A 55,998-nucleotide genomic window follows, 5' to 3' on the forward strand; every position below is an offset into this window, starting at 1 on the left:
TCATGGATGCCCTCTCGTTTCTCTTGTGACTTCAGCATCACAAGCTTGGCGCACTTCGACGCCGTTGGGGAGAGAGCGGCATCCACCCCATCTCCACGGTGTCAGCTGGCGCCGACGGTTGCTGAAGCGAAAATGTTGGGCAGATGCGGCAGGATCACGAAGCCTCCGCCCTTTCGGAAGATGCCGCGCACGAAGGACGGATCCCAGGTGCTGCCGGTGGCGGGCAGCGGTTCCACCAGCGCGGTGTCCAGGGGCAGGACCTCGTCCACCGCGTCCGCGCAGACCACGACCACGGCGGGTTCGCCCGCAAGCTCGATGTCCAGGACAAGCATGCGCAGGTCCTTGCCCTGCGGATCTTCGGTCAGGCCGAAGGGAATCCGCAGATCGGCAAGGGGCACCACCGCGCCGCGCACATTCACAACCCCCCAGACAAAGCTGCTGGAAGTCGGCACGCGCGTGACCGGCAGCGGGTCGAGGATCTCCCGCAGGTTGGCGGCGGGAATTGCCAGGTGCTGACGCCCCAGGCGCATCGTGACCACGGTCAGAGCCTTCGAGGTAAGTGCGTTCGTCGCCGTCATGCTGCTGCCTCGCGCGGGCGATCGTCATGGGTTCGGCTGACGCCGGCAAGATGCGACACATCAAGGATCAGCGCGACCGAGCCATCGCCAAGAATGGTTGCGCCCGATATGGCGCGCACGCCGCTGTGCAGACGCGACATCTGCTTGATGACGATCTGATTGGTGCCGATGATCCGATCGACGACGATTCCGGTGCGGCTGTCGCCGGCGCGTGTGACCACCACCGTCTGATGGTCGGGCGCGGTGCCCGGGCTGTCGAAAAGCTGCCGCAGCCGCAGGAAGGGAACCAGACGCGAACGGATATCGAGAAACTCCGGCCCCCCGGCACCTTCCGTTTTTTCGGGTGGAAGCTCGACGATTTCCTGCACGGCGGCCAGCGGAATCGTGAAACGTTCGCCGGCCACCTCGACCAGCAGACCCTCGATGATCGCGAGCGTAAGTGGCAGGCGCAGGATGACACTGGTGCCTTCGCCGCGCTTCGACCTGATCTCGATGGTGCCGCGCAGGGTTTCGATGGTCTTGCGGACCACGTCCATCCCGACACCGCGCCCCGACAGTTCGGTTACCTGTTCCGCGGTGGAAAACCCCGGCTCGAGCACCAGGGCGAAGATGGCGGCTTCGGAAAGCGTGGCATCGGCCGGGATCAGCCCGGCCGCCACACCCTTGGCGCGAATGCGGTCGGCATCAAGGCCGCGCCCGTCATCCCGCACCCGGATCAACACCTCGGCCCCGGAATACTCGGCGCTCAGTTCGATGCGGCCCTCATCCGGCTTGCCTGCGGCACGTCGTTGATCGGGGGCCTCAAGTCCATGATCGACGGCGTTGCGCAGGATATGCACCAGCGGATCCGCAAGCTGCTCGATCACGGTCTTGTCCAGCTCGGTTTCCTCGCCCTTGACGCGGAAGTCGATCGGCTTGCCGACCTTTTCCGACAGCCCGTGCATCAGTCTGCGAAACCGCGCCACAAGCGACCGCAGCGGGACCATCCGCAGTTGCATCGTCGTGTCGCGCAGGCTGCTGGCAAGACGCTTGATCTCTTCGGCCGCCGCAAGAAGCGCCGGATCACGGCTGGTATCGGCCAGCTGGCTCAGGCGTGCCTCGGCGATCACCAGTTCGCCCACGCGCTCCATGAGCCGGTCAAGCCGTTCCGCCGCAACCCGCATGGTGGGGCCTGCTGTCTCGGACTGGGCCGGCGCAGCCTGCGACGGGGGTGCGTCAGGCTCCCGGACAGGAACCGGCGGCAGAACGGCCTGTGCGGCGACGGCCTCGTCCACCACCGGGGCGAGGGGGCAAGGGCGCTCTGTTTCGGGAAGCGCCGGGGCGGCAGCGTCAAGAGCCACCTCGGCATCGTGGAACAGGAACACCTCGTCGATCTGCTGACGGGTGACGCCCTGCGGAAAGGTCATCGCCCAGCCCAGCAGGCAGGCCTCGGGGTCCAGCGCATCCAGGGGCGGCACCCGCGACAGATCGGCCCGGATGCCTTCGGCGCCCAGTTCGCGCAGTTCGTCCAGGATCAGTTCCGGCCGCGCACCAAGCGCGAGTGCGTCGCCATTCAGGTGAAACCGCAGCCTGCGCGCCTGGGGCCCCTCGGCGACCGGGGTGGGCGGGTGATCGTCCTGGCTGTCGGCAAGGGGGATGGTTGGGGCTGTCTCTGCCCGTCCCGCAACGGCCAGTTCCAGATCGGCGAGAATGGCCGCGCGTCGTCCGTCAGGATCGGCAGCTCCTTCGAGCAGCGCGCCGATTTCATCGCGGGCGCGCAGGGCGATGCGGATAAGCTCGGGCGTGGCTGCAGCCCGTCCTGAACGGACGCGGTCGAAGGCAGTTTCGAAGGCATGCACGAAGGCGGCAAGGTCGGTAAAGCCGAACATCGCACCGCTGCCCTTGATCGTGTGCAGATCGCGAAACACCGCATTGATGAGCCCGGCATCCTCGGGCCGCAGGGAAAGGTCAAGCAGGCCCCGCTCGAGGCTTTCGATCAGTTCCGCGGCCTCCTGGCGGAACACGGCGTCCATGTCATCATCATTCATGCGCCCAGAACCTTTCGGATCACGCCCAGCAACTGGTCCTGGGTGAAGGGTTTCACCATCCATCCCAAAGCACCCGCGTCGCGCGCCTGCTGCTTGAGCTGGTCTTCGGAATCCGTGGACAGGAAGATGATCGGCACGCCCTTGCTGGCGGGGTGTCGGCGAAACTCGCGGATGAAGCCAAGCCCGTCGAGATTGGGCATGTTCTGGTCGGTCAGAATGGCGTCGATCGGTTGCGAAAGCGCCTTCATCAGCCCGTCGCGGCCGTCGACAGCCTCGATCACCTCATATCCCGCCTCGCGCAGGGCAAGGGCGATCATGCAGCGGATCGAGGGGGAATCATCCACGGTCAGCACGGTCTTGGGCATCAGACAGTCCCTTCTTCAATGCCGATGATGCGGCCCTCGGCAACGATCAGCGGCCCGCCTTCGCCCACAAGTCCCAGACGTCGCAAAAGCTGCGACAGCGCCGCTTCCGGCGGAAGCGTGACGCAAAGCGAACGTCCCATCATTCCGGCGCTTCGGAATGCCGCGACAAGCACCTGCGCCACGGCGCTGTCGGCGGATCGCACGTCACGGGTTTCAACGGTCACATCGGCCAGCATCAGGGCTTCATTCAGCTTTCGGATCAGTCCGGCCGCGTCCTTGATGCCGAGATCACCGGACAGCATGATGTTGGCCATTCGCTTTTCCTTCATCAGAACCGGGCCGCCGGGGCCACGCGCATTCCGCGCGAGAGCAGGGGAGGCGGGCGCGGACGTCACACGGCAGGGGCGCCGCCCGACATGGTTGCGCTTTCACGAACATCTACAGAAGGATGTGAGGGGCCACATTTGCGAAGATGCGTAGGTAAGTGCTGCAAAAGAATGGCCGGCAGGCCGAAAGGATGGCGGCCGGTGCCGGTGGCTGACGGTGCGAGGCTGCGGCCCGCGCTCGCGGCCGGACAAGCCCGGTCACCACGGTTTGCCGGGGGAATCGACCTGCGCTGACATGATCGGAAAGCCTTCCGGGGCCAGCATCGGCCTCGCACCCGTTCCCGAAGAAGCAGTTCCTCATGTATTCAGCATCAGGTTCGGACATTGCGTCCGATCAGCAAGATAGCTGTCATGAAATGGTGAGCCCGACAGGATTCGAACCTGTGACCCACTGATTAAAAGTCAGTTGCTCTACCAACTGAGCTACGGGCCCACTGGGCGCCTACCTAGAAACATCAGAGGGGGTGGTCAAGAGGAAATACGGCGGAAAACGACTCGGCTCTGGCAAAAAAACTGGGGCGGGAATATATGCGCCGCATGATGGATACGCGCCCCCCCCCTGGCCTGAGCTTCATGAAAATGCATGGGCTTGGCAACGATTTCGTTGTGATCGACCGCCGTGCGGGCGGACCGCCCGTGACGGCGGCGCTTGCGCGGGCGCTGGGGGATCGGCACCGCGGCGTGGGTTTCGACCAGCTTGCGGTGATCGAGGCCGCTAAGGATGCCGATGCCGCGCTGACCTTCTTCAATGCCGACGGATCCCCGTCCTCGGCCTGTGGCAATGCCACCCGATGCGTTGCGCGCTTCCTGATGGAGGAAACCGGACAGCAGGCGCTGGTGTTGCGGACCGAGCGCGGGCTGTTGCAGGCCGAGGATGCGGGTGGAGGCCTGACACGCGTCAACATGGGCGCGCCCCTTCTGGCCTGGGACGAGATCCCGCTGGCCGAGGCCATGGACACGTTGCACCTTCCGGTCGAGGGCGACCCGGTCGCGACCGGCATGGGCAACCCGCATTGCACCTTCTTCGTTCCGGATGTCGAAGCGGTGGCGCTTGAGGTTCTTGGCCCGCAGTTCGAACATCATCCGTTTTATCCGCAGCGCACGAATGTGGAATTCGTCCAGGTGCTTGGATCCGATGCCATCCGGCTGCGGATCTGGGAACGCGGCACCGGTGTCACGCTTGCCTCGGGGTCCTGTTCCTGTGCGGCTGCCGTCGCGGCAGCGCGGCGCGGCCTGACCGGGCGGCGCGTCACGGTTCATGTGGACGGCGGGCAGCTGCAGATCGACTGGCGGGACGATGGCGTCTGGATGACGGGCGCCACCGCCCATGTCTTTGATGGCCACCTCACCCCCGCCTTTCTGGAGGCATTGCCATGACGGCCCCGGTTTTCACGACGCTTGGCTGCCGTCTCAACGCCTACGAGACCGAGGCGATGAAGGATCTGGCGGCACAGGCCGGCGTGGACAATGCCGTGATCGTCAATACCTGCGCGGTAACGGCCGAGGCGGTGCGCAAGGCCCGTCAGGAAATCCGCCGCCTGCGGCGTGAAAACCCCGAGGCGACGCTGATCGTCACCGGCTGTGCCGCCCAGACAGAGCCCGAGACCTTCGCGCGGATGCCCGAGGTCGATCGCGTCATCGGCAATCATGAAAAGATGCAGGCCGATACCTGGGTCCGGATGGCCCGGCCTGCCGATTTCATCGGGGAAACCGAGCGGGTGCAGGTGGACGATATCATGTCGGTGCGTGAAACCGCCGGCCACCTTATTGACGGTTTCGGCACGCGATCCCGCGCCTATGTGCAGGTGCAGAACGGTTGCGATCATCGCTGCACCTTCTGCATCATCCCCTTTGGCCGGGGCAATTCGCGGTCGGTTCCGGCCGGCGTGGTGGTCGAGCAGATCAAGCGGCTGGTTGGTTCAGGCTACCGCGAGGTGGTATTGACCGGGGTGGATCTGACAAGCTGGGGGGCAGACCTGCCGATGCAGCCCAAGCTCGGCGATCTGGTGATGCGCACCCTGAAACTTGTCCCCGATCTGGAGCGGCTGCGGATTTCCTCGATCGACTCGATCGAGGTCGATCCGGCGCTGATGGAGGCGATCGCCACCGAAAGCCGGCTGATGCCGCATCTGCACCTGTCGCTTCAGGCGGGCGATGACATGATCCTGAAACGCATGAAGCGCCGCCACCTGCGTGATGATGCCATCCGCTTTTGCGAGGAGGCCCGACGCCTGCGTCCCGACATGATCTTCGGCGCGGATATCATCGCGGGCTTTCCGACCGAAACCGAGGCGATGTTCGAAAACTCGCTGCGGCTGGTGGAAGAATGCGACCTGACCTGGCTGCATGTGTTCCCCTATTCGCCGCGCAAGGGGACGCCCGCGGCACGAATGCCAGCCGTTCCCGGTCCGGCGATTCGTGACCGCGCCGCCCGGCTGCGGGCCGCGGGCGCGGCCCAGGTCGCGCGCCATCTGGCCGCGCAGCAGGGGACCGACCATGACGTCCTGCTTGAATCGCCGCGGATGGGTCGCACCGCGCAATTCGCCGAGGTGGCCTTTGGCAGCGACCAGCCGGTAGGCCAGATCGTGCGCGCCCGCATCACCGGCATCGCCGGTCAACAGCTTCTGGCCTGAGGGGCGGGGATGATCCTTTTTGATCGCGGACCGGATGGGCGGCCGGCGCTGTTCGACAAGGCTCGGCGGCTGATCCTGGCCGAAACGCCCGCCGATGTCCCGGACGCCCTTGCCGCAATGGCCCGGGCGCAGGCCGAAGGCTCTTGGCTTGCGGGCTATGCATCCTATGAACTGGGCTATGTTCTGGAGCCGCGGCTTTGTCCGCTGCTTCCGCCCGACCGGCGCGCGCCGCTTCTGGCGTTTGCCGTGCATGACGCACCGCAAGCGGGGAGATTGCCGGCAGCCGGGGCGGCACGACTTGGCCGCCTTGTCCCCGACTGGACCGCAGAGGAATACGCCGCCGCCTTTTCCCGTCTGGCGGGCTATATCGCGGCAGGGGATTGTTATCAGGTGAACCTCACCATGCCGCTGCGGGGGCGGGCCAGTGGCGCGCCGCTGGCGCTTTACGCTGCCCTTCAGGACCGGCAGGCGGTGGGGCATGGCGCCTATCTGGACCTTGGCGTGGGGCCGGTGATCCTGTCGCGTTCGCCGGAACTGTTCTTCCGCATCCGTGGCAACCGGATCGAGACAGCGCCGATGAAGGGCACGATCCCGCGCGATCCCGATCCTGCGCGCGACGTGGCGCTGCGCGATCAGCTTGCCGGCAGCGCCAAGGACCGGGCGGAAAACCTGATGATCGTGGACCTTCTGCGCAACGACATCAGCCGCATCTGCAAGGTCGGTTCGGTGCGCGTGCCGGCGCTTTATCACATCGAAAGCTATGCGACCGTGCATCAGATGATCTCGCGGGTCGAAGGCGAGCTTCTGCCCGGATGGGATATTGCGGGCCTTTTCCACGCGCTCTTTCCCTGCGGATCGGTGACTGGTGCGCCCAAGATCCGCGCGATGGAGATCATCCGGGAACTGGAGCCATCCCCCCGCGGGGTCTATTGCGGTGCGATCGGCTGGATCGCGCCTTCGGGCGATGCCGAGTTCAACGTGGCGATCCGCACTCTGTCGCTTTATCCCGGGGGTGACGTCGTGCTGAACGTGGGCGGCGGTGTCGTGCAGGATTCCACCGCGGCCGGTGAATATGAGGAAGCCTTGTGGAAAGCCCGTTTCGCCCGGATCTGACGCCGGATTTCCGAGTCATCGAGACATTCGGCTGGGACGGCGTGCAGCATCTCCGTCTTGCGCGGCATGAGGCGCGGGCGCGCGAGACCTGTGCGCAGCTTGGCATCCCCTTTTTCGGCCTTGATCCGCCGCGCCCCGGCCACCCGGCCCGTATCCGCGTCGCCATTGCGCCCGACGGAACCTCCGAGGCCACTGTCACGCCGCTGATGCCGGCGCCGGACCGCTGGCGGGTGGCTGTCGCGGCCGAGCGGCTGGAGGCAGCCGATCCGTGGCTGCGGATCAAGACCACACGGCGCGGCCTTTACGACCGGGCGCGCGCCGGGATGGCGCCGGGTGTGGACGAGCTGATCTTTCTGAACGAACGGGATGAGGTCTGCGAGGGCACCATCACCAACCTCTTTTTCGACCGGGGGCAGGGGTTGCGGACCCCGCCGCTGGCCTCGGGGCTGCTGCCCGGCGTGCTGCGCGCCGAATTGCTGGACCAGGGCTGCAAGACCGAGGTTCTGCCGGCCGGCGATCTGGCGAAGGTGCGCCTGTGGATGGGGAATTCGCTGCGCGGGCTGATCCCCGCGCAGCTGATCCTGTCCTAGCCCAGGGCCTCGTCGCAGCGCGCGCAGGTGGCCGGGTGGGCGTGGCTGCCCACATCCGGCAGGATCTTCCAGCAGCGCTGGCATTTTTCACCCTCGGCGGGTTCGAACACCACGCCGACGCCAGGCACCTCGGGCAGGCGGAAGGCCTCTGACGGGATCGGGTCGCCGGTCACCACGATATCCGAGGTGATGCAGATATCGGCGAAATCGAGCCCGCGGAGCGCGGCCAGCGCGGCCTCATCCCCGACATGCACGACGGGCGCGGCCTCCAGGCTCGCGCCGATGACCTTGGCGGTGCGCTGCACCTCGAGCGCTGCCGTCACGGCCCGCCGCACCTGCCGCACGGCCGTCCATTTCTGCGCCAAGGGCTCATCCAGCCAGTCGGCGGGGGTCAGCGGCATGTCCTCCAGATGCACCGACCCTTCGTCCCCCGGAAAGCGCGACAGCCACACATCCTCGGCGGTGAAGACGAGGATCGGCGCGAGCCAGGTCGTCAGCCGGTGGAACAGAAGGTCAAGCACCGTCCGCGCGCTGCGGCGACGCAGGCTGTTGGGTGCATCGCAGTACAGCGCGTCCTTGCGGATGTCGAAATAGAAGGACGACAGATCGGCGGTGCAGAAGTTGAAGAGCTTCTGGAACACACCCTGGAAGTCATAGGCGGCATAGCCCCGCCGCACCTCGGTATCCAGTTCCGCCAACCGGTGCAGGACCCAGCGCTCCAGTTCCGGCATCTCGGCGGGCGCGACGGCCTCGGACGCCTCCCAGCCCTTGAGGTTGCCCAGGAGGAAGCGCATCGTGTTGCGCAACCGGCGATAGCTGTCGGCGACGCCCTTCAGGATCTCCTTCCCGATGCGCAGGTCGACGGTATAGTCCGACTGCGCCACCCAAAGCCGCAGGATGTCGGCGCCATATTCCTTGACGACCTGTTCCGGCGCGATGGTGTTGCCGAGCGACTTGGACATCTTCATGCCCTTTTCGTCCAGCGTGAAGCCGTGGGTCAGCACACCCCGATAGGGCGCCCGCCCCTTGGTCCCGCAGGCCTGCAGCATCGAGGAATGAAACCATCCGCGATGCTGGTCGGTGCCCTCAAGGTAAAGGTCGGCGATACCGTCCGCGCTGCCATCCTCCCGGTCGCGCAGCACGAAGGCATGGGTCGATCCGCTGTCGAACCAGACGTCGAGGATGTCGAATACCTGATCGTAGGCCTCGGGGTCGTGCAGCCCGCCCAGAAAGCGCTCCTTCGCCCCCGCGACATACCAGCAATCGGCGCCCTCGGCCTCGAACGCATCGCGGATGCGGGCATTCACGGCCGGATCGCGCAGCAGGAAATCCGGGTCGGTGGGCTTGGCGCCGCGTTTGACGAAGCAGGTCAGCGGCACGCCCCACGCCCGCTGCCGCGACAGGACCCAGTCGGGCCGTGCCTCGATCATCGAAAAAAGCCGGTTGCGCCCGGTCCTGGGCGTCCATGTCACAAGCTGGTCGATCGAGGTCAGCGCGCGTTGCCGGATCGTGGTGCCATAATCGTCCTGCCCGTCGCCCACGGGCCGGTCGATCGCCACGAACCATTGCGGCGTGTTGCGATAGATCAGCGGCGCCTTCGACCGCCAGCTATGCGGGTAGGAATGCTTGATCCTGCCCTTGGCAAAGAGCGCCCCCGCCCCGTGCAGGGCCTTGATGACGCTGACATTGGCGGGACCTTCCTTGCCCTCGGGCGTGATGATCTGCTGGCCACCGAAGAGCGGCAGGTCGGCGCGATAGCTGCCATCCTCCATCACGTTCCAGGTCATGGGCAGGTTGTATTTCAGCCCGATCTGATAGTCGTCATCGCCGTGGCTGGGCGCGGTATGGACAAAGCCCGTGCCGGCATCGTCGGTGACGTGATCGCCCGGCAGCATGGGGACGTCGAAATCCCATTCACCGTTGGCGCCATCGAGGTTCCGGAACGGGTGGGCGAGGGTTATGGTGCGCAACACTTCGGCAGGCACATCCTTAACTCGTGTGAACTCGGAAACCTTAGCGGCCTTCATTACGCTTTCGGAAAGCCCATCTGCAAGAATGAGGGTTTCACCAGCAACTGCGGTGCTGTGCTCTGCGATCGCTTCTACGCGATAAAGGCCGTATTTGATACTTGGCCCGAAAGCGACAGCACGGTTTTGCGGAATGGTCCAAGGTGTTGTTGTCCAAATAACGACGCTTGCACGTAGGAGCTCGTGCAGTTCCTGCTCAAGATCTTCAGGATTGCCGACCAATTTGCCGTCCCACGTGCCAGGCACGTGCGCGGCCACAGGACGAAACCGCACCCAGATCGTGTGGCTGGTGTGGTCGTGATATTCCACCTCGGCCTCGGCCAGCGCGGTCTTTTCCACCGGCGACCACATGACGGGCTTCGATCCCTGATAGAGCGTGCCGTTCATGAGGAACTTCATGAACTCGTCCGCGATCACCGCCTCGGCGTGATAATCCATCGTGACATAGGGCTTTTCCCATTTGCCCGTCACGCCCAGACGCTTGAATTCCTCGCGCTGGATGTCGATCCAGCCTTCGGCGAACTTGCGGCATTCCTGCCGGAAATCGACCACGTCGACCTCATCCTTGTTCAGGCCGCGGGTGCGATACTGTTCCTCGATCTTCCATTCGATCGGCAGGCCGTGGCAGTCCCAGCCGGGAACATAGCGCGCATCGCGGCCCATCATCTGCTGACTGCGGACCACCATGTCCTTGAGGATCTTGTTCAGCGCGTGGCCGATATGCAGGTGCCCGTTCGCATAGGGGGGGCCGTCATGCAGGGTAAAGGGGGCACGGCCCTCCTTTTCGCGCAGGCGGTCGTAGACGCCGATCCGCTCCCAGCGCGCCAGCCATTCGGGTTCACGCTGGGGCAGGCCCGCGCGCATCGGGAACTCGGTTTCGGGCAGGAAGATCGTGTCTTTGTAGTCGGGCGTATCGGCGCACATCGGATGCGGTCCTTCGGAATGACGTCATGCTTGGAAGGGGCGGCGCGAAGGTTCGGGCGCCTTGTCCCGGCGTCTGAAGCGGATCAGGACGCCGGGCTGATAATTCGGAGGATGATGCCGAACCGTGCTGTCATGTGCGGCTTATACTGCGCTGTGTCTGGCGCCACAATAACCCCTGTTTCCTAGCCCCGCCGCAGCCGCCTTGGAGGTACAAGCTGCTGTGCGATGCCTGCGAAGATGAGATATGCGCTGGTGATGATCAGACCCCAATGCGCCCAGCTTTCGGGGTGGAAATTCACCCAGGCCGCCCAGCCCGCGAAGAAGGTCCAGGCGAAGGCCATCGGTCGGGTCACGCTGCGCCAGCGCAGCGTGCGCATCGGATGCACGAACTTGAGCGGCAGCAACATCGCAATGGCCAGCAGCACCACGATCACAAGCGTCACCGCAAATCCGGGCTTGAGCGCGAAGATCACGATGGCGACCATGTTCCAGCAGGCCGGGAAGCCCGAAAACGAATTATCCCTGGTCTTCATCCGCGTGTCGGCGAAATAGAGCGCGCTGGTGAAGGTGATCACGATGATCACCATCCAGCCCGTCCAGCCCGGCAAGAGCCCCGATTTGAACAGCGCATAGGCCGGGATGAACACATAGGTGAGGTAATCGATCACCAGGTCCAGCAGCACCCCGTCGATGATCGGCGCGTTCTGCTTCACGTCGTAGCGGCGCGCCAGCGGGCCGTCGATCCCGTCGACGATGAAGGCGATGACCAGCCACAGGAACATGAGCGCCCAGTTCCGCTCGACCGCCGCAAGCATGGCAAGCATTGCGAAGACGGCGCCGGTGGCCGTGAGGGCATGAACAAGATAGGCGCGGGCGGCTTTGGTCATTCGCCCGTCATGTCGTAAAAAGCCTCGCGCCGCAAGTCACCGGCGCGGATGGGTTCGTTCATAGACGTCAAGAAGCCGCGCGGAATCGACGCCGGTATAGACCTGGGTTGTGGAGAGCGAGGCATGACCCAGCAGTTCCTGGATGGCGCGAAGATCGCCACCTGCCGTCAGCAGATGCGTGGCGAAGGAATGGCGCAACGCATGGGGCGTTGCGGTCGCGGGCAGGCCCAGTTGCATGCGCGTCTGCTCCATCACCTTGGCGATCAGGCGGGCGTTCAGTGGCCCGCCCCGGGCGCCGCGGAACAAGGCATCCTCGGGCGAAAAGACAAGGGGGCAGAGCTGCAGATAATCGTCGACGGCCTTGCGCGCGACGGGCAGCACCGGAACAAGCCGTTCCTTGCCGCCCTTGCCGCGAATGCGCAGCACCTCGGGCAGGGGCGCATCGGCATGGCGCAGCGACAGGGCCTCGGAAATCCGCAGGCCGCAGCCGTAAAGAAGCGTGACCACCGCAACATCCCGGGCGGCGATCCAGCGGGTTTCGTGCTGAAGCCCCACGATGGTCAGCACTTCGCGCGCTGCCTCCTCGGTCAGCGGGCGCGGCAGTTTCGGCTGAAAACGCGGATTTCGCGCCGAGAGCACGACCGTGGCATCAAAGCCCTCACGTTCCGCGATCCAGCGCCAGAAGGATTTGAGTGCCGAAAGCTCGCGCGCAAGGGTGCGGGCGCAGATGCCGCGCCCGCGTTCATGCGCCATCCAGGCGCGCAGATCGGTCTGGCGCAATTCGGCAAGCCGGCGCGGCGCAGGCGCTTCGCCCCAGTGGCCGGCCAGAAAGGACAGAAAGCCCGTGACATCTGCCGAATAGGCCGCCACCGTCGCCTGTGCCGCCCCGTCCAGGGCGCGCAGGCCTGCAAGCCAGTCCGACAGCGCGTCGCGCATCGCCGGGGTCAGCGCAAGGCTCATGCCGGCCAGCGGCGCAGCGTGCGCTCCAACACTCCGGCAAAGAAGGCCAGAAGTTCGGTCCCCTGGCTGGGCTTGAACAACCGCGGATCTTCGGCCCCCATCAGCAACAGGCCGGGAAGGCGATCCGGCCCCAGATCAAGCTTCATCATCGCTTCGGAGCGGATGGTGGTGCCCACCTCGCCATAGACGAGTTCCGGATGCGACGATCCCTGCCGCAGGGTCACGCTGCGGATGGGAAGGTTGCGCCCGCCGGTGATGTAGAAATCTATGAACCCGGGTGACGCGTGGCAAAGGATGTCGCCCACCGGCCGCACAGGGGGCTGTTCCTCGGGGGCGGTCGTCTCCCCGGGTTGCTCCAGAACCAGCCGCACCTGATCGACCCGCAGGATATCGGCGACCTCCGCACGAAGGTTGTGCAGGAAGGCCTCCGGCTCGATCGGATCCAGCATCCGCAGCACGGCGCGGTGGATCTGGTTGGTGCTGGCCAGATTGTCATAGGCCGCCGCGATCACCGACCGGTGGGTATCCTCGAGCCGCCCCATCCGCGCCTCGAGCCGCTCCATCGCCACGCCGCGCAGATCGATGACCTTTCCGGCGCTGTCGCGGCCCGACGCCGCGATCAGCGCACGCATCACGTCAGGATCGTCAAGAACCGCATCCGGCCGTGCCAGGATGCGGTCGCGCAGATCGTCTGTCGGGTTTGGCATGTCGGTCATCTTCTGCCTGGCCTCGGGGTCAGAGGATCTTCTGGCCGGTCTTTTCCCAGTCCTTGAGGAAGGTCGCGATGCCGGCATCGGTCAGCGGGTGGCTGGCCAGCTTGCGGATCACCTCGGGCGGGGCGGTCATCACGTCGGCACCGATCCGCGCCACTTCCGTCACATGCGCGACCGACCGGATCGAGGCCGCAAGGATCTGCGTCTCGAAGGCATAGTTGTCATAGATCGTGCGGATATCGGCGATCAGGTCGGTGCCATCGATGTTGATGTCATCCAGCCGCCCGATGAAGGGCGAAATGAAGGTCGCGCCGGCCTTGGCCGCCAGCAGCGCCTGGTTGGCCGAGAAGCAGAGCGTCACGTTGACCATATGGCCTTCGTCGCTCAGAACCTTGCAGGCCTTCAGCCCGTCCCAGGTCAGCGGCAGCTTGACGGTGATGTTCGGGGCGATCGTGGCCAGCTTGCGGCCTTCGGCGATCATCGCCTCGGAGTCCAGCGCCACGACTTCGGCCGAAACCGGGCCGGGGACGATGTCGCAGATCTCTTTCGTGACTTCGAGGATGTCGCGCCCCGATTTCAGGATCAGTGAGGGATTGGTGGTCACACCATCGACCATGCCAAGGTCGTGGAGTTCCCGGATGGCCGCGACATCGGCGGTATCGACAAAGAATTTCATGGAGACTGTCCTGCTGCGTTGCGAGTCCCGCCAGTCTTACCGCAATGCGCCGGGCGTATGAAGCCCGAAGCGATGGCGCGCGGCCGTTGTATTGTCGCCGTCTGCATGTGTAGTCATTGCGCATGGATGATGAGCATTTCCCCGAAGGTGCCCGCCTGGGCGTGTTGACCACCGAGCCGCTGGGGCGCGTGCTGGATTACCTTGCGCCGCCCGGCGGTTGCGGGACCGGCGATTTCGTCGAGGTGCCGCTGGGTCCGCGCCGGGTGCTGGGGGTGGTCTGGGGTCCCGGTGACGGCCAGTTCGACGCGGCCCGTCTGCGCCCGGTGGCGCGGGTGCTTGACTGCGCGCCGATGCGCGATGAATTGCGCCAGTTCCTGACGCGTGCGGGCGAATACACGCTGACGCCCCTGCCGCAGATGCTGCGCCTCGCTACCCGCGCGCCCGGCCTTGGCGCGCCACCTTCGCTTCGGCGGATATATCGGCTCGGGCCGGATCAGCCGGCGCGCATGACCGATGCGCGGGCGCGGGTTCTGGCGGTTCTGCGCGACTATGGCGGGCTGGCCTTCACCCTGTCGGAACTGGCCGAGGCCGCGGGCGTCACGCCCTCGGTCATTCACGGGTTGGTCAAGGCTGGTGCGGTGGCCGAGGAAGAGGCCCCGCGCGACCTGCCTTATCCGCGGCTGCACCCGGATCTGCCCGGCAAGCCCCTTGCCGCGGATCAGGCCGAGGCGGCCGCGGCGCTTTGCGCGGCTGTCGCCAGCGGTCGCTATGGCACGACGCTGCTGAAAGGGGTGACCGGTTCGGGCAAGACCGAGGTCTATCTCGAGGCGGTGGCCGAAACGCTGCGCCGCGGCCGACAGGCGCTGGTGCTTCTGCCCGAGATTGCACTGACGGCCGAGTTCCTGAACCGGGTCGAGGCCCGGTTCGGCGCCCGGCCGGCCGAATGGCATTCGGGCGCCACCGTAACCGAACGGCGCAGGCTGTGGCGGATGGTGGGCGAGGGTGGCGCGCAACTGGTGGTGGGCGCGCGGTCGGCGCTGTTCCTTCCCTACCGCGATCTGGGGCTCGTGGTCGTGGATGAGGAACACGACACCTCCTACAAGCAGGATGAGGGCGTTCTTTACAACGCACGCGACATGGCGGTGCTGCGCGCATCCCTGTGCGGGGCGCAGGTGGTTCTGGCCTCGGCCACGCCCAGCCTGGAAAGCTGGGCCAATGCCGAGGCCGGGAAATACGCGCGCCTGACCCTGGGCGCCCGGTTCGGAAGCGCGACCCTGCCCGAGATGCGCGCGATCGACATGCGCGATGTGGGCCTGCCCGGCGACCGCTGGATATCGCCCGAACTGGCGACGGCGGCGAAGGCGCGGATCGCGGTGGGCGAACAGGTGCTGTTCTTCCTCAACCGCCGGGGATATGCGCCCGTCACGATCTGCCGCGCCTGTGGCCATCAGATCGGCTGCGACGACTGCGACGCGCGCATGGTTGAACACCGCTTCCAGAAGCGTCTGGTCTGCCATCAATGCGGCGCCTCGAAACCGGTCCCGCAGGCCTGCCCCGCCTGCGGAGTCGAAGGCCGGCTGGCGCCGGTGGGGCCCGGGGTCGAACGGTTGGCGGAAGAAACGGCAGCGCTTTTTCCCGATGCGCGGGTGGCGGTCCTGTCATCGGATCTTTTCGGATCGGCCCGCGCGCTCAAGGCCCAGATCGAGGCGATTGCCGAGGGAGGGGCCGACATCATCATCGGCACGCAGCTTGTCGCCAAGGGCCACAACTTTCCGCTTCTGACGCTGGTGGGGGTGATCGACGCGGATCTGGGGTTGCAGGGATCCGATCTGCGCGCGGCCGAGCGGACCTTCCAACTGATGCGGCAGGTGGCCGGGCGGGCTGGCCGGGCCGAACGCAGCGGACTTGCGCTGTTGCAGACCTATCAGCCCGAACATCCCGTCATCCGCGCCATTCTTGGCGGCGACGAAGAGGCCTTCTGGCGGGCCGAGGCCGAGCTCCGGCGCGCGGCGGGGGTTCCGCCCTTTGGCCGGATGGCCGGGGTTATCCTGTCCTCGACAGACCTGCAGGAGGTATTCACCTTTGCCGAGGCGCTCGCCCGGCAGGACGGGCCGTTGCGGGCCATTGGCGCGCAGGTCTTTGGCCCGGCGCCAGCACCCATTGCCCGTGTTCGGGGGCGCCATCGGGTGCGCCTGCTGATCAAGGCCGAGAAGGCCGCGCCGCTTCAGGCAGCGATCACGCGCTGGCTTTCGCCCTTCAAGGTGCCGAACGGGGTGCGGCTGGCCGTGGACATTGATCCGCAGACATTCCTGTGATCCCCCTCGTCAGGGAGATGGCGACGGCGAAGGGCTGGCAAAGCTGCGGCGCGTCTGGTGCCGGGATGGCAAAGCCCTATATTGGCAGCGCAGGAACCGAAGGAGCCCGCCATGTTCATCCTGAACCGCAAGAAAACCGAGATGGTCCAGCCCGAAGCGGCGCTGCCAGGCCGCCCAGGCCCCATCCCCACCGCCGAGACGCATTTCCTGTCGGGGCGGCCGCTGAAATCCGATCCGCCTGCCGGTCACGCGCTTGCTATGTTCGGAATGGGCTGTTTCTGGGGCGTCGAGCGGGTGTTCTGGAAGCTGCCCGGCGTCTGGCTGACGCGGGTCGGCTATGCCGGCGGCTTCACCCCGAACCCGACCTACGAAGAGGTCTGCACCGGCCAGACCGGCCACAACGAGGTGGTGCAGGTGATCTTTGATCCCGCTACCATCGGTTACCAGGATCTGCTGCGCGTGTTCTGGGAAAACCACGACCCCACACAGGGGATGCGGCAGGGCAACGATCTGGGCACACAGTATCGTTCGGGCATCTATGTCGCGGACGAGGAACAGGCGCGGCTCGCCAGCGCCAGCCGCGATGCCTATCAGGACCGGCTCCGCACCGCTGGCTTCGGGCCGGTGACGACCGAGATCATCCCGGCGCCGGCCTTTTACTACGCGGAAGACTACCATCAGCAGTATCTTGCCAAGAATCCGGCCGGCTATTGCGGTATCGGTGGCACCGGCGTCACCTGCCCGATCGGCACTGGCGCCTAGCTTGACCCGGGGCGGGGGCAGGGCTATCCGGCCCTGTCGTTATCTGAAAGGCACGCGATGACCACCTTTTCCGCACTGACCACCCTTCCCGGCGAAGACCAGGCGCGTGCGCTTGCCGAGGCTCTGGAAGATCTTGAACCCGAACCCAGCGGCGTCGGCGTGTTCGAGATCGAGGACGGCTCGGGCCGTTGGGAAGTCGGCGCCTATTTCACCGAAACGCCCGACGATACCGCGCTCGCGCTGCTGGCAGCGGTGCATGATGCCCAGCCCTTCGCCATATCCGAACTGCCGGATATCGACTGGGTGGCCAAGGTGCGCCGTGAATTGTCTCCGGTCGAGGCGGGGCGTTTTTTTGTCTATGGCAGCCATGATGCCGACAAGGTGCCGGAAGGTGCCGTCTCGCTGCTGATCGAGGCGGCGATGGCCTTCGGCACCGGGCACCATGGAACCACGCAGGGCTGTCTGCGCGCCCTTGATCGGCTGGATACCGAGGGGTTTGTGGGACAGAACGTCGCCGATATCGGCTGCGGCACTGCAGTGCTGGCCATGGCCGCGGCACGCATCTGGCCCAATCCGGTTCTTGCAGGCGACATTGACGCGGTGGCCGTCGAGGTGGCCGAGGCGAATGTGCAGGCCAATGATCTGGTCGGGCGCGTGCGCTGTGTCGAGGCGGCAGGCTTTGACCACCCCGACCTGCATGCCGCGGCCCCTTTCGATCTGGTCTTTGCCAATATCCTCAAGGGTCCGCTGATTGAACTTGCCCCGGACATGGCCGCGCATGTGGCCCCGGGGGGCTATGCGGTCCTGTCGGGCCTGCTGGTCGAACAGGCCGAAGCGGTGATCGCTGCCTATGAGGCGCAGGGCTTCACCCTTGCCGCGCGCGAGGATATCGGCGAATGGGCGACGCTTGTCCTGCGGCGTGGCTGAGCGGAACGGAAAAGGCCGCGCCCGATCAGGGACGCGGCCTTGAGCCTTGACCAGGCATGACGCCCTGGCGTCACGAATTCCGGATGTGGCGCATCAGGCCAAGCGAGTCGATATCGCCGCGGCTGATGCCGATATCGGCCAGTTCGCGGTCCGAAAGCTTCGACAGCGCGTTGCGCGTCACGCGAATATCGTTCCATTCCACGAAGCGTTCGCGGAGGTTTGCAAAGCCTTGAACGATCTTCAAAGCGGTAATGGCGCCGAAGGGCGCCGTGCGGGTCGTCTCGAAAGCGGCCATTTCAGCTATCCTTGAGGAGTTGAGTATTTAGGCGTTCTGCCTCGCTGATGCACTTAGTTCAGGCGGTTCATGCACGCAAGGAAACCCGGCGCAACCCGTCCTTGCACGAATTGCATGGCTTGTATCGGACGACCCAGTGTCCCTGCGTTTGACGCCTGCGCGCCTTTCCGTCTGGCGAATGTTCGCCTTTCGTGCTAGCTCGGACCGAACAACAGCGGCCAGGGGGCGGAATGCGGGTTTTGGGGATCGATCCCGGCCTTCGGAACATGGGCTGGGGCGTGATCGACGTGGCGGGGTCGCGGCTCAGCCATGTCGCCAACGGCATCTGTCATTCGGCCGGAGAGGTGCTGGCCGACCGCCTTCTGTCGCTTCACGCGCAACTGACCGAGATCATCCGGCGCTTTCAACCCGAGGCCGCTGCGGTCGAACAGACCTTCGTGAACAAGGATGCCGTGGCCACGCTCAAGCTGGGACAGGCACGCGGGATCGCATTGCTGGTGCCGGCGCAGGCGGGGCTTCTGGTGGGTGAATATGCCCCCAACGCGGTCAAGAAAACCGTCGTTGGCGTGGGTCATGCGGCCAAGGCGCAGATCGACCATATGGTGCGGCTGCACCTGCCGGGCGTCGAGATTGCGGGGGCCGACGCGGCTGACGCGCTGGCCATCGCCATCTGTCACGCCCACCATCTGCAATCAGCGGGACGCCTTGCGGCGGCGGTACAAAGGGCACAGGCATGATCGGCAAGATTTCAGGGCGGCTGGACTATCGCGGACCCGATCATGTGCTGATCGACGTGCGGGGCGTGGGCTATATCGTTCATGTCTCGGACCGGACGCTTGCGCAGCTGCCGGCCGTGGGCGGCGCCGTCGCGCTTTATACCGAGCTTCTGGTGCGCGAGGATCTCATGCAGCTGTTCGGCTTCCCGACCCTGCTGGAGAAAGAGTGGCATCGCCTGCTGGTGGGCGTGCAGGGGGTCGGCGCCAAGGCTGCGATGGCAATCCTGTCGACGCTGGGCGCCGATGGCGTCGGCCGGGCAATCGCGCTGGGCGACTGGAACGCCGTCAAGGCCGCGCCCGGTGTGGGACCGAAACTTGCGCAGCGCGTGGTGCTGGAGTTGAAGAACAAGGCGCCGGGGATCATGGCGATGGGCGCCACCCTTGGTGCCGCGATGGGAACCGCGCCGGCCCTCCCCGATGACACGGTGATCGAGACGCCTGCTGCCCCCGTCGCCCCGGCACCCCGGCCGCCCTCGGCCGCGACGGCCGAGGCGCTTTCCGCGCTTACCAACCTCGGTTATTCGCATGGCGATGCCGCCAGCGCCGTGGCCGAGGCATCAGGCACCGACCCGTCGGCGGAAACCGCAGCACTGATCCGGGCGGCGCTGCGCCTTCTGGCGCCGAAGGGATAAGCGATGACCGAACCCGACCCCACCCTGCGCGCCGAGGCCCAGCCCGAAGACACCGATCGTGCCCTGCGCCCGCAGCGGCTTGAGGAATTCATCGGTCAGGCCGAGGCCCGGGCAAACCTGCGCGTCTTCATCGACAGCGCACGGATGCGGGGCGAGGCGATGGACCACACCCTGTTCTTCGGCCCGCCGGGCCTGGGCAAGACCACGCTTGCGCAGATCATGGCGCGGGAACTGGGGGTGGGGTTTCGCATGACCTCGGGGCCCGTGTTGGCGAAAGCGGGCGATCTTGCCGCGATCCTGACCAATCTGGAGCCGCGGGACGTGCTGTTCATCGACGAGATCCACCGCCTGTCGCCGGTGGTGGAAGAGGTGCTTTACCCCGCGCTTGAGGATTTCGCGCTGGATCTGGTGATCGGCGAAGGCCCGGCGGCGCGCACCGTGCGCATCGACCTGCCGCCCTTCACGCTGGTGGGGGCGACGACGCGCCTTGGCCTTCTGACCACCCCGCTGCGGGACCGGTTCGGCATCCCGACCCGGCTGCAGTTCTATACCGAGGACGAGCTGAACGAGATCGTCACCCGCGGAGCGCGGATGCTGGGTATCCCGGCCGACCCGGATGGCCCGCGCGAAATCGCCCGCCGCGCGCGCGGCACACCGCGGATCGCGGGGCGGCTGTTGCGGCGCGTGGTGGATTTCGCCCTTGTCGAGGGCGAGGGCCGGTTGACGCGCGCCATTGCGGACAGTTCGCTCACGCGCCTCGGGGTGGACCATCTTGGCCTGGACGGGGCCGACCGCCGCTATCTGCGGCTGATTGCCGAGAATTACGGCGGTGGTCCGGTGGGGGTTGAAACGCTCTCGGCCGCGCTGTCCGAGGCCCGGGATGCGATCGAAGAGGTGATCGAACCGTTTCTCTTGCAGCAGGGGCTTATCCAGCGTACGACCCGCGGCCGGATGCTGGCCGCGAAGGCATGGCGGCATCTGGGGCTGGACGCGCCGCGCCCGCCCGGTCAGCCCGACCTGTTCGAGAGGCCCGATGTCCCCGACTGACGATCCGCGCAGCTTTTTCACCCGTCCCGACGGTTCCTACCAGTTCGCCCGCTGGGGACGGCCGATCGTTCCGGTGGTTTTCGGCGTCGAGGATCAGACCCTGTCGATCATCAAGGGCGCGATCGAGGCGGTGGTGACACTGGCGCGCCACAGGATGGCCGAAACCGATCCCGAACTGGGCGCAAACCTGATGGTCTTCTTCCTGCGCGACTGGGGCGAACTTCTGGCAACCCCGAACCTTGACCGGCTGGTGCCGGGGCTTGAGGGGCTGGTGGCGCGGCTTGGCCGCGAAAATGCCAATCAGTACCGGTTGTTCCGATTTGACGGGCAGGGCGCCATCCGGGCGGCCTTTGTGTTTTTGCGGATGGATGCGCATCTGTCCGACTTGCCGGCCGAGACGCTGGCGCTTGCGCAGGCGGTGCAGACCATCCTTTTGTGGTCAGATGGTGCCTTTGCCGGGACATCCCCGCTTGCCCTTGCGGGCGAAACCGTGATCCTGCGGCCCGAAATCGCGGATCTGATCCGGGCCGCCTATGATCCGGTGCTTCCCGCCGCGACGCAGGACCCCACCCACGCGCTGCGCCTTGCCGCGCGGATGTCACTGCGGGGCAGGCAATGACCGCGGCCGTGCCCCACCGCTTCGCCTGCCGTGTCTATTACGAGGATACCGATCTTGCGGGTATCGTCTACTACGCGAATTACCTGCGATTCATCGAACGTGCCCGCAGCGAATGGGTGCGCGATCTCGGGATCGACCAGCGGCGGATGAAGGACGAGGCGGGCATGGTTTTCGCCGTCCGCAGGCTGGAGGCGGACTATCTTGCCCCGGCGCGCTTTGACGATGAGCTGGCGGTCGAAACCTCGGTCACGGCGCTGTCGGCGGCAAGGATCGTTCTGAAACAAGAGGTTCTGCGGCAAGGTACGGTGCTTTTCCGCGCGGTGGTGACGCTTGTGTGCCTGTCGGCCAGCGGTGCGCCGCAGCGCTTGCCGCCCGTGCTGCGTGGCATCCCGATCCCGGGCTGAACTGTCGGTGGGGGCTTGCTCCCGACCGATGCCGGCCCGCCCGTGACAGCCAGCGGGCCAACCCACGCGGATGTGTTGTCAATCCCCCTAAAAACCAGATAGAATCACTGCTAAGAGAGCTGCAGAAAGCGGCCTTCAGGTAACGAGCAGGCATAATGGAAACCGAAACCCTCGCGATGGCGCCGGAGATTGATTTCTCCCTTATCGCGCTCTTCGCTCGCGCGACTCTGACTGTGCAGCTGGTGATGATCATGCTGATCATCATGTCGTTCTGGTCATGGGCGATCATCATTCAGAAACATATCACGTTGCGCGCGGCGCGGCGGGAAGCGACCATTTTCGACCGCGCCTTCTGGTCGGGCGAGCCGCTGGACGAGCTGTTCGAGCGGATGGGTCCGCAGCCCGACGGGGCCTCGGGCAAGATCTTTGCCGCCGGCATGCTGGAGTGGCGCCGCAGCCACAAGCAGGACGGCCGTCTGATTGCCGGGGCGCAGCAGCGGATCGACCGGTCGATGGATGTGGCGATCGCCAAGGAAAGCGAAAGCCTTGGCAGTGGCCTGTCCTTCCTGGCCACCACCGGTTCAACCGCGCCGTTCATCGGTCTGTTCGGAACGGTCTGGGGGATCAAGCACGCGTTCGAGGAAATCGCCATCGCGCAGAACACGAACCTTGCGGTCGTGGCGCCCGGCATCGCCGAGGCGCTTCTGGCCACCGGACTTGGCCTTCTGGCAGCGATTCCGGCGGTGATCTTCTACAACAAGCTTTCCGCCGACAGCGACCGCATCGTGTCCGGCTACGAGGCCTTCGCGGACGAATTCTCGACCATCCTTTCGCGCCAGCTGGACGCCTGAGCGATGGGCGCAGGGGTCATGAAGAAGGGCGGCGGGGGTGGACGGCGCGGCCGGGGACGCAGCCGCGCCCAGGCCATGTCCGAGATCAACGTCACGCCGTTCGTTGACGTGATGCTGGTGCTGCTGATCATCTTCATGGTCGCGGCGCCGCTTCTGACGGTGGGGGTGCCGGTCGAACTTCCGCGCACGGCCGCAAGCGCGCTGCCGACCGAACAGGAAGAGCCGCTGACCATCACCCTGACGGCCGACGGCCAGTTGCTGATCCAGAACTCGGACACGGCCGAGGATGAGCTGATCCCCAAGCTGCGCGCTATTGCGACCGAGCGCGCCGATGACAAGGTGTTCCTGCGGGCCGACGGTGCCATCCCCTATGAACGGGTGGTCCAGATCATGGGCGCACTGAACGCGGGCGGATTCCGCAACATCGGGCTGGTGACCGATACGGGCGGCCCGACCTTCGACGGACGAGACGGCTAGGGCCGCCATATGAACACGGGCACGAAAATCTCTGCGATCGGGCATGCCGGCCTGATACTCTGGGTGATGCTCGGGGGGTTGTTCAATGCGCCGCCGCCGCGCAGCTTCGAGGTTGCCGAGGTTTCGCTGATTTCCTCGGCCGAATTCGCGGCGCTGCAAGAGGCGGCATCCGCCCCTGCGCCGTCCGAGGCGCCGCCCGCGCCCGCCCCGGAACCCGAACCGGCGCCCACACCCACGCCGCCCGAGCCTGCCCCCCCGCAGCCCGCGCCCGAACCGGCGCCGCCGCCCCCGCCACAGCCCGATCCGGAGCCGGCCCCCACGCCCGAGCCCGAGGCCGCCGCGCCGCCGGTGCCGTCGGCCACGCTTCTTCCGGATGTCACCGCGCGCCCGCGTCCGCGGGCAGTTGACCGCGTGGCCCCGGTGCCGACCCCGCCGCCGCCGCCCGAGGCGACAGTTGCCGAAACGGTGCAGGAGGCGATCACGGCCGAGCCCGATTCCGCCCCCGCCGAGGTGCCACAGCCGCCGCAAGAGGCCACGGCGCCGGAAGAGGCAACCACCGAGATCGTCACCGAGGCCACCGAGACATCGGAAACGACCGAGGCCGCCGTCGCCCCCCCGGTTGCGGCGCCTGACGCAAGCATGCGCCCACGCAATCGTCCCGCCCGCCCGACACCGGCGCCCGAGCCTGTCCAGACGGCCGAACCCGCACGCCCGGCCGAGCCGACACCGGCGCCCGAACCGGCCCGTCCGGCGCAACCGCAACAGCCCGCGGCGGATCCGCTGGCGGATGCCGTGGCCTCGGCCGTGGCCGAAGCTGCGGGAAGCGGCGGCGGCGCGGCAAGTTCGGGCCCGGTTGGCCCGCCGCTGACGTCGGGGGAGCGGGATGCGTTCCGGCTGGCTGTGCAGCAATGCTGGAACGTCGGCGCGCTTTCCACCGATGCGCTGCAGACCACCGTGACCGTCGCGCTGACCATTGCGCGCGATGGCCGGCCCGATCAGGGCTCGATCCGCATGCTGGGGTTTCAGGGCGGTACGGAAACCGGCGCCCGCCAGGCCTATGAGACCGCCCGCCGCGCGATCCTGCGCTGCGGTGCGAATGGCTTCAACCTTCCCGCCGACAAATACGACCAGTGGCGCGAGGTCGAGCTTGTGTTCAATCCGGAGGGGATGCGGATGCGATGACCGGCCGCTGCCTTCGGGACCTGATGTGCGTCCCGCGTGTTATGTCTCCACCTTCCCCTCGTTTGCATAAGAGGATCAGATGACCCTATACCGCACGCTTGCCCCTGCCCTGGCCGCGCTTCTGGCCGTTGCGGGGATTGCGGCACCCGCCGTTGCGCAGCAGGGCCCCCTGCGGATCGAGATCACCGAAGGTGTGATCGAGCCTTTGCCGTTTGCGGTTCCGGCCTTCATTCCCGAAAACGCGGCAGCGGCACAATATGCTGAACAGCTGAGCCGTGTCGTTGCTGCAAACCTGACGAACACGGGGCTGTTCCGGGAAATTCCGGCCAGCGCCCATATCGGCCGCATCACCAGCTTTGACGCCCCGGTGCAATATGCAGACTGGCGCGCGATCAATGCGCAGGCGCTGATTACGGGCGCTGTCGCGGTGGATGGCAACGGGCGCGTGAACGTGAAGTTCCGGCTGTTCGACATCGTGTCGGGCCAACCTCTGGGTGAGGGGCTGCAATTCGCGGGCTCGGCCCAAAGCTGGCGGCGCATGGCGCACAAGGTGTCGGACGCGGCCTACAGCCGTATCACCGGCGAGGGCGGCTATTTCGACAGCCGCGTTGTCTTTGTGGCGGAAAGCGGGCCGAAGAATGATCGGCGCAAACGCCTTGCGGTCATGGATCAGGATGGCGCCAACGTCCAGTATCTGACGGACAGCAATTCGATCGTGATCGCCCCGCGGTTTTCACCGACCGGGGACCGGATCCTTTACACCTCCTATGAAAGCGGTTTTCCGCGGATCAACCTTCTTGATGTCGCGACCATGTCGCGGCGTGCGCTTGATGAGCAGCCGGGCACGATGACCTTCGCCCCGCGCTTTTCGCCGGACGGGCAGACGGTTGTCTTCTCGATGTCGACGGGGGGCAATACCGACATCTTCACGCTGGATCTGCGCAACGGCCAGCGGTCGCGGCTGACCTCGACACCTTCGATCGAGACGGCGCCGTCCTTTTCGCCGGACGGGCGGCAGATCGTGTTCGAATCCGACCGCTCGGGGACGCAGCAGCTTTACGTGATGCCGGCCACCGGCGGCGAGCCACGGCGGATCAGCAGCGGGCCCGGCCGCTATGCCACGCCTGTCTGGTCACCCCGGGGCGATCTGATCGCTTTCACCAAGCAGCATCAGGGCCGCTTCCACATCGGCGTGATGCGGACCGATGGCAGCGAGGAACGGCTCCTGACCGCTTCGTTCCTGGATGAGGGCCCGACCTGGGCGCCCAATGGCCGGGTGATCATGTTCACCCGCGAAACCGCAGGCGAAGGTGGGCAGCCGGCACTGTTCTCGGTCGATATCAGCGGCCGCAACCTGCGCCGCATCCCGACCGAGGGTCCGTCCTCGGACCCGGCGTGGTCGCCGCTGCTGCCATAACGCAGGGTTCATTTCCAAGACCCCGCCGCAATGCTATGGTGCAGGCGGCGGGCGGCTGCCTTCAACACAGGATAAGACGATGCACTATGTAACAAAATCACTTCTGCTGGTCGCCGTTCTGGGCCTGGCAGCCTGCAGCAACGCAAATCGCTTCGGCTCTGGCTCCGGCACGGGTGCGGGGTTTGGCGACGGTGGCTATGGCGCGGGCGGCTTTGGCAGTGTCGATACTGCGGGGCTGGGCAGCGCCAGCGATCCGACCTCGGCGGCCTATTTCCAGCAGACGGTCGGGGACCGGGTGTTCTTTGCCGTGGATCAAAGCACGCTCTCGCCCGAGGCGCGTGATACGCTTGGTCAGCAGGCGCGCTGGCTGACCACCAACCGCGACTACCAGATCATCATCGAAGGCCATGCCGACGAACAGGGGACGCGCGAATACAACCTTGCGCTTGGTGCGCGCCGTGCAAGCTCGGTGCAGGAATTCCTGATCAGCCAGGGCATCAGCCCCAACCGGATGCGCACGGTCAGCTATGGCAAGGAGCGCCCGGTCGAGGTCTGTTCGAATGAGGCCTGCTATTCCCGCAACCGCCGCGCCGTGACGGTCATTTCGTCCGGCATTGGCAGCTGAGCATGAGGCAGGCCATGACCCGGTTCCGGGCAATTGCGGCTGCTGTGATCCTTGGCGTTCTGACGCCCGGGATTGCGGCGGCACAGGACGCTGAAACGCTGGCCGATATCCGGCGCGAGTTGCGGGAGCTGTCGTCGCAGATCACCGGATTGAGGTCCGAATTGTCGACGACGGGCGCGGCACCGGGTGGCTTTGTCTCGGGCTCGCTTCTGGAGCGGGTCGATGTGATCGAGGCCGAGTTGGCGCGCCTGACCTCGCGCACCGAGGAACTGGAACTGCGGATCAACCGCATCGTTCAGGACGGCACCAACCGCATCGGCGACCTCGAGTTCCGTCTTGTCGAGCTTGAGGGCGGCGACCTCGGCGCGATTGGCGAAACACGTCCCCTCGGCGGAGAAACCACAGGCGGTGCGGCACCTGCGCCGGCCCCGGCAGCGCCGCCGGCAGATCAGGGCGCACAGCTTGCGGTAGGAGAGCAGGCAGACTTCGATCGGGCCCGGGAGGTGCTCGATCAAGGTGACTTTCGCAGCGCCGCGAACCTCTTTGAGACCTTCACCGAGACCTACACGGGCGGCCCCCTGACCGGTGAGGCGCATTACCTGCGCGGCGAGGCGCTGCTTGCCCTTGGCGAGACATCGGGTGCCGCGCGGGCCTATCTGGAAAGCTTCTCGGGCTCGCCCGAGGGGCAGCGGGCGCCGGACGCCTTGTTCAAGCTGGGCGAAACGCTGGGCGCATTGGGACAGCAGAACGAAGCCTGCGTGACGCTGGCCGAGGTGGGCGCGCGCTATCCCGGCCATCCGGCGCGCGATCAGGCGGTTTCGGCGATGAACGCGTTGCGGTGCAATTGACGCTTGTCGCGGCCTTTGCTGAGGCGATCGGCGCGCTTGTACCGCCGGACCAGCCGCTGGGTGTCGCAGTTTCGGGCGGGGGGGATTCCCTCGCCCTTCTGCATTTGCTGCACGCCTGTGGCTATCGTCCCGCAGTAGCCACCGTGGATCACGGGCTGCGGCCTGAATCGGCCGCGGAGGCGCAGCTGGCGGCTGTCCAATGCAGAAGTCTGGGCCTGAGCCACACGACCTTGCGCTGGCACGGCTGGACCGGTCACGGCAACCTTCAGGCTCATGCCCGTGACGCCCGCCGGCAGTTGCTGGCCGATTGGGCAAAGGCTGCTGGGGTCGCCCATATTGCCCTTGGCCATACCCTTGACGATCAGGCGGAAACGGTGCTTCTGCGGCTTGCGCGCGGGGCGGGCGTCGACGGGCTGTCGGGCATGGCAATCAGCAGCAGGGCGAACGGTATATGGTGGTTGCGGCCGCTGCTGGGGGTTCGCCGGGAGGACCTGCGCAACTATTTGCGGCTGCGCGGCATTGTCTGGGCCGAGGATCCGTCGAACACCGATACCCGATTCGAGCGTGTGCGGATCCGCGCGGCGCTGAACGCGCTGGAGCCTTTGGGAATCACGCCCCGGGGCCTTGCCGCCAGCGCCGAACGCCTGGCCGAGGCACGTACGGCGCTTGATGCACAGGCCGACGAACTGGCGCGGCAGATCGTGACCGTGGATCATGGCGATCTTGTGATCGACAGGGCGGCGCTGTTGCGCCTGCCTGTCGAACTGCGTCGGCGCCTGCTGGTCCGGGCGCTGCAATGGGTGGCACCGGCCGCCTATCCGCCGCGCGCCAGCGCCGTTCAGGCCGCTTTGCGGGCAGTCGAGGCGCGCAAGCGCCACACGGTTCATGGCTGCCTTCTGGGCGCAGGGCAGCGGCTTCGTATCTGCCGCGAGCCGGCGGCGGTGGCTGGTTTGTGCTGCACACCCAACAGCTTGTGGGACGGGCGCTGGCGGCTTGAGGGTCCGGTCCGCCCGGGGGTGATGCTGCGGGCGCTGGGCGAGGCAGGTCTTGCGCAGCTTGATTCCGGGATCCGGCCCCTTGTTCCGCGGGCAAGTCTTCTCGCCTCTCCGGCGGTCTGGGAAGGCGATCGCCTGATCGCGGCGCCGCTGGCCAATGACGGCTCGGGCTGGCAGGCAAGGCTGGTTCCGCCCTGCGACAGCTTCGGCTTTGGGTGTTTATCGCATTGAACCCCACGCACTAATCTCTATCTTAGCGGCAGGTCAGCAGGCTCTGGCTGAAGAAGTGAGGAGTATCCCCTGTGGGCAACGCGCGAAACATCGCATTCTGGGTCGTCCTGTTCCTGCTGATTCTGGCACTGTTCAATCTGTTCAGCGGCGGGCAGTCCTCGATGACCGGCCAGCAGGTGCCTTATTCCGAATTCGTCCAGCGGGTCGACGCTGGCGAGGTTGCCCGCGTCGAATTGAATGGCGAGCGTGTCAATGCCCGGACGCGCGACGGCCAGCAGTTTTCCACCATCCGCCCCGAAGGGGATGACATCGTGCCCCGGCTTCTGGCGCAGGACGTGACGGTCGATGCCCGGCCGCAACAGCAGTCGGGCTTCCTGTCGATGATTTCGCTGTGGCTGCCGTTCCTTGTGCTGATCGGCATCTGGATCTTCTTCATGAACCGGATGCAGGGTGGCGGGCGTGGCGGCGCAATGGGCTTTGGCAAATCCAAGGCAAAGCTTCTGACGGAAAAGCACGGGCGCGTCACCTTCGACGACGTTGCCGGGATCGACGAGGCCAAGGACGACCTCGAGGAAATCGTCGAGTTCCTGCGCAACCCGCAGAAGTTCAGCCGGCTCGGCGGCAAGATTCCCAAGGGGGCGCTCCTGGTTGGCCCCCCGGGAACCGGCAAGACGCTTCTGGCCCGGGCCGTCGCCGGTGAGGCGGGCGTTCCGTTCTTCACCATATCGGGCTCGGATTTCGTGGAAATGTTCGTTGGCGTTGGCGCAAGCCGCGTGCGCGACATGTTCGAACAGGCCAAGAAGAACGCCCCCTGTATCGTCTTCATCGATGAGATCGACGCGGTGGGCCGGTCGCGGGGCGTGGGCTATGGTGGCGGCAATGACGAACGCGAACAGACGCTGAACCAGCTTCTGGTGGAAATGGACGGTTTCGAGGCGAATGAAGGCATCATCATCGTTGCCGCGACCAACCGCCCGGACGTTCTGGACCCGGCGCTGCTTCGCCCGGGCCGTTTTGACCGGCAGGTGCAGGTGCCGAACCCGGACATCAAGGGCCGCGAAAAGATCCTGTCGGTCCACGCCCGCAAGACACCTTTGGGTCCGGACGTTGACCTGCGCATCATCGCGCGCGGGACGCCGGGATTTTCTGGCGCCGATCTTGCAAACCTCGTGAACGAGGCGGCGCTGATGGCCGCGCGCGTGGGCCGGCGCTTCGTGACGATGGATGATTTCGAAAACGCCAAGGACAAGGTGATGATGGGGGCGGAGCGCCGCTCGATGGTCATGACCGAAGAAGAGAAGAAGCTTACCGCCTATCACGAGGCTGGCCACGCGATCGTCGGACTGAACGTCCCGCAGCATGATCCGATCCACAAGGCGACCATCATCCCGCGCGGGCGCGCCCTTGGTCTGGTCCTGTCGCTGCCCGAGCGCGATCAGCTGAGCGTCACCTACACCAAATACAAGTCCAAGATTGCGATGGCGATGGGCGGCAAGGTTGCGGAAGAGCTGATCTTCGGCAAGGAGAACGTGACCTCGGGCGCGACCTCGGACATCCAGCAGGTGACGCGGATCGCCCGGGCGATGGTGACGCAGTTCGGGTTTTCGGAAAAGCTCGGCAATATCGACTATGCCAATGAACGCGAGAGCTATCTTGGCAGCTATGGCGGCGGGACCAACCATTCCGGCACCACGCAGAAGATGATCGATGACGAGGTCAAGGCCATCGTCGACGAGGGCTATGACACCGCTCGGCGCATCCTGACCGAAAAGATGGACGATCTGCACCGGCTTGCAAACGGGTTGCTGGAATACGAGACCCTGACCGGGCCCGAGATTCAGCGGGTCATCAACGGCGAGCCGTTGAAACGAGGGGACGATCTTGATGATGCGCCGCCCTCGGGCGGGAACAAGCCCAGCGTCACGGCGATTCCCAAGACGTCAAAACCTCGGCCGCCAAGCTCTGGCGGCGGCATGGAGCCCGAACCCTCGGCATAGCGTCAGGCCCCGGTTCGCCGGGGCTTGTTCTGCTTGCGGGTAATCCCGCGTCAGCCTTACCGGAGAGTCATTTGCCCGTCTTGCGCCCCACCCGCTTCCATGGCCGCATTGAATGGTTGGGCATCGTCCCTGACCGCGGCGCGAGCCTTCGCGCCCGCGCCGTTGACCAGGTGGCCGCGCTTTTCTCCGGTCCCGAGGGCGAGGCCCATGGCGGGCTGACCCGCCCCTCGTGCAGCCGCGTCAGCGCGCAGTATCGACGGGGCACCCCGATCCGCAACACGCGGCAGTTCAGCATCCTCGCGCATGAGGATCTCACCGTGATTGCGGCGGCGATGGGCCTTGCTTCGCTTGATCCGGCGCTTCTGGGGGCGAACATGGTCGTTTCGGGTATCCCGGATTTTTCGCATCTGCCACCAGCCTCGCGCCTTCAGGCCGCAAGCGGCGCCACCCTGACCATCGATCTTGAGAACCGCCCCTGCACGCTGCCTGTCCCTGAAATCGATGCCGAAGTGCCAGGGGCCGGGCGCCGCTTTCCTGCCGCAGCCCGGGGGCGGCGCGGGGTCACTGCCTGGGTCGAGGCGGAAGGTCTGTTGAATCTGGGGGACACGTTGCGCCTGCATGTCCCCGACCAGCCCGTCTGGGCATGTCTCGACGAGGCAAGGGCGGCGGGCGGCTGAAACGGCCACGCCTTCCGCGTGAAAGCCGCTGCCCTTTCAACGGCGGAACGGTATAACCGGCGGAACAACCCGGGGGACTGTTGCCGTGACCTTCAAGACCGATATCGAAATTGCCCGCGAAGCCCGCAAGCTGCCGATTCAGGAGATCGGTGGCAGACTGGGGATCCCGGCGCAGGATCTGCTGCCCTATGGCCATGACAAGGCCAAGGTCGGGCAGGACTTCATCCGTTCCCTTGCCGGCCGGCCGCAGGGCAAGCTGATCCTGGTGACGGCGATCAACCCGACGCCTGCCGGCGAAGGCAAGACCACCACCACGGTTGGCCTGGGTGATGGTCTGAACAGGATCGGGCGCAAGACGGCCATCTGCATCCGCGAGGCAAGCCTGGGGCCCTGCTTCGGAATGAAGGGCGGTGCGGCGGGCGGTGGCTATGCCCAGGTGGTGCCTATGGAGGACATGAACCTTCACTTCACCGGCGATTTCCACGCGATCACCAGCGCGCATAACCTGTTGGCCGCGATGATCGACAACCACATCTACTGGGGCAACGCGCTGGAGATCGACACGCGGCGCATCACCTGGCGCCGGGTCATGGACATGAATGACCGGGCGTTGCGTGATGTCGTCGTGGGGCTGGGTGGCGTGCCCAATGGATTTACCCGTCAGACCGGCTTTGACATCACTGTTGCCTCCGAAGTCATGGCGGTTCTGTGTCTGGCGGCCGATCTCGACGATCTGCGTCACCGGCTTGGCAATATCGTGATCGGCTATCGCCGCGACCGCGGTCCTGTCACCTGCCGCGACATCGGGGCAGACGGTGCGATGACCGTGCTTCTGAAGGATGCGATGCAACCCAACCTGGTGCAGACGCTGGAACATACGCCCGCCTTCGTTCATGGCGGACCCTTCGCGAACATTGCCCATGGCTGCAATTCGGTGATTGCCACCCGAACCGCGCTGGCGCTTGCCGATTTCGTTGTGACCGAGGCGGGATTCGGTGCCGATCTTGGTGCCGAGAAGTTCTTTGACATCAAGTGCCGGAAGGCGGGGCTGGCGCCTGCAGCGGCAGTGGTCGTGGCGACGGTCCGGGCGCTCAAGATGAACGGCGGCGTGGCGCGGGCCGATCTCGGCCGGGAAAACGTTTCGGCGGTGGCCGAGGGCTGCGTGAACCTCGGGCGGCACATAACCAATGTGCGGGCCTTCGGCGTGCCGGTTGTGGTGGCGATCAACCATTTCGCCTCTGACACGGCCGCGGAAATCGCCGCGGTTAAGGACTATGTCGCGCAGGTCGGCGCCGAAGCCATCCTGTGTCGACACTGGGCCGAAGGCTCGGCCGGGATCGTGGAGCTGGCCGAACGTGTTGCGGCGCTGGCAGAGGCAGGCACCGCGGCGTTCGCCCCGCTTTATCCCGACGACATGCCGCTGTTCGACAAGATCGAGACCATCGCCCGCAAGATCTATCACGCCGACGGGGTCATTGCCGATGCAGCGCTGCGCGATCAGTTGCGGGCCTGGGAGGCAGCCGGCCACGGCCATCTGCCGGTCTGCATGGCCAAGACGCAATACAGTTTCAGCGCCGATCCGAACCTGCGCGGCGCACCCGAGGGGCACAGCATTCCGCTGCGGGAACTGCGCCTTTCCGCCGGCGCAGGCTTTGTCGTCGCCATCTGTGGCGAGATCATGAGCATGCCGGGGCTGCCCCGCCAGCCGGCTGCCGAAGCAATCATGTTGAACGATCTCGGCCAGATCGAGGGGCTATTCTGAGGTTGAACCCGGGCGGGGTCCGGTGCAGAACCAGCCCATCGTCCGGAGGAGAGCGAGATGACAGCGCAGATAATCGACGGAAAGGTCTTTGCAGCGCGGGTGCGGGGACAGGTGGCGCAGGGCGTCACAAAGCTGAAGGCGCGGGGGATCACGCCTGGCCTTGCGGTGGTGCTGGTGGGCGATGACCCGGCAAGCGAGGTCTATGTGCGCAACAAGGGCCGGCAGACTATCGAGGTCGGCATGGCGAGCTTCGAACACCGTTTGTCCGCCGACACCTCCGAAGCGGATCTTCTTGCGCTTGTCAAACGGCTGAATGCCGATCCGGCGGTGCATGGCATCCTTGTGCAACTGCCGCTGCCGAAGCATCTGAACGCCGATCTGGTGATCAACGCGATCGACCCGGCCAAGGATGTCGACGGCTTTCACATCCTGAACGTGGGCTTGTTGGGGACAGGACAGAAGGCGATGGTGCCCTGCACGCCGCTGGGCTGCCTGATGATGCTGCGCGATCAGCTTGGGCGGCTCGAAGGGCTGAACGCGGTTGTCGTAGGGCGTTCAAACATCGTGGGCAAGCCGATGGCGCAGCTGCTGCTGGGCGAAAGCTGCACGGTGACCATTGCACACAGCCGCACCCGCAATCTTGCGGACGTGTGCCGGGGGGCGGATATCCTGGTGGCAGCCGTCGGACGCCCCGAGATGATCCCTGGCGACTGGATCAAGCCGGGGGCAACCGTGATCGACGTCGGCATCAACCGCGTTGACGCTGGTGCAGGCAAGACCCGGCTGGTGGGGGACGTGCAGTTCGAAACCGCCGTCAAGGTGGCGGGGGCGATTACGCCGGTTCCCGGAGGCGTGGGGCCGATGACCATCGCCTGCCTGCTGGCGAACACCCTGACCGCGTGCTGCCGCGCGCATGACCTGCCGGAACCGGAAGGCCTTACCGTCTGAGCCTCTGGCCCGGCATGGGCACCATGTGCAGCCGCCGTCCCAGAAGGATCGCCCGCGCATCGGCATCGAACAGTTCCGAAAGCGGCGCGCTGTCACACCAGAGCCCGCCTGTATAGGTGCCATAGGCCGGCAGGATCAGCCGGTGGCGATCCATCAGGAAGCACGGCCGGGCAATGCGCTGCCCGCCCAGATTCAGCCGCGCCTTGGGGTGGTAGTGGCCGGAAATCTCGCCCTCGGCACCCGGAACGGCGATGTGGCGGAACACGATATGTCCGATCCGCAGCTCTGCCAGATGCGTGCCACTCAGCGTCAGCGGCGCGGGGTCGTGATTGCCGGCAATCCAGAACCATTCACGCCCCGCCTGCAGCCGGGTCAGCCAGGCAAGCGCGGTTTCAGGCAAGGCCTCGGCGGCGGCCGTGTCATCAAAACTGTCACCAAGGCAGACCAGGCTCCGCGCATCGGTGGCTGCGATATCCGCTTCGAGCCGCGACAGCGTCTCCTGAACCTCATAGGGGGGCAGAAGGCTGCCGCCACGCCGGGCAAGCCGTTCGGACTTGCCCAGATGCAGATCAGAAACGCATAACAGCCGCGCCTCTTCCCACCAGAGCGCGCCCGATTGCAACGCGGTCAGGCGCGCCCCGGCGAGGACAAGATCAAGTCGTTCCATGACCTTCGTCTGCCGCAGGCGGTCGGGCGCTGCAAGAGCAAGCCGCCGTCACTCCAACCCGACCGCGGCAAGAAGGCGCCGCGCCGCATCCTCGACCAGACGCTCGCGTCCCGCGCCATCGACCGGCACGCGTCCCGGTTCAAGAAACAGGGGCAGCGCCAGCGGGCTCACCCGGTCCAGCGCCACATGATCGATCCGGCTTCCAATCCGGTCGAGCATGTCCTCGATCCGCCCGAAGTCGACGAGACCGCGCAGCGCCTCTTCCCGGGTGATCTGCAGAAGAAGGTGGTCGGGGTCATAGCGGCGCAATGTGTCATAAAGGATATCGGAGGAGAATGTCGCCTGCCGCCCTGATTTGCGACGGCCCGCGATGTTGCGCTCGATCAGGCCCGAGATGATCGCGCTGGCACGAAAGGTGCGCTTCATCACCGCGTTTTCGGCAAGCCAGCCCTCAAGGCCCTCGCGCAGCTGATCGCGATCAAACAGGGGGGCGGGGTCGGTGACCGGTTCAAGCCCCCAGATCAGCGTCGCATAATCGGTGGCGACAAAGCCCAGCGGCGCAAGCCCCGCCGCTTCCATGCGCTTGGTCAGCAAGAGGCCCAGCGTCTGCTGCGCGTTCCGGCCGGCAAAGCCATAGAGACACAGATGCTCGCGCCCCTCATGTGGAAAGGTTTCAACCAGAAGCCGTTCGGGTTCGGGCAGCCGGGACACGCGCCGTTGCAGCGCAAGCCAGTCGGCGGTGTGGGAGGGAAGCTCGGGCCAGTCTTCCTGTTGGAAGAGTTGCAGGATGCGTTGCGTGAGCAGGGTGGAGGTTGCGAACTTGGTGCCGTTGAACACCGCCACACGTGGATCGCGCCCGGGGCGGGGCGTGACCTCGACCGTCATCTCGCGCAGGCCCTCATAGCGCACCACCTGTCCCGCGATAAGGAAGGTATCGCCTTGAGTGAGGCTGGCGGCAAAACTCTCCTCGACCTCGCCCAGGGGGGCGCCCCCGCGCCCACGCAGGCGCACCTTCACCGTTTCAGGGTCAAGGATCGTGCCGATGTTCATGCGGATGACCTGAGCAGTGCGCGGATCGCGCAGTTGCCAAAGCCCGTCGCGCTGCATCAGGCGTTGCCAGCGGTCATAGGCGCGCAGCGCATAGCCGCCGGTCGCGACAAAGGTCAGGCAATCATCGAACTCGGGCCGGCTCAGCCCGGCATAGGGCCCGGCTGTCGTCACCTCGGCGAAAAGCGCATCCGCATCAAGGGGGCCGGCGCAGGCCAGGATCAGCATGTGCTGGCACAGCACATCGCGGGGACCGGGGCCGCGGGGCTCGCCGTCCAGGTCGCGGGCCCGCACGGCCTGCAGCGCCGCAAGGCATTCAACCACCTCAAACCGGTTTGCGGGCACCAGAAGCGCCTTTGACGGGGCGTTGTAGCGGTGGTTGGCGCGCCCGATCCGCTGCACCAGGCGCTTGACGTTCTTTGGCGCTCCCACTTGCACCACCAGATCCACGTCGCCCCAGTCGATACCCAGATCAAGGCTGCCGGTGCAGACGATGGCGCGCAAGGCGCCCGCCGCCATCGCGGCTTCGACCCGTTCCCGCTGTTCGCGGGCAAGACTGCCATGGTGGATGGCGATCGGAAGGCCGTCGCTGTTCTGAAGCCAGAGATCGTGGAAGAACAGTTCCGCCTGCGCGCGGGTGTTGTGGAAGATCAGCGTGGTCCGATGCGCCTTGACCTGTTCAAGGATTGCGGGAATGGCGAACCGCCCGCCGCCGCCTGCCCAGGGTGGTGGGGCGGTTTCCAGCATGGCGATATCCGGCTCGGGGCCGGGATCGGCCTCGATCAGTGTGCAGGGATCTGGATGCCGGGCGAGAAACCGGGCGATTGCCTGCGGATCCTCGACGGTGGCCGAGAGGCCCACGCGGCGCATGTTCGGGGCGAGGTTCTGCAGCCGCGACAGGCACAGCGCCAGTTGATCGCCGCGCTTGCTTTCGGCCAGCGCATGAACCTCGTCCACGATCACGCGGCTGAGCCCGGCAAAGATCCGCGGCGCATCTTCATAGGACAGCAGAAGCGCAAGGCTTTCCGGCGTGGTCAGAAGGATATGCGGCGGATCCGCCCGTTGCCGCCGGCGCTGGCTGTAGCTTGTGTCGCCGGTGCGGTCCTCGATCCGGACCGGCAGGCCCATCTCGGACACCGGGCGCAGCAGGTTGCGGCGAATATCCGCAGCCAGCGCCTTGAGCGGAGAAATATAGAGCGTGTGCAGACCGGGGCGCGGTTCCTCAAGGTCCAGAAGCGTTGGAAGAAACCCCGCAAGCGTCTTGCCGCCCCCGGTCGGCGCGATCAGCAGCAGCGCCGGGGCACCTGACTGGTCAAGCATCGCCTGCTGATGCGGATGGATCTGCCAGCCTCGGGCGGAAAACCAGTCTTGAAAAAGAGGAGAGAGGCCGCGCATGGCGCATCAGATAGGGTTGCCCAGGCAACTTGAACAGGGGTGCGGCCGGACAATGGGGTCGCGCGGGCAAGGGCGCCCGCGCGGACTGGTATCCTAGTTCACGATGGTGGCTTCGGTCGCAGCACGCAATTGGTCTTCGGTTACGCCGTCGGCCAGTTCCACGATCTTCAGGCCGCCCTCGACCACGTCGAGAACGCCGAAATTCGTGATGATGCGGTCGACCACGCCCTTGCCGGTCAGCGGCAGGGTGCATTCCTTCAGCACCTTCGATTCACCGGCCTTGTTGGTGTGGTCCATCACAACGACAACGCGGCGCACGCCGGCCACCAGATCCATTGCGCCGCCCATACCCTTGATCAGCTTGCCCGGAATCATCCAGTTCGCCAGATCGCCGTTTTCGGCCACTTCCATCGCGCCAAGGATTGCCATGGCGATCTTGCCGCCGCGGATCATCGCGAAGCTGGTCGCGCTGTCGAAATAGCTGGTGCGGTCAAGCTCGGTGATGGTCTGCTTGCCGGCATTGATGAGATCAGGGTCGATTGCATCCTCGGTCGGGAACGGGCCCATGCCCAGCATGCCGTTTTCCGATTGCAGCGTCACATCGACACCATCGGGAATGTAGTTCGACACGAGCGTGGGGATCCCGATCCCCAGGTTCACATACATCCCGTCTTCAAGTTCGCGGGCCGCGCGGGCGGCCATCTGGTTGCGGTCCCAAGCCATCGGTTCCCCCCTTATGCCGTGCGCACGGTGCGCTGTTCGACACGTTTTTCGTGCTGCCCCTGGATGATGCGATGCACATAGATCCCGGGCGTGTGGATCATGTCCGGGTCCAGGCTGCCCACGGGGACGATTTCCTCGACCTCGGCCACGCAGATGCGGCCACAGGTGGCGGCAGGCGGATTGAAGTTTCGGGCCGTCTTGCGATAGACGAGGTTGCCTTGGGCATCGCCCCGCCAGGCCTTGACGATCGACAGATCGGCCACAATTCCGCGTTCGAGGATGTAGGTTTCGCCGTCGAACTCCTTGTGCTCCTTGCCCTCGGCGATCACGGTTCCGACGCCGGTGCGGGTATAGAAGCCGGGGATGCCCGCCCCGCCGGCGCGCATCCGTTCGGCCAGCGTGCCCTGGGGGTTGAACTCAAGCTCCAGTTCGCCCGACAGATACTGGCGCATGAATTCCGCGTTCTCGCCGACATAGGACGAGATCATCTTCTTTACCTGCCGTGTCTGAAGCAGCAGGCCAAGGCCGAAATCGTCCACGCCGGCATTGTTCGAGGCGATCGTCAGATCCTTGACGCCCGCGTCGCGGATCGCGGCGATCAGCAATTCGGGTATGCCGCAGAGCCCGAAGCCGCCGGCGGCGATCATCATTCCGTCGGACAGGATGCCGTCCAGTGCCTCGGCCGCAGAACCATAGACTTTCTGCATCGCAACTCCCCCACTGCCATGTCTCTCCCGATTTGTGACGCGGCACTGCAGCGAAGTCAATCATGGGGGATGGAGCCGCACCCGAAACCGAAGGGCGCCCGGACGAGTGAATGCAAAAGGCCCGAAGCGGGGGCTTCGGGCCTTTGCCACTTGTCCGTCGCTCAGAGCACGCCGAACAAAAGCAGCAGGATGATGAGGCCGGCAGGAACGCCAAGCAGCCATAGAATGATAGGCATCGGGTTTCTCCTTACATCTGTCTGCTCAACGAACAGATCAGCGCGGCAAGAGTTCCCTTGTCAGCGCATTCTCAGGCGAGATCGGCTATGTCTCGTCGGTTTTCTTCGGCTTTGCGGTCTTGGCCTTCGTGGTTTTCGTGGTCGTTCCGGGGCGTGCCTTTTCAGACTTGGTCGTCTTGGCGGCGGCCTTCGGCTTGGCGGGCTTCTTGGTGGCACTCTTGGCCTTTGCCGGCTTCTTGCCGGATTTTGCGGCCTTTTCGGTAACCACGGCCAGCGCCTGATCGAAGGTGATGTCTTCGGGGGCGATATCCTTGGGAAGGGTGGCGTTGATCTTGCCCCATTTGACATAGGGGCCATAGCGTCCCGCCATCACCTGCATCGGCCCGCCGTCGGGATGCTCGCCCAGCTCGCGCAACGGGGCGGCGGCGGTGGCACCGCGCCCGCGGCTCGCCTTCTGCGCCAGCACCTCGACCGCGCGGTTCATCCCGATCAGGAACACCTCGTCGATATCGGCAAGGTTCGCATAGGTCTTGCCGTGCTTGACGAAGGGGCCATAGCGGCCAAGGCCAGCCTCGATCGGTTCACCATCCTCGGGATGGGCGCCGATAAGACGCGGCAGATTGAGAAGCATCAGCGCCTTCTCGAGGTCGATGCTCTCGGGCGACCAGGTTTTCGGCAAGGAGGCCCGCGGCGGTTTAGGCACTTCGGCAGTGGCCTCGCCGCGCTGCACATAGGGGCCAAAGCGGCCAACGCGCAGGGAGATCTGTTCGCCCTGATCCTCGCCCAGGATCTTGCCATCAAGCGCGCTTGCATCGCCCTCGCCCGGGGCGGTGATCGGACGGGTATAGCGGCATTCCGGATAGTTGTTGCAGCCGATGAACGCCCCACCCGATCGCGCGGTCTTGAGGTTGAGCCGCCCCGAGCCACAGACCGGGCAGGCCCGTGGATCGCCGCCGTCGGCGCGCGGCGGGTAAAGATGCGGCGCCAGCACCTCGTCGATCTTTTCCAGAACCTCGGTGATGCGCAGTTCCGTGGTCTCGGCGATTGCCGCCGAAAAGTCGCGCCAGAAGCGGCTCAGAACGTCCTTGTAGTCGCGTTCTCCGGCGGAAATGTCGTCGAGCTGCCCCTCCAGATCGGCGGTGAAGTCATATTCCACATAGCGGCGGAAATAGTTCGACAGGAAGATCGTCACCAGCCGGCCCTTGTCTTCGGGGATGAGGCGGTTCTTGTCCTTTCGAACATATTCGCGATCCTGGATCGTGGTGACGATGCTGGCGTAGGTCGAGGGCCGGCCGATGCCCAGTTCCTCCATCCGCTTGACCAGTGTCGCCTCGGTATAGCGCGGCGGCGGCTGGGTGAAGTGCTGCGCGGCAAGCACGGCTCCGCTCTCGTCCAGAACCCCGGCATCTGCGCGGCGCATCTGCGCATCCCCCGTCACCGTCTGGGAGGTTTCGGCGAGCTTCTGATAGGCTGTGACAAGGGCGCCGGGGGCCTTCTCCAGCGGTTCGCCCTCCATGATCTGGGGCAGGCGTGCCGCGTCTTCGTCGCCGTCATCATCGCGGCCTTCCTCATAGATCTTGAGGAAGCCGTCGAACATCACCACCTGCCCGGTTGCACGCAGTCCGACCTGGCCATCGGCGCTGGTGATCTCGACCGTTGTGCGTTCGAGGCGGGCGGCGGCCATCTGGCTTGCGATCGTCCGTTTCCAGATCAGGTCATACAGCTTGCGCTGGTCACCATCCGCCACCCGAAGGCTGCCCGGATCAAGCGACATGTCGGTCGGGCGGATACATTCGTGCGCTTCCTGCGCGTTCTTGGCCTTGTTCTTGTACATGCGGGGGCTGTCCGGCACATACTGTGCACCAAAGCGGGACCTGATCTCGTCCCGCGCGGCCATCACCGCTTCGGGCGCCATGTCGATCCCGTCGGTCCGCATATAGGTGATATAGCCGGCCTCATAGAGCCGCTGTGCCGTGCTCATCGTCTGCTTGGCGCCCATGCCGAACTTGCGGCTGGCCTCCTGCTGCAGCGTCGAGGTCATGAACGGGGCCGAAGGATTGCGGCTGGCGGGCTTTGATTCGACCGAATGCGCGACAAGATCGCGGCTGCTGACGGCATGAACTGCCAGTTCTGCCGCTTCCGAGGTGGCAATATCGAAACGGTCAAGCTTCTTGCCGCCAAGAAGGGTCAGACGGGCCTCGAACTCCTGGCCCCGCGGGGTGCGCAGGGCGGCGCGCACCGACCAGTATTCGCGGGCCCGGAAGGCCTCGATCTCCATTTCGCGTTCGACGATCAGGCGCAGGCAGACCGATTGTACCCGTCCTGCCGATTTCGCGCCCGGCAGCTTGCGCCAGAGCACCGGCGACAGGTTGAAGCCTACAAGATAGTCAAGCGCCCGACGGGCGAGATAGGCTTCGACCAGTTCCATATCCACCTGGCGGGGGTTCTTCATCGCCTCGGTCACCGCGGTCTTGGTGATCGCATTGAACACCACGCGGCTTACCTTGGTGTCCTTCCGGATCGCCCGGGCCTTGGCGAGTGCCTCTTGCAGGTGCCAAGAAATTGCCTCGCCTTCGCGGTCGGGGTCGGTGGCGAGGATCAGTTCGTCATCGTTCTTCAGCGCCTCGGCAATCGCGCGAATGTGCTTGCGGCTGTCTGCCGCGACTTCCCATGTCATGTCGAAATCATGTTCGGGATCGACCGAGCCATCCTTCGGCGGCAGATCTCGCACATGGCCGTAGGAGGCGAGAACCGTGTAGTCGGAGCCCAGATACTTGTTGATTGTCTTGGCCTTGGCGGGCGACTCGACGACGACGACGGCCATGAAAAACCTCTTGAAACGGCGTTTGCTCTTAGGGCGCGCAAGATGTGGGCTCGTGGCCGGCAATGTCAATGCAAAGCGAAGCTGCGAAGCAGAGGCGCGGACGCGCGGCATTCAGGACCCGAGGTCATGGTTGCGGCAGAGCTGCACGCTGCCGAGATGGGCATGGCCTGTGCCGGGTCAGGCGGGCTGGCCCAGTGCCAGAAGCCCGCCCGGCTGGCGCAGGACACGGCCGTCAAGCTCCATCATTACCAGCTCGGCGGCAACGCGGCCGGCAGGCAGCCCCAGATCGCGGATCAACTGATCCTCGGCAAGTGGACTGGGGCCAAGCCGGTCGAGAATCATCTGGTCCAGTGCAGCCGGCTCCGCAAGAGGCGCCATGGGGCGCGCGGGAGGTGGCGCCTCTGCGCGGGCGCGCCCCAGAGGAAGGCCGCGCGGCGCATCGTGCGGGGTAGCGCGTTTGGCAGCGCGGGCGAGAAGCGGTGCGATTGCCTCCATCACGTCGGAAACGCTGCGTACCAGGGTTGCCCCCTGGCGGATCAACATGTTGCAACCGGCTGCGCGGGCGTCGAAAGGGTGCCCCGGCACGGCGAGAACCTCGCGCCCCTGATCAGCGGCGCAGCTGGCGGTGATCAGGCTGCCGGAACGCTCGGCCGCCTCGACCACGATGACGGCATGCGCGAGGCCGGCGACCAGCCGGTTGCGTTGCGGGAAATGCCGCGCCTGGGGTTCAAGTCCGGGGGGATGCTCCGAAATGCGGCAGCCAACTTCGGCGATGCGCTGCGCCAAGTCTGTATTTTCGGCCGGATAGATGATGTCCACGCCGCCGGCATGAACGCCCACGGTGCCGCCCCGGTCCGGCCCGGCGGCAAGGGCAGCCGCATGGGCTGCGGCATCGATCCCGCGTGCCAGCCCCGAGACCACCGTTATTCCCGCCTCGGCCAGTTCTCCTGCCAGTTTCCGCGTCATGCGCAGCCCGAGGCTCGAGGCGTTGCGGGCACCGACCAGCGAGACCATCGGACGTGCCAGCACCTCGGGCTGGCCCATGACCCACAGAAGCGGTGGCGCATCCGGCAAAGCCGCAAGCGCGGCCGGATAATCAGGCGCGCCGTTGAACAGGAGCCTCGCCCGGGCCGCGCGTCCAGCCCGAAGTTCGGCACGCGCAACCTCTTCGGGGCAGGGCTGGTAATCGCGGACGCCACTGGTGCGGGCGATTTCCGGAAGCGCGGCGAGCGCTGCCCCGGCCGAGCCGTATTCCGCGATCAGCCTGTAGAAGGTCGCGACGCCCACGCGGCGCGAGCGAATGAGGCGAAGCCAGGCAAGACCGTCTTCCTCCGTGGTGGGGGGGGTGAAGGGTGTGGGGGAAGAATTCAAGTCTCCGGCCATCCGTCGCTCCGCCTCATTCGAGTCTGAAGATGGCGCGGTATCCTTAACAAGTAGTGAAGATTCGGCCTTCCGGCAGCGGTACAGTCAGAAAAATCTCATCAGGCCGCGCTTCCGCCTATCGTAAGCCCACCGATCATCAGGGTTGGCTGCCCCACGCCCACCGGAACCCATTGGCCGGCCTTGCCGCAGTTGCCGATCCCCGGATCAAGTGCCATGTCGTTGCCGATCGCGCGGATCTGGCGCAAGGCGGTTGCGCCGTCGCCGATCAGCGTCGCGCCCTTGACCGGCGCCCCCAGCCGGCCGTTCTGTACACGGTACGCCTCGGTGCAGGAAAAGACGAACTTGCCGTTGGTGATGTCCACCTGGCCCCCGCCAAAGCCCACGGCATAGATCCCGTCCCGAAGATCGGCCAGAATGTCGGTTGGCGCAGCTGTTCCACCCAGCATGTAGGTATTCGTCATGCGCGGCATGGGCGCATGGGCATAGGATTCACGCCGGCCGTTTCCGGTCGGCGCCACGCCCATCAGCCGCGCGTTCTGACGGTCCTGCATGTAGCCGACAAGGACTCCGTTCTCGATCAGGACGTTGCGGGCGCTGGGCGTGCCTTCGTCATCCACGGTGATTGATCCGCGGCGATCGGGCAACGTACCGTCATCCAGGACGGTGACGCCGCGCGCGGCGATCTGCTGGCCCAGAAGTCCGGCAAAGGCCGATGTCTTCTTGCGGTTGAAATCCGCCTCGAGCCCGTGGCCGATCGCCTCGTGCAGAAGGATCCCGGGCCAGCCCGGCCCCAGAACAACATCCATGACCCCTGCCGGAGCAGGCACTGCATCAAGGTTCACCAGCGCGATGCGCAGAGCTTCGCGCGCGACAGTTTCCCAGTGATCGCGGGTCATGAGGCCGGCGAGCCCATGGCGCCCGCCGCCTCCGGCGCCACCCGATTCGCGCCGGCCGTTCTGCTCGACGATGACCGAGATGTTGAGCCGCGTCATCGGCCGCACATCCCGGATCCGGAGGCCTTCCGGTCTCAGGATCTCTACCTCCTGCAGCGAAGCCGCGAGCGTCGCCGAAACCTGGATCACCCGTGGATCAAGCGCGCGCACGAAGGCATCGATTTCGCGCAGGGTATCGATCTTCACCGAAAACGCCGCGTCGCCCATCGGATCCGCAGGGGCATAAAGGCGCTGGTTGGTTCCGGCTGGCGGTGCCGCGATCCGGCCGCCGCCATCACCGACCGCCAGGCGCGCGGTTTCGGCCGCGCGCCGCAGCGCCGCCTCGGTCAGATGCGTCGAATGGGCATAACCGGCCACTTCGCCGCGCACCGCCCGCAGGCCGAACCCCTCCGAGGCATCATAGCTTGCCGTCTTGACCCGTCCGTCATCCAGAACCACCGCCTCGGACCGCCGCCGCTCCAGGAACAGTTCGCCATCATCGGCGCCGGCAACCGCGTCACGCAGAACCGCCAGCGCGCGGCTCTCGTCCAGCAATGTCTCGAAGGGGCGGAAGGGATCGTCGGACATCGGCTGGACCTCTCGGCTGTCATTGATATGGATCAAGCGGCGGCTGATTGCCGCAACAGTATTGCTTGTCGAACATGCTCTAATATGGTTTTACCGGGAACCGAGACAACGGGATTCCGCCCAGGCGATGTCGGGGAGGGGTCCGGACGAGCGGACCAGGGCGCCGCGTCAAGAACGGGAACAGAAACATGCGATTCGCAACTTCACTTTCGGGCCTTGGTGCCGCTTTCGCGTCGAGCCTTCTTGCGGGCGCTGCTGTTGCGCAGCAGGTTCCCGTTGTTGAAGGGCTCGAGGTGGTCGGAACCCCGCGGCCCGGCGGCACCGGCTTCCAGCCCGCGGCAACGGACATCGCCCGCGACACGCAGTGGCTGGACGGCATGCTGATGTACATCATCACCGGCATCACGATCTTCGTGACGCTGCTGCTGATCTGGGTGCTGATCCGCTACAACCACCGCCGCAACAAGGTGCCAGCCCGCTTCACGCACAACTCGCCGCTCGAGATCACCTGGACGGTCGTTCCGATCCTGATCCTCGTGTTCATCGGCGCCTTCTCGCTGCCGGTCCTGTTCAAGCAGCAGGAAATCCCGGAAGCCGACATCACCATCAAGGTCACCGGCTTCCAGTGGTACTGGGGCTATGAATATGTCGACCATGGCTTCAGCTTCGAGAGCTTCATGCTGGCCCGCGATGAGCTTGAGGACTACGGCTACGATCAGTCGGACTTCCTGCTGGCAACCGACACGGCCGTCGTGGTGCCCACGGGGGCGACCGTCGTGATGCAGGTGACTGCGGCCGACGTGATCCACTCCTGGACGATTCCCGCCTTCGGCGTGAAGCAGGATGCGGTTCCGGGCCGTCTGGCAGAGCTGTGGTTCAATGCCGACCGTGAGGGCATCTATTTCGGCCAGTGCTCGGAGCTTTGCGGCAAGGACCACGCCTACATGCCGATCACCGTCAAGGTGGTAAGCCCGGAGGCCTACCGGGCATGGCTTGACAGCGCGATCGAGTTCTATGCGGGCACCCCGCGCAGCATCACGGTGGCTTCCAACGATTGACGGCCAGGCCGGGCCGCATGCCTTGCGGCCCGCCCAAGCAGGAGAGAGCGTTGACCGATATTCGTTCCTATGAACAGACAGGCGAGGCTGGCTTTGGCGACTATGTCGCGCTTCTGAAGCCGCGCGTCATGTCGCTTGTCGTGTTCACGGCAATGGTGGGCCTGCTGGTCGCGCCGGTCCAGGTGCACCCGATGGTGGCCTTCGCATCGATCCTGTTCATCGCCCTCGGCGGCGGGGCCTCGGGCGCGCTCAACATGTGGTGGGATGCCGATATCGACCGCGTCATGCGCAGAACCCGCGGCCGCCCCGTCCCGGCCGGAAAGGTTGCCCCGGAAGAGGCGCTTGGCCTTGGTCTTGCGCTTGCCGGAATCGCGGTGGTGATGCTGGCTCTGGCGGCGAATTTCGTGGCAGCAGGGCTGCTGGCGTTCACGATCTTCTTTTATGCGGTCGTCTACACGATGTGGCTGAAACGGTCCACGCCGCAGAACATCGTCATCGGCGGTGCTGCGGGGGCCTTTCCGCCGATGATCGGCTGGGCGGTCGCGACCGGGGGCGTGAGCCTTGAAAGTGTGCTGATGTTCGCGGTGATCTTCATGTGGACGCCACCGCATTTCTGGGCGCTGGCCCTGTTCATGAACCAGGACTACACCAAGGCCGGCGTGCCTATGCTTACTGTGACGCATGGACGGCGGGTGACGCGCAACCATATCCTTGGCTATACGCTCGCGCTGGCGCCGGTGGCGCTGGGGGCGGGTTTCACCTCGATCGGCGGGCCTGTCTATCTGGCATCGTCGGTCGTTCTGAACGCAATTTTCCTGTTGGGGGCCTGGCGCATCTGGCGCCGTGACGAGGCCGATGCCGAGGCGGATGGCTACCAGGCAGAAAAGCGGTTCTTCCGGGTTTCTCTTGTGTATCTCTTCCTTCATTTTGCAGCCTTCCTCGCCGAGGCGGCGCTGCGGCCCTACGGTCTGGGAGGCTGGTGATGGCGATCATCGTTGAACATGAACTGCACAAGCGGCGCCTTGGGCGCAATGTGGGGCTGGGCGTGGTGCTGATCGGGTTCGTGGTGCTCGTGTTCGGGCTGACGGTCGCCAAGGTCAGCGGCGGCGGCTCGATCCAGGGCTTCGACCACACCTATCGTCCCGCCCTTGAGGCGCCACGTCAGCCCGAGGTGCGCTGATGGCGATGAACAGCAAGACCAAGACTGCCGTCCAGCTGATCGGCGTTGTGGTGTTCATGGGCTCGATGGCCTGGGCCGCGGTGCCGTTCTACGACTGGTTCTGCCGGGTCACAGGGTTTGGCGGCACGCCGGGTGTGGCCAGTGCCGCGTCGGGCGAGGTGCTCGACCGGACGATCCGGGTGCGCTTCGATGCGTCCAGGGAACGCGGCATGCCGTGGGAGTTCCGCCCGATGCAGCGCGAGATGGAGGTGCGAATCGGGGAGGTGGGACTGGCTTTCTACGAAGCCTACAATCCCTCCGACGAGGCTGTGGCCGGAACCGCCAGCTATAATGTGACGCCTTATGGCGCCGGGGGTTATTTCACCAAGATCGACTGCTTCTGCTTCCAGATGCAGGTGTTGCAGCCGGGCGAGCGGGTCGAGATGCCGGTCACCTTCTACGTTGATCCGGCCATCGTGAACGACCGTGAAAGCAGCGGTGTGCACACGATCACCCTGTCCTATACTTTCCATGTCACCGACATGCCGCGCGAACAGGCGGCGCTGCTGCCGGCTGCGGACACGTCTGTAAACTAAGTGCCGAACGAGGGACCAAAAAACCATGGCGCATGAGAAAAACCACGATTACCACGTCCTTCCGCCGTCAATCTGGCCGTTCCTTGCGTCGGTTGCAGCATTCTTCATGCTGTTCGGCGCGGTTCTCTGGATGGCACAGGGCATGCCCTGGATGTTCTTCATCGGCCTGGCCGGCGTGCTTTACGTCATGTTCGGCTGGTGGGTCGATGTCGTGAAGGAAAGCCGGGCCGGCGACCATACGCCGGTTGTGCGGATCGGGCTGCGCTATGGCTTCATCCTGTTCATCATGTCCGAGGTGATGTTCTTCGCGGCCTGGTTCTGGAGCTTCTTCAAGCACGCCATGTATCCGATGGCCGAGGGTGCGGGCGGTGTCTGGCCTCCGGTCGGGATCGAAACCTTCGATCCTTGGCACCTGCCGCTGATCAACACGCTGATCCTGCTCTGCTCGGGCGCGGCCTGCACCTGGGCACACCACGCCCTGGTTCATGAAAACAACCGCCGCGACGTGATCAACGCGCTCTGGATCACGATTGCCTTGGGGGTGATCTTCACCTTCTTCCAGGCCTACGAATACAGCCATGCGGCCTTCGGCTTTGCCGGGAACATCTATGGTGCCAACTTCTTCATGGCGACCGGATTTCACGGCATTCACGTGATCATCGGCACGATCTTCCTCGCCGTCTGCCTGTTCCGCGCCTATCAGGGTGACTTCACCCCCGAAAAACACGTGGGATTCGAGGCTGCCGTCTGGTACTGGCACTTCGTCGATGTGGTCTGGCTCTTCCTGTTTGTCTCGGTCTACATCTGGGGCGGCTGAGCCATCCGCTTTACCGCTGTCGGGAAGGCGCGGGCCGCAAGGCGCGCGCCTTTGCCTTGGAGGGATAATGACGCGACGCATGATTCTGCCGCTGATCTTCGGGATCCTCGGCACCGGCATTCTACTGTCGCTCGGCCTCTGGCAGATGCAGCGCCTCGACTGGAAACGGGCTGTGATCGACGAGATCGAGGCGAGCATTCATGCCGCACCCGTGGCGCTGCCGGACAGGCCCGATCCGGCGCGCGACCGTTATCTTCCGGTTGCCGTCAGTGGCCGGACAACCGGGGACGAGATTCATGTTCTGGTCAGCCGCAAGGGCGTGGGCGCGGGATTCCGGATCATTTCCGCCTTCGAGACCGATGACGGCCGGCGCATCATGATCGACCGCGGATTTGTGCGCGAGGCCGCGCGGAACCAGCCCCGCCCGGCGCGTCCGCTGGATGTGGTCGGCAATCTGCACTGGCCGCAGGACAGCGACAGCTACACGCCCGAACCCGATGCCGTACGCGGCTTCTGGTTCGCGCGTGACGTGCCGCGGATGGCCGAGGCGCTGGGGACCGAGCCATTGCTTGTCATCCTGCGCGAAGGAGCAGAAGATGGGATCGAGCCTCTTCCGGTGGATACTTCGGCCATTCCGAATGATCACCTCAATTATGCCGTAACCTGGTTTCTGCTCGCGGCGGTCTGGGCGGGGATGACAGTGTTTCTTCTGTGGCGTATCAGACGCGGTACCGATTAAGGCGGATCCATGAAATACATCTCGACGCGGGGCGCGGCCCCGGTGCTGACTTTCGACCAGGCGATGATGACGGGGCTGGCCCGCGACGGCGGCCTTTATGTGCCGGAGACGATCCCGGCGATGACGCAGACCGACATCGCGGCGCTTGCCGGCCTGGGTTACGAGGAAACCGCCTTCCGCGTCATGCGGCCTTTCATCGGTGACTGTTTCACCGATCAGGAGTTCCAGGATATCATCGCCCGCGCCTATGCCGGCTTTGGCCATGCCGCGCGCGCGCCCCTTGTGCAACTGGGGCCGAACCACTTCCTGCTTGAACTGTTCCACGGGCCCACGCTGGCCTTCAAGGATTTCGCCATGCAGCTGATCGGGCAGCTGTTCCAGGCGGCACTGCAGCGTCAGGGCGAGCGGGTAACCATCGTGGGCGCGACCAGCGGCGATACCGGCTCGGCGGCGATCGAGGCGTTTCGCGGGCTTGAAGGCGTTGATGTCTTCATCCTCTTCCCGGATGGGCGCGTGTCCGAGGTGCAGCGTCGTCAGATGACCACCCCGGTCGAGACCAATGTACACGCGCTGGCGCTCGCGGGCGACTTCGACGATTGCCAGGCCCGCGTGAAGGACATGTTCAACGATTTCGACTTCCGCGACAGCGTCCGCCTGGCAGGCGTGAACTCGATCAACTGGGCACGGGTGCTGGCACAGGTAGTCTATTACTTCTCGGCCGCGACCAGCCTTGGCGCGCCGCACCGGCCGGTCAGCTTCACCGTTCCCACAGGCAATTTCGGCGACATCTTCGCGGGCTATGTCGCGCGCCGGATGGGGCTGCCGATCGAGCGGCTGGTGATTGCCACCAACCAGAACGACATCCTGCACCGGGCGCTGAAAACGGGCCGGTATCAGACCGAGGGCGTGCGCCCCTCGATCAGCCCATCGATGGATATCCAGGTTTCGTCGAACTTTGAACGTGCACTGTTTGATGCCTATGGGCGTGACGGTGCGGCGGTGGCACAGCTCATGCAGGAACTGCGGCAGACCGGAGGCTTCCGGATCAGCCAGGGCGCGATCGATGTGTTGCGCGAAACCTTCCTTTCCGGCCGCGCCTCGGAAGACGAAACGCGCGCAACGATCGCGGGCGCCTTTGCCGCCACGGGCGAGATCCTGTGCCCCCATACCGCCGTGGGCGTGAATGTGGCCGAGCGCCATCTTGGGCCGGTGCCGATGATCACGCTGGCGACGGCGCACCCGGCGAAGTTCCCCGATGCGGTCGAGGCGGCGATAGGGCTGCGGCCGGCGCTTCCGCCCCGGATGGCCGATCTGTTCGTGCGGCCCGAACGCGTGACCCGCGTTGCGAACGACCTTGCCGGCATCGAATCCCTTGTCCGCGAAAGGATCGCGAATTGACCTCGCGTCTCACGACACTGCCAAACGGTTTCCGCATCGCCACAGAAACGATGCCGGGGCTGAAATCCGCCTCGATCGGCGTGTGGATCACCGCCGGCGGCAGGCATGAGCGGGTGGAGCAGAACGGTGTCGCGCATTTCCTGGAGCATATGGCCTTCAAGGGCACGACCCGCCGGACCGCGCTGCAGATCGCCGAGGAAATCGAGGATGTAGGGGGCTATATCAACGCCTATACGAGCCGCGAGATGACAGCCTATTACGCGCGGGTTCTCGAGGCCGACGTGCCGCTGGCGCTGGATGTGATCTCCGACATCGTGCTGAACCCGGTCTTCGACCAGCGCGAGATCGAGATCGAGCGTCATGTGATCTTGCAGGAAATCGGGCAGGCGCTGGACACGCCCGATGACGTGATCTTCGACTGGCTGCAGGAAGCCGCCTATCCCGACCAGCCCTTCGGACGGACCATCCTTGGCCCGTCCGAGCGGGTGTCCAGCTTCAGCCAGGACGATCTGCGCCGCTTTGTCTTGGAACACTACGGCCCCGACCAGATGATCCTTGCGGCGGCAGGTGCGGTTGACCACGATCGCATCGTGGCCGAGGCAAGCGCGATCTTTGGCGACCTGCGCCCGGTCGGCGTGCCGCAGATCGAACCGGCACGGTTTTCGACCGGGGAGCGGCGCGAACTGCGCGACCTTGAGCAGGTGCATTTCGCGCTGGCATTCGAGGCGCCTGGCTATCGCGATCCCGACGTCTATACGGCGCAGGTCTTTGCGACGGCGCTGGGCGGGGGCATGTCGTCGCGGCTGTTTCAGAAGATCCGCGAGGAACGCGGCCTGTGCTATACGATCTTTGCCCAGTCCGGAGCCTATGAGGATACCGGCGTGTTGACGATCTATGCCGGCACGGGCGCCGACGACATTGCCGAGCTGACCGGCCTGACGGTCGATGAACTGCGCCGTTCGACCGAGGACATGAGCGAGGCCGAAGTGGCCCGTGCCCGGGCGCAGATGAAGGCGGGCCTGCTGATGGGGCTGGAAAGCCCGTCCTCACGGGCGGAACGGCTGGCACGGCTTCTGTCGATCTGGGGGCGTATCCCGGATGTGGACGAAGCGGTGGCGCGGATCGAGGCGGTGACGGCGGCCGATGTGCGCCGCTTTGCCTGCGAAATGGCGCAGGGCGCGCGTGCGGCGATGGCGCTTTATGGCCCGGCGAACAACGCGCCCATGCTGGAAACCTTACGCGGGCGGCTGGCGGCCTGATGCTGGGTTTGCGTCGGAAACTCCGGATCGAAACGGAGCGCATGACACTCCGCCTTCCGACGCATTCCGATTTCCGCGCCTGGACTATGCTGCGCCGCAGCAGCGCCGCCTTCCTGATTCCCTGGGAACCTGTCTGGGCCGAGGATCATCTTGCCCGGAAGTCGTTTTCAAACCGGGTCTACTGGTCGCAGCGCGCGCAGATGAACGGGACCGCGCTGCCCCTGTTCCTGGTCCGGCGCGAGGATGATCAGCTTCTGGGCGCAATTACGCTCGATCACATCCGGCGCGGCCCGGCACAGGCGGGAACCCTGGGCTACTGGATCGGAGAAAGCCATGCGCGCCAGGGCTACATGCGCGAGGCGATCACCGCCGTGGTGCACCACGCCTTCACTGCGCTGGACCTCTCGCGGATCGAGGCGGCCTGCCTGCCCGAAAACGTCGCTTCGCGCGGGGTTCTTGAAAAATGCGGTTTCAAGTATGAAGGGGTCGCCCAAAGCTATCTGCAGATCAACGGCCGTTGGCGCAACCATGTGCTTTACGCCAATCTGCGTGGCGACAGGCGCGGCCGGACGGATGTCGGATAAACCGTGAAGGAGATGGTGATGCCCGTGTTGAACCCGGCCGATGATGCATTTCTCGAGGCGCTGTCGGCCCGGCTGCCTGACGACACGCTGCGTCCGGCCGAGCCGCGCTACCTCGAGGAACCGAGGGGCCGCTACAGGGTCCAGACAGGGGTCGTGGCGCTGCCGCGGTCGACTGCGGATGTGGCGGCCATCATCCGTGCCGCAGCTGATGCCCGGGTCGGCATCGTTCCCTATGGCGGCGGCACCGGGCTTGTGGGTGGTCAGGTTGCGATCACCGGTCGTCCCCTGATCCTTTCGCTTGAACGGATGCGGGCGGTGCGCGCGATCCACGCCGAGGAAAACGTCCTGATCTGCGAAGCAGGTGCCACCCTGGCCGAGGTTCAGGCCGCGGCGGAAGAGGCAGAAAGGTTGTTTCCACTGTCGCTCGCGTCCGAAGGCACCGCCCGGATCGGCGGGATCCTTGCGACCAATGCCGGCGGGGTCAATGTGCTGCGGTATGGCAATGCGCGCGATCTGTGTCTGGGGCTCGAGGTGGTGATGCCGGATGGCAGCATCTGGAACGGGCTGCGCCGCCTGCGCAAGGACAACACCGGCTATGACCTGCGCCATCTCATGATTGGCGCCGAGGGCACGCTGGGCGTCATCACGGCGGCCAGCCTGCGGCTGTTTCCCCGGCCAGCCGCGCGTGGGGCCGCCCTGATGGCCGTGCCCGATCCGGCTGCGGCGCTGGCGCTGCTGGCCATGGCCGGGGCCTCGGTCGGGGCGGGGCTTTCGGCGTTTGAGCTGATCCATCGTCAGGGGCCGGAGTTCCTGCGGGAAGTCATGCCGGACATCCGCCAGCCCTTCGACGAGCCGCCGGAATGGATGGTGCTGATCGATCTGGGGCTGGGCCGCGGCCAGAACCCCGCCGCGGCACTGGAAGAGCTTTTTGCCGAGGCCTTCGAAGCCGGGTTGGTGACCGACGGCGTCGTTGCCCAGAACGAGGCGCAGCGCGCCGCTTTCTGGACCTTGCGCGAAGCCATTCCTGAAGCGAACCGGCGCATCGGGGCCATCTCGAGCCACGATATCTCGCTTCCCTTGGGCGCGGTGCCCGACTTCCTGCAGCGGGCAGCTCCGGCCCTTTCGGAAATCGGCGATTTCCGCATCAACTGCTTTGGCCATCTGGGCGACGGGAACCTGCATTACAACGTCTTTCCGCAGCACGGCCGCAACCGCGCCAACCACGAGGCTGAGCGGCCGGCAATCAAGCGCTGCGTGCATGATCTGGTCCACAGCCTGGGCGGTTCGGTCAGTGCCGAACACGGCATCGGCCGGCTCAAGGTCGAGGATCTGGAGCGCTATGGCGATCCGGTCAAGCTGAGGGCGATGCGCGCCATCAAGGCAGCACTTGATCCGGCCGGGATCATGAACCCCGGCGCGGTGTTGCGCGCCTAGCCCCGGGCGTGGTTCCGTGTCCTCACGCCGAGCGGCACCCGTTTGCGTCTGGTTTCTGCACCCGTTTCAACGAACGTCAGCCGTTGGGCAGAGAACCCTTGTGTCGCTTTGAGCCCGCCGCGGTCTCCTGAACTTCGCGCAGGATCCGACACGGCAGCCCACATTCGTCCATCGACAACAGTTGAAGGTCGGAGAGAAGCGGACATTCATCCGCTACGTTCGGATCAACTGCTGCGGGCATAGCTGCCGCCCATCAGACGACCCGAAGCCGCTGTCGACCAACAGTTCTTCGCATCCAGCAAGTTGCTGTCCCCCAAAGCAAGGGAAAGCGTCGCCTTGGCAATTTTCTCGGTCTGGCGGAGCCGCCCGAACGGGATGGTCTGCTGTATCCAGGCTTCGGCACCGTCGTTGTTGCGGAGACAGGTCGCCATCGCGGCCTTGGTGGCGCTGCAGATGCACAGGTCGGGAAAGCCCCTCATACCTGCGCCAGACCTGGTCGGCGCGACGGAGCCACCTGCGGACATCAGGGGCAGCGCCTTCCGTACGGTGAAGACCATGCCTTTCACGTTAATGTCGAAAAGACGATCAAAACGGGCTTCGTCGATGTTTCCCAAGGCAGCCTGTCCGGGATTCCCGGTATTGGCAAAGGCCACGTCTATACGACCCTGATCATACAGGACGCTGGCCGGATTCGCGCCGATATCACCTTCGACGACCTCGTCCGTGTTGCGACGGCAACCTCCCTTGCGGTCGAGCAGGACCGAACGTCACAATCCCGCATCGCGCATCTCGTAGGGGGGTTGCAGATGGCATTGTCGTTCGTTCGCTAGATTCAACGCCTTTTCGGCGGAGGCACGGCACTGACGGACAAGACCTCGCGGCACTGAGAGGTCGATCATTTCGCCTGAACGGCCGCTTCCCGCGAACGAACCCTGCAGAGCAGGTTCTGGGTCCTGCACCGCCCTCCTGGCCAGGGTCGCGTGGCGATCGACAGCCTTGTCCTGGATACCGTTGAAAAACACGCTCCGCTTTCTCTTTCATTGATCGGGAAAGCTGAAGCGCTGCGCCTCTTCAGGCGATCTTTGGTGTCATCGGTATCAACTTGGCGGATTTCCGGAGTTTTAGACGGTTGCAGCTAGGGGGAACTCGTCCTTTGCGCCGTTTCGCGCGCGCAGTCGCAGCCGGTCGAGGCGCTGATCCGATTCAGGTGTGCAAACAGCATCTCGACCTTTTTCCTGGATTGGCTCGAGGCGATACAAGCATCGGACTTTGCAGATTGGCGGGCATGCTTTGCGCGTCCTCGTGCGGGTGGCGGGCGATCTTGCCGACGATGGCATCCGAAGTCGATTGGGCTTCAGGAAGCAGGCGGAGCAGTCATGCTCGCTGACGAAAGATCGGTTCGTGCCGCGCTTGCAGGCGCCGGATCTTGGCTTGCGCATCTCGCGCCAGTATCGGGGAATGCCCCGTCGCCGCATTGGTCTTGTCGAAGACGGGAATGGACGGCGCGATCTCCTGTTCGGCGACCGGCATGCTGCCTGCTCAGGCCGTATCGGCGGATGCAGACGGAATGCCTCTTCGACGCGCACGATCATCTCGCGGCCACACGCCACCATCGCCTTACGGACGGTGTATTCGGCGGTTTCGTAGCCGCCTCATCTTCCACATCCACGACGATTGCATGCTCTGGGTCGACAAGACCGTTGGTGCTGCAGGCAAGAAAGACCTGTCGCCGTTCGCGCCGGTGAAGCGGGCAGCAGGATCGTTCGGCGACAGGGTTTTGGGAGGGGCGCCGAACGGCCTGTCGTCAAGCCTATCACGATACTCCTGCGGCTCGGGTGACAGGATCACCGGCAGACCGATCTTCTGCCCGGACCTTCTTGCAGCGGCTGGCCTCGGCCTTGATCAGAAGCGCCCCGAACTGCTGCCGCCGACTTCGGTGACGCGGTGCGCCAGCACGCCCTCGAACACCTGCCGCAGCAGATCGCAGGCATGAAATGGGCCTTGGCGGTTCCTGGAAAAGGGCGAGTGCGGCATCGCATCGCCCAGACCGAGACGACAGGACCGCCGATAGGCCAGGTTCGGGCCTATCTCTTCACGAAGGCGCCGGTCGGAACAGATGCCTTGGCAATAGCCGGGCAGCAGCATGCGGATCATCAACTCAGAACCAGCTGACGGCCCGCCCGTCGAGGAGCAGGTCGGCCCCAAAGGTGGACGCACGCGCGCGGGATCGACAAACCATGTTCATGGCCCGCAGCAGGTGATCAGGGGGCGCCATGGTCTCCAACGAGAACGCGCAAACTGCTGTCCTCGTGAAGCCTGCCGTGGTCCCTCACGGCGCCATTTCCCTGCGCAGCGAAGTGAACCAGGGGCCGAGCGATCAGGCGACGGCGGTTTCAACGGAACCGGCTCAGAGCCGACCTTCAGTTCGGAAAAGCGCAGTGATCTCCACCACGACTGGAATGGCGACGTTTGGTGAGAGTTGGTGCTGAAAGGCGGTTTGGCGTGCATAAGCAACGAGGCCTTGGCCGCTGCGCAGGGGCCAAGGCCGAGGGTCAGACGCCGGGGCGTTTCAGCGTGAAGGTTTCGCGCACCACGGTATAATCCTGATATCCGCAGCGCGCGAGCGCCTGAAAGCGGGTGATGTCGAACATGCCGTCGACCAGACAGTCGTCGCGCAGATGGACGCCAACAACCTCGCCCAGGATCAACAGGTTCGAGGGGCCTTCGAGCGTCACGATCTGGGTCAGCCGGCATTCCAGCGCGGCGGGGGCCGAGGCGACGCGCGA

At 65.3% G+C, this 55,998-nt stretch carries 54 protein-coding genes and 1 tRNA gene (1 of these 55 only partly in view); 33 read left to right on the forward strand and 22 right to left on the reverse strand.

What is annotated here, in order from left to right; all coding sequences use genetic code 11:
• Nucleotides 1-101 precede the first annotated feature (101 nt).
• The 5 genes from ACFQXB_RS15625 to ACFQXB_RS15645 all read right to left on the reverse strand — a co-directional run bounded on the left by ACFQXB_RS15625 (nt 102) and on the right by ACFQXB_RS15645 (nt 3,789).
• On the reverse strand, nt 102-578 hold the full coding sequence (locus ACFQXB_RS15625) for a chemotaxis protein CheW (RefSeq protein ID WP_377405718.1): 477 nt from the start codon (nt 576-578) through the stop codon (nt 102-104).
• Nucleotides 575-2,605, reverse strand: coding sequence for a chemotaxis protein CheA (locus ACFQXB_RS15630; RefSeq protein WP_377405720.1), 2,031 nt, complete (start codon nt 2,603-2,605; stop codon nt 575-577). The genes ACFQXB_RS15625 and ACFQXB_RS15630 overlap by 4 nt, the downstream gene beginning before the upstream one ends.
• Nucleotides 2,602-2,970 (reverse strand): response regulator, encoded by a 369-nt coding sequence (locus ACFQXB_RS15635; protein WP_377405722.1) that lies wholly within the window; start codon nt 2,968-2,970, stop codon nt 2,602-2,604. The genes ACFQXB_RS15630 and ACFQXB_RS15635 overlap by 4 nt, the downstream gene beginning before the upstream one ends.
• Nucleotides 2,970-3,284 (reverse strand): STAS domain-containing protein, encoded by a 315-nt coding sequence (locus ACFQXB_RS15640; protein ID WP_377405724.1) that lies wholly within the window; start codon nt 3,282-3,284, stop codon nt 2,970-2,972. The genes ACFQXB_RS15635 and ACFQXB_RS15640 overlap by 1 nt, the downstream gene beginning before the upstream one ends.
• Before the next feature lie 429 nt (nt 3,285-3,713).
• Nucleotides 3,714-3,789, reverse strand: a tRNA-Lys gene (locus ACFQXB_RS15645).
• A 140-nt stretch (nt 3,790-3,929) separates the two neighbouring features.
• Here ACFQXB_RS15645 and dapF point away from each other — a divergent pair.
• From dapF to ACFQXB_RS15665, 4 genes are read left to right on the forward strand one after another with little or no spacing between them, the layout of a single operon-like run.
• Nucleotides 3,930-4,733: a diaminopimelate epimerase gene (gene dapF / locus ACFQXB_RS15650; RefSeq protein WP_377405726.1), complete on the forward strand. Its 804-nt coding sequence runs from the start codon at nt 3,930-3,932 to the stop codon at nt 4,731-4,733.
• On the forward strand, nt 4,730-5,989 hold the full coding sequence (mtaB, locus tag ACFQXB_RS15655) for a tRNA (N(6)-L-threonylcarbamoyladenosine(37)-C(2))-methylthiotransferase MtaB (protein ID WP_377405728.1): 1,260 nt from the start codon (nt 4,730-4,732) through the stop codon (nt 5,987-5,989). The genes dapF and mtaB overlap by 4 nt, the downstream gene beginning before the upstream one ends.
• Nucleotides 5,990-5,998: 9 nt before the next feature.
• On the forward strand, nt 5,999-7,102 hold the full coding sequence (locus ACFQXB_RS15660) for an aminodeoxychorismate synthase component I (RefSeq protein WP_377405730.1): 1,104 nt from the start codon (nt 5,999-6,001) through the stop codon (nt 7,100-7,102).
• On the forward strand, nt 7,075-7,692 hold the full coding sequence (locus ACFQXB_RS15665; protein WP_377405732.1) for an aminotransferase class IV: 618 nt from the start codon (nt 7,075-7,077) through the stop codon (nt 7,690-7,692). Before ACFQXB_RS15660 ends, ACFQXB_RS15665 begins: the two co-directional genes overlap by 28 nt.
• Here ACFQXB_RS15665 and ileS read toward each other — a convergent pair.
• The 5 genes from ileS to fsa all read right to left on the reverse strand — a co-directional run bounded on the left by ileS (nt 7,689) and on the right by fsa (nt 13,879).
• Nucleotides 7,689-10,643: an isoleucine--tRNA ligase gene (gene ileS, locus ACFQXB_RS15670; protein WP_377405734.1), complete on the reverse strand. Its 2,955-nt coding sequence runs from the start codon at nt 10,641-10,643 to the stop codon at nt 7,689-7,691. The two genes, ACFQXB_RS15665 and ileS, sit on opposite strands and share 4 nt — an antisense overlap.
• A 182-nt stretch (nt 10,644-10,825) precedes the next feature.
• On the reverse strand, nt 10,826-11,530 hold the full coding sequence (locus tag ACFQXB_RS15675) for a CDP-alcohol phosphatidyltransferase family protein (protein ID WP_377405736.1): 705 nt from the start codon (nt 11,528-11,530) through the stop codon (nt 10,826-10,828).
• Between the two features lie 36 nt (nt 11,531-11,566).
• Nucleotides 11,567-12,490 carry a tyrosine recombinase XerC gene (locus tag ACFQXB_RS15680; RefSeq protein WP_377405738.1) on the reverse strand — a complete coding sequence of 308 codons (924 nt, stop codon included), beginning with the start codon at nt 12,488-12,490 and terminating at the stop codon, nt 11,567-11,569.
• Nucleotides 12,487-13,206, reverse strand: a complete 720-nt coding sequence (locus ACFQXB_RS15685; RefSeq protein WP_377405740.1) for a DUF484 family protein — start codon at nt 13,204-13,206, stop codon at nt 12,487-12,489. Before ACFQXB_RS15685 ends, ACFQXB_RS15680 begins: the two co-directional genes overlap by 4 nt.
• Before the next feature lie 19 nt (nt 13,207-13,225).
• Nucleotides 13,226-13,879 (reverse strand): fructose-6-phosphate aldolase, encoded by a 654-nt coding sequence (gene fsa / locus ACFQXB_RS15690; RefSeq protein ID WP_377405742.1) that lies wholly within the window; start codon nt 13,877-13,879, stop codon nt 13,226-13,228.
• Nucleotides 13,880-14,001: 122 nt separating this feature from the next.
• Here fsa and ACFQXB_RS15695 point away from each other — a divergent pair, with 122 nt between their 5' ends.
• The 3 genes from ACFQXB_RS15695 (at nt 14,002) to ACFQXB_RS15705 (ending at nt 17,883) form a co-directional block, all read left to right on the forward strand.
• A complete protein-coding gene (locus ACFQXB_RS15695; protein WP_377405744.1) occupies nt 14,002-16,194 on the forward strand; it encodes a primosomal protein N' in 2,193 nt (730 codons plus the stop codon).
• A gap of 111 nt (nt 16,195-16,305) precedes the next feature.
• Complete coding sequence (gene msrA, locus ACFQXB_RS15700; RefSeq protein ID WP_377405746.1) at nt 16,306-16,956, forward strand: peptide-methionine (S)-S-oxide reductase MsrA; 651 nt, start codon at nt 16,306-16,308, stop codon at nt 16,954-16,956.
• 57 nt (nt 16,957-17,013) lie between these two features.
• Nucleotides 17,014-17,883 (forward strand): 50S ribosomal protein L11 methyltransferase, encoded by an 870-nt coding sequence (locus ACFQXB_RS15705; protein ID WP_377405748.1) that lies wholly within the window; start codon nt 17,014-17,016, stop codon nt 17,881-17,883.
• Between the two features lie 70 nt (nt 17,884-17,953).
• Here the strand turns inward: ACFQXB_RS15705 and ACFQXB_RS15710 are convergent, their stop codons facing one another.
• A complete protein-coding gene (locus tag ACFQXB_RS15710; RefSeq protein ID WP_377405750.1) occupies nt 17,954-18,178 on the reverse strand; it encodes a DUF1127 domain-containing protein in 225 nt (74 codons plus the stop codon).
• A 230-nt stretch (nt 18,179-18,408) separates the two neighbouring features.
• Between ACFQXB_RS15710 and ruvC the strand changes: the two genes are divergently transcribed.
• The 16 genes from ruvC (at nt 18,409) to folD (ending at nt 33,666) form a co-directional block, all read left to right on the forward strand.
• Nucleotides 18,409-18,915: a crossover junction endodeoxyribonuclease RuvC gene (ruvC, locus tag ACFQXB_RS15715; protein ID WP_377405752.1), complete on the forward strand. Its 507-nt coding sequence runs from the start codon at nt 18,409-18,411 to the stop codon at nt 18,913-18,915.
• Nucleotides 18,912-19,586 carry a Holliday junction branch migration protein RuvA gene (gene ruvA / locus ACFQXB_RS15720; RefSeq protein WP_377405754.1) on the forward strand — a complete coding sequence of 225 codons (675 nt, stop codon included), beginning with the start codon at nt 18,912-18,914 and terminating at the stop codon, nt 19,584-19,586. The genes ruvC and ruvA overlap by 4 nt, the downstream gene beginning before the upstream one ends.
• Before the next feature lie 3 nt (nt 19,587-19,589).
• On the forward strand, nt 19,590-20,633 hold the full coding sequence (gene ruvB / locus ACFQXB_RS15725) for a Holliday junction branch migration DNA helicase RuvB (protein WP_377405756.1): 1,044 nt from the start codon (nt 19,590-19,592) through the stop codon (nt 20,631-20,633).
• Nucleotides 20,620-21,252, forward strand: coding sequence for a hypothetical protein (locus ACFQXB_RS15730; RefSeq protein ID WP_377405758.1), 633 nt, complete (start codon nt 20,620-20,622; stop codon nt 21,250-21,252). Before ruvB ends, ACFQXB_RS15730 begins: the two co-directional genes overlap by 14 nt.
• Nucleotides 21,249-21,656: a tol-pal system-associated acyl-CoA thioesterase gene (gene ybgC / locus ACFQXB_RS15735; RefSeq protein WP_377405760.1), complete on the forward strand. Its 408-nt coding sequence runs from the start codon at nt 21,249-21,251 to the stop codon at nt 21,654-21,656. Before ACFQXB_RS15730 ends, ybgC begins: the two co-directional genes overlap by 4 nt.
• Nucleotides 21,657-21,811: 155 nt before the next feature.
• On the forward strand, nt 21,812-22,507 hold the full coding sequence (gene tolQ / locus ACFQXB_RS15740) for a protein TolQ (protein WP_377405762.1): 696 nt from the start codon (nt 21,812-21,814) through the stop codon (nt 22,505-22,507).
• A 3-nt stretch (nt 22,508-22,510) separates the two neighbouring features.
• A complete protein-coding gene (tolR, locus tag ACFQXB_RS15745) occupies nt 22,511-22,984 on the forward strand; it encodes a protein TolR (protein WP_377405764.1) in 474 nt (157 codons plus the stop codon).
• A gap of 9 nt (nt 22,985-22,993) precedes the next feature.
• Complete coding sequence (locus ACFQXB_RS15750; RefSeq protein WP_377405766.1) at nt 22,994-24,166, forward strand: hypothetical protein; 1,173 nt, start codon at nt 22,994-22,996, stop codon at nt 24,164-24,166.
• A gap of 79 nt (nt 24,167-24,245) precedes the next feature.
• Nucleotides 24,246-25,583, forward strand: coding sequence for a Tol-Pal system beta propeller repeat protein TolB (gene tolB / locus ACFQXB_RS15755; RefSeq protein WP_377405768.1), 1,338 nt, complete (start codon nt 24,246-24,248; stop codon nt 25,581-25,583).
• Between the two features lie 79 nt (nt 25,584-25,662).
• Nucleotides 25,663-26,208 carry a peptidoglycan-associated lipoprotein Pal gene (pal, locus tag ACFQXB_RS15760; RefSeq protein ID WP_377405770.1) on the forward strand — a complete coding sequence of 182 codons (546 nt, stop codon included), beginning with the start codon at nt 25,663-25,665 and terminating at the stop codon, nt 26,206-26,208.
• 14 nt (nt 26,209-26,222) lie between these two features.
• Nucleotides 26,223-27,056 carry a tol-pal system protein YbgF gene (ybgF, locus tag ACFQXB_RS15765; protein ID WP_377405772.1) on the forward strand — a complete coding sequence of 278 codons (834 nt, stop codon included), beginning with the start codon at nt 26,223-26,225 and terminating at the stop codon, nt 27,054-27,056.
• Entirely contained in the window at nt 27,047-28,282 is a 1,236-nt protein-coding gene (gene tilS / locus ACFQXB_RS15770) for a tRNA lysidine(34) synthetase TilS (protein ID WP_377405774.1), read from the forward strand. Before ybgF ends, tilS begins: the two co-directional genes overlap by 10 nt.
• A 71-nt stretch (nt 28,283-28,353) precedes the next feature.
• Complete coding sequence (gene ftsH / locus ACFQXB_RS15775) at nt 28,354-30,279, forward strand: ATP-dependent zinc metalloprotease FtsH (RefSeq protein WP_377405777.1); 1,926 nt, start codon at nt 28,354-28,356, stop codon at nt 30,277-30,279.
• Nucleotides 30,280-30,350: 71 nt separating this feature from the next.
• The gene (locus ACFQXB_RS15780) at nt 30,351-30,956 is read left to right on the forward strand and encodes an MOSC domain-containing protein (protein WP_377405778.1); all 606 of its coding nucleotides are present in this window, start codon (nt 30,351-30,353) and stop codon (nt 30,954-30,956) included.
• An 85-nt stretch (nt 30,957-31,041) separates the two neighbouring features.
• Nucleotides 31,042-32,718, forward strand: coding sequence for a formate--tetrahydrofolate ligase (locus tag ACFQXB_RS15785; RefSeq protein ID WP_377405780.1), 1,677 nt, complete (start codon nt 31,042-31,044; stop codon nt 32,716-32,718).
• Between the two features lie 57 nt (nt 32,719-32,775).
• Complete coding sequence (folD, locus tag ACFQXB_RS15790) at nt 32,776-33,666, forward strand: bifunctional methylenetetrahydrofolate dehydrogenase/methenyltetrahydrofolate cyclohydrolase FolD (RefSeq protein ID WP_377405782.1); 891 nt, start codon at nt 32,776-32,778, stop codon at nt 33,664-33,666.
• Here the strand turns inward: folD and pdeM are convergent.
• The 7 genes from pdeM to tldD form a co-directional block, all read right to left on the reverse strand.
• Entirely contained in the window at nt 33,656-34,333 is a 678-nt protein-coding gene (gene pdeM, locus ACFQXB_RS15795; RefSeq protein WP_377405784.1) for a ligase-associated DNA damage response endonuclease PdeM, read from the reverse strand. The two genes, folD and pdeM, sit on opposite strands and share 11 nt — an antisense overlap.
• A 48-nt stretch (nt 34,334-34,381) precedes the next feature.
• A complete protein-coding gene (locus tag ACFQXB_RS15800) occupies nt 34,382-36,775 on the reverse strand; it encodes a ligase-associated DNA damage response DEXH box helicase (RefSeq protein ID WP_377405786.1) in 2,394 nt (797 codons plus the stop codon).
• A gap of 93 nt (nt 36,776-36,868) precedes the next feature.
• Nucleotides 36,869-37,498, reverse strand: a complete 630-nt coding sequence (locus ACFQXB_RS15805; protein WP_377405788.1) for a 3-oxoacid CoA-transferase subunit B — start codon at nt 37,496-37,498, stop codon at nt 36,869-36,871.
• Nucleotides 37,499-37,509: 11 nt separating this feature from the next.
• On the reverse strand, nt 37,510-38,205 hold the full coding sequence (locus tag ACFQXB_RS15810) for a CoA transferase subunit A (protein WP_377405790.1): 696 nt from the start codon (nt 38,203-38,205) through the stop codon (nt 37,510-37,512).
• 321 nt (nt 38,206-38,526) lie between these two features.
• Entirely contained in the window at nt 38,527-41,265 is a 2,739-nt protein-coding gene (gene topA / locus ACFQXB_RS15815) for a type I DNA topoisomerase (protein WP_377405792.1), read from the reverse strand.
• A gap of 177 nt (nt 41,266-41,442) precedes the next feature.
• Complete coding sequence (gene dprA, locus ACFQXB_RS15820) at nt 41,443-42,648, reverse strand: DNA-processing protein DprA (protein ID WP_377405794.1); 1,206 nt, start codon at nt 42,646-42,648, stop codon at nt 41,443-41,445.
• 98 nt (nt 42,649-42,746) lie between these two features.
• Complete coding sequence (gene tldD / locus ACFQXB_RS15825) at nt 42,747-44,168, reverse strand: metalloprotease TldD (protein ID WP_377405796.1); 1,422 nt, start codon at nt 44,166-44,168, stop codon at nt 42,747-42,749.
• A 188-nt stretch (nt 44,169-44,356) separates the two neighbouring features.
• Here tldD and coxB point away from each other — a divergent pair, with 188 nt between their 5' ends.
• The 10 genes from coxB to ACFQXB_RS15875 all read left to right on the forward strand — a co-directional run bounded on the left by coxB (nt 44,357) and on the right by ACFQXB_RS15875 (nt 53,212).
• On the forward strand, nt 44,357-45,226 hold the full coding sequence (gene coxB / locus ACFQXB_RS15830; protein ID WP_377405798.1) for a cytochrome c oxidase subunit II: 870 nt from the start codon (nt 44,357-44,359) through the stop codon (nt 45,224-45,226).
• 50 nt (nt 45,227-45,276) lie between these two features.
• A complete protein-coding gene (gene cyoE, locus ACFQXB_RS15835; protein WP_377405800.1) occupies nt 45,277-46,209 on the forward strand; it encodes a heme o synthase in 933 nt (310 codons plus the stop codon).
• Nucleotides 46,209-46,406, forward strand: coding sequence for a hypothetical protein (locus ACFQXB_RS15840; protein ID WP_377405802.1), 198 nt, complete (start codon nt 46,209-46,211; stop codon nt 46,404-46,406). Before cyoE ends, ACFQXB_RS15840 begins: the two co-directional genes overlap by 1 nt.
• A complete protein-coding gene (locus ACFQXB_RS15845; protein ID WP_377405804.1) occupies nt 46,406-46,981 on the forward strand; it encodes a cytochrome c oxidase assembly protein in 576 nt (191 codons plus the stop codon). Before ACFQXB_RS15840 ends, ACFQXB_RS15845 begins: the two co-directional genes overlap by 1 nt.
• A 25-nt stretch (nt 46,982-47,006) precedes the next feature.
• The gene (locus tag ACFQXB_RS15850) at nt 47,007-47,798 is read left to right on the forward strand and encodes a cytochrome c oxidase subunit 3 (RefSeq protein ID WP_377405806.1); all 792 of its coding nucleotides are present in this window, start codon (nt 47,007-47,009) and stop codon (nt 47,796-47,798) included.
• A gap of 67 nt (nt 47,799-47,865) precedes the next feature.
• The gene (locus ACFQXB_RS15855) at nt 47,866-48,537 is read left to right on the forward strand and encodes an SURF1 family protein (protein ID WP_377405807.1); all 672 of its coding nucleotides are present in this window, start codon (nt 47,866-47,868) and stop codon (nt 48,535-48,537) included.
• Between the two features lie 9 nt (nt 48,538-48,546).
• Nucleotides 48,547-49,935 carry a threonine synthase gene (thrC, locus tag ACFQXB_RS15860; protein WP_377405809.1) on the forward strand — a complete coding sequence of 463 codons (1,389 nt, stop codon included), beginning with the start codon at nt 48,547-48,549 and terminating at the stop codon, nt 49,933-49,935.
• A complete protein-coding gene (locus ACFQXB_RS15865) occupies nt 49,932-51,194 on the forward strand; it encodes a M16 family metallopeptidase (RefSeq protein WP_377405811.1) in 1,263 nt (420 codons plus the stop codon). The genes thrC and ACFQXB_RS15865 overlap by 4 nt, the downstream gene beginning before the upstream one ends.
• A complete protein-coding gene (locus ACFQXB_RS15870; protein WP_377405813.1) occupies nt 51,194-51,778 on the forward strand; it encodes a GNAT family N-acetyltransferase in 585 nt (194 codons plus the stop codon). The genes ACFQXB_RS15865 and ACFQXB_RS15870 overlap by 1 nt, the downstream gene beginning before the upstream one ends.
• Nucleotides 51,779-51,796: 18 nt before the next feature.
• A complete protein-coding gene (locus ACFQXB_RS15875) occupies nt 51,797-53,212 on the forward strand; it encodes an FAD-binding oxidoreductase (RefSeq protein ID WP_377405815.1) in 1,416 nt (471 codons plus the stop codon).
• Between the two features lie 224 nt (nt 53,213-53,436).
• Here the strand turns inward: ACFQXB_RS15875 and ACFQXB_RS15880 are convergent, their stop codons facing one another.
• The 4 genes from ACFQXB_RS15880 to ACFQXB_RS15895 form a co-directional block, all read right to left on the reverse strand.
• Nucleotides 53,437-53,970, reverse strand: coding sequence for an SDR family oxidoreductase (locus ACFQXB_RS15880; RefSeq protein WP_377405979.1), 534 nt, complete (start codon nt 53,968-53,970; stop codon nt 53,437-53,439).
• 616 nt (nt 53,971-54,586) lie between these two features.
• Entirely contained in the window at nt 54,587-54,742 is a 156-nt protein-coding gene (locus ACFQXB_RS15885) for a hypothetical protein (RefSeq protein ID WP_377405817.1), read from the reverse strand.
• A gap of 372 nt (nt 54,743-55,114) precedes the next feature.
• On the reverse strand, nt 55,115-55,429 hold the full coding sequence (locus tag ACFQXB_RS15890) for a transposase (RefSeq protein WP_377405819.1): 315 nt from the start codon (nt 55,427-55,429) through the stop codon (nt 55,115-55,117).
• 335 nt (nt 55,430-55,764) lie between these two features.
• On the reverse strand, nt 55,765-55,998 hold the end of the coding sequence (locus ACFQXB_RS15895) for a flavin reductase family protein (RefSeq protein WP_377405821.1). 372 nt of this gene lie beyond the right edge of the window; the window shows 234 of its 606 coding nt (coding positions 373-606); its start codon lies off the right edge, out of view — the gene reads right to left on this strand; the stop codon is at nt 55,765-55,767.

Origin of the sequence: Halodurantibacterium daqingense, from assembly GCF_042666235.1 — a bacterium.
Classification (GTDB): domain Bacteria; phylum Pseudomonadota; class Alphaproteobacteria; order Rhodobacterales; family Rhodobacteraceae; genus Halodurantibacterium; species Halodurantibacterium daqingensis.

What these genes read in the sequence shown, in the direction of transcription:
- ACFQXB_RS15625 (WP_377405718.1), bottom strand. Translation starts at nt 578, where the DNA reads ATGACGGCGACGAACGCACTTACCTCGAAGGCTCTGACCGTGGTCACG.
- ACFQXB_RS15630 (WP_377405720.1), bottom strand. Translation starts at nt 2,605, where the DNA reads ATGAATGATGATGACATGGACGCCGTGTTCCGCCAGGAGGCCGCGGAA.
- ACFQXB_RS15635 (WP_377405722.1), bottom strand. Translation starts at nt 2,970, where the DNA reads ATGCCCAAGACCGTGCTGACCGTGGATGATTCCCCCTCGATCCGCTGC.
- ACFQXB_RS15640 (WP_377405724.1), bottom strand. Translation starts at nt 3,284, where the DNA reads ATGGCCAACATCATGCTGTCCGGTGATCTCGGCATCAAGGACGCGGCC.
- dapF (WP_377405726.1), top strand. Translation starts at nt 3,930, where the DNA reads ATGAAAATGCATGGGCTTGGCAACGATTTCGTTGTGATCGACCGCCGT.
- mtaB (WP_377405728.1), top strand. Translation starts at nt 4,730, where the DNA reads ATGACGGCCCCGGTTTTCACGACGCTTGGCTGCCGTCTCAACGCCTAC.
- ACFQXB_RS15660 (WP_377405730.1), top strand. Translation starts at nt 5,999, where the DNA reads ATGATCCTTTTTGATCGCGGACCGGATGGGCGGCCGGCGCTGTTCGAC.
- ileS (WP_377405734.1), bottom strand. Translation starts at nt 10,643, where the DNA reads ATGTGCGCCGATACGCCCGACTACAAAGACACGATCTTCCTGCCCGAA.
- ACFQXB_RS15675 (WP_377405736.1), bottom strand. Translation starts at nt 11,530, where the DNA reads ATGACCAAAGCCGCCCGCGCCTATCTTGTTCATGCCCTCACGGCCACC.
- ACFQXB_RS15680 (WP_377405738.1), bottom strand. Translation starts at nt 12,490, where the DNA reads ATGAGCCTTGCGCTGACCCCGGCGATGCGCGACGCGCTGTCGGACTGG.
- ACFQXB_RS15685 (WP_377405740.1), bottom strand. Translation starts at nt 13,206, where the DNA reads ATGACCGACATGCCAAACCCGACAGACGATCTGCGCGACCGCATCCTG.
- fsa (WP_377405742.1), bottom strand. Translation starts at nt 13,879, where the DNA reads ATGAAATTCTTTGTCGATACCGCCGATGTCGCGGCCATCCGGGAACTC.
- ACFQXB_RS15695 (WP_377405744.1), top strand. Translation starts at nt 14,002, where the DNA reads ATGGATGATGAGCATTTCCCCGAAGGTGCCCGCCTGGGCGTGTTGACC.
- msrA (WP_377405746.1), top strand. Translation starts at nt 16,306, where the DNA reads ATGTTCATCCTGAACCGCAAGAAAACCGAGATGGTCCAGCCCGAAGCG.
- ACFQXB_RS15705 (WP_377405748.1), top strand. Translation starts at nt 17,014, where the DNA reads ATGACCACCTTTTCCGCACTGACCACCCTTCCCGGCGAAGACCAGGCG.
- ACFQXB_RS15710 (WP_377405750.1), bottom strand. Translation starts at nt 18,178, where the DNA reads ATGGCCGCTTTCGAGACGACCCGCACGGCGCCCTTCGGCGCCATTACC.
- ruvC (WP_377405752.1), top strand. Translation starts at nt 18,409, where the DNA reads ATGCGGGTTTTGGGGATCGATCCCGGCCTTCGGAACATGGGCTGGGGC.
- ruvA (WP_377405754.1), top strand. Translation starts at nt 18,912, where the DNA reads ATGATCGGCAAGATTTCAGGGCGGCTGGACTATCGCGGACCCGATCAT.
- ruvB (WP_377405756.1), top strand. Translation starts at nt 19,590, where the DNA reads ATGACCGAACCCGACCCCACCCTGCGCGCCGAGGCCCAGCCCGAAGAC.
- ACFQXB_RS15730 (WP_377405758.1), top strand. Translation starts at nt 20,620, where the DNA reads ATGTCCCCGACTGACGATCCGCGCAGCTTTTTCACCCGTCCCGACGGT.
- ybgC (WP_377405760.1), top strand. Translation starts at nt 21,249, where the DNA reads ATGACCGCGGCCGTGCCCCACCGCTTCGCCTGCCGTGTCTATTACGAG.
- tolQ (WP_377405762.1), top strand. Translation starts at nt 21,812, where the DNA reads ATGGAAACCGAAACCCTCGCGATGGCGCCGGAGATTGATTTCTCCCTT.
- tolR (WP_377405764.1), top strand. Translation starts at nt 22,511, where the DNA reads ATGGGCGCAGGGGTCATGAAGAAGGGCGGCGGGGGTGGACGGCGCGGC.
- ACFQXB_RS15750 (WP_377405766.1), top strand. Translation starts at nt 22,994, where the DNA reads ATGAACACGGGCACGAAAATCTCTGCGATCGGGCATGCCGGCCTGATA.
- tolB (WP_377405768.1), top strand. Translation starts at nt 24,246, where the DNA reads ATGACCCTATACCGCACGCTTGCCCCTGCCCTGGCCGCGCTTCTGGCC.
- pal (WP_377405770.1), top strand. Translation starts at nt 25,663, where the DNA reads ATGCACTATGTAACAAAATCACTTCTGCTGGTCGCCGTTCTGGGCCTG.
- ybgF (WP_377405772.1), top strand. Translation starts at nt 26,223, where the DNA reads ATGACCCGGTTCCGGGCAATTGCGGCTGCTGTGATCCTTGGCGTTCTG.
- folD (WP_377405782.1), top strand. Translation starts at nt 32,776, where the DNA reads ATGACAGCGCAGATAATCGACGGAAAGGTCTTTGCAGCGCGGGTGCGG.
- pdeM (WP_377405784.1), bottom strand. Translation starts at nt 34,333, where the DNA reads ATGGAACGACTTGATCTTGTCCTCGCCGGGGCGCGCCTGACCGCGTTG.
- ACFQXB_RS15800 (WP_377405786.1), bottom strand. Translation starts at nt 36,775, where the DNA reads ATGCGCGGCCTCTCTCCTCTTTTTCAAGACTGGTTTTCCGCCCGAGGC.
- ACFQXB_RS15805 (WP_377405788.1), bottom strand. Translation starts at nt 37,498, where the DNA reads ATGGCTTGGGACCGCAACCAGATGGCCGCCCGCGCGGCCCGCGAACTT.
- ACFQXB_RS15810 (WP_377405790.1), bottom strand. Translation starts at nt 38,205, where the DNA reads ATGCAGAAAGTCTATGGTTCTGCGGCCGAGGCACTGGACGGCATCCTG.
- topA (WP_377405792.1), bottom strand. Translation starts at nt 41,265, where the DNA reads ATGGCCGTCGTCGTCGTCGAGTCGCCCGCCAAGGCCAAGACAATCAAC.
- dprA (WP_377405794.1), bottom strand. Translation starts at nt 42,648, where the DNA reads ATGGCCGGAGACTTGAATTCTTCCCCCACACCCTTCACCCCCCCCACC.
- tldD (WP_377405796.1), bottom strand. Translation starts at nt 44,168, where the DNA reads ATGTCCGACGATCCCTTCCGCCCCTTCGAGACATTGCTGGACGAGAGC.
- coxB (WP_377405798.1), top strand. Translation starts at nt 44,357, where the DNA reads ATGCGATTCGCAACTTCACTTTCGGGCCTTGGTGCCGCTTTCGCGTCG.
- ACFQXB_RS15840 (WP_377405802.1), top strand. Translation starts at nt 46,209, where the DNA reads ATGGCGATCATCGTTGAACATGAACTGCACAAGCGGCGCCTTGGGCGC.
- ACFQXB_RS15845 (WP_377405804.1), top strand. Translation starts at nt 46,406, where the DNA reads ATGGCGATGAACAGCAAGACCAAGACTGCCGTCCAGCTGATCGGCGTT.
- ACFQXB_RS15850 (WP_377405806.1), top strand. Translation starts at nt 47,007, where the DNA reads ATGGCGCATGAGAAAAACCACGATTACCACGTCCTTCCGCCGTCAATC.
- ACFQXB_RS15855 (WP_377405807.1), top strand. Translation starts at nt 47,866, where the DNA reads ATGACGCGACGCATGATTCTGCCGCTGATCTTCGGGATCCTCGGCACC.
- thrC (WP_377405809.1), top strand. Translation starts at nt 48,547, where the DNA reads ATGAAATACATCTCGACGCGGGGCGCGGCCCCGGTGCTGACTTTCGAC.
- ACFQXB_RS15870 (WP_377405813.1), top strand. Translation starts at nt 51,194, where the DNA reads ATGCTGGGTTTGCGTCGGAAACTCCGGATCGAAACGGAGCGCATGACA.
- ACFQXB_RS15875 (WP_377405815.1), top strand. Translation starts at nt 51,797, where the DNA reads ATGCCCGTGTTGAACCCGGCCGATGATGCATTTCTCGAGGCGCTGTCG.
- ACFQXB_RS15885 (WP_377405817.1), bottom strand. Translation starts at nt 54,742, where the DNA reads ATGCCGGTCGCCGAACAGGAGATCGCGCCGTCCATTCCCGTCTTCGAC.